Source organism: Ekhidna sp. (assembly GCF_965212185.1).
GTDB lineage: Bacteria > Bacteroidota > Bacteroidia > Cytophagales > Cyclobacteriaceae > Ekhidna.
The window spans coordinates 1,234,216-1,291,886 of the sequence record NZ_OZ243102.1 but is presented as its reverse complement, the minus strand read 5'-3'; the positions used below and the strand labels follow the sequence as shown (position 1 = coordinate 1,291,886).

The window sequence follows — 57,671 nt, the reverse complement described above, 5'->3', positions numbered from 1 at the left end:
TAGTGTTGAACCTCCGGATGTTCCCATTCCTTCAGGTCATTGAGCATGCACTCAATGGCATCATACTTAAAGGCCTTACCTGTTTTTGTGACCAGTTGTGCAGCATGTTGCTTATCCACAATGGTCATTTTGCAGAAAACACATGCGTCCTGTCCATAATTTATGGGTTTTGGACCCGTACTACAGGATAAAATGAAGAGTGACAACAGCATTGCATATATAAATCTCATAGTGCTCATGTTTTAGAAACTAATCTGGCTTTTCGACCCAGGAAAAAAGATACCAAACTCAGGAACATACCAAGCCCTAGTAATATGCCTCCTGTCCGTGGATATGAAAAGGCATCAAAATTTAATAGCTTTTTATGCCCCAGTAGTGGAGGATTATACTGCATCGGTGTACCATCCGGATTGATAAGTTTCAATATTGCATTAGGATCCAGATCGGTACCATAATCCACCAGCCATAAATTAAAATCATAGATACCGAGTGCCCCAAGTATGCTCATCATTACAAACCATACAAGAAATAAGACCGGAGGTATTTTTCCCATTAAACCCAGGATGCCAATAAGGATCCCAAGACCGGCCATTAACCATACTACTTTCGGAAACACGGAGAACTCCCACATATCATCAGGTTTTGGCAGTGTTTTCATACCAATATAATGATTGAGTCCATCAATGTTTTGAATATCGAACTCACTCTCTCCCTTCAATCCATTTACATGAATGTCAATTCCGAGCGGCTCGGGGTATTGAGGAGCTCCAAGCCGGATGTTCCACATCGGGAAAACAAATAATCCAAGCAGCAAGCTGCTACCTATGATCATAATAATTCCAGCACGTTTCATTTGTTAACATGTTTTAAATGAAAAATTTGAATAAAACTGTAAGACTGAATCAATTATCAGTCTTACAGTTTTTCATTTTAGATGTCGTCACCGTCCAGGGTATAACTCAACTCGATGTTTGAGTTTGCAGGTGATACTCTAATGTATCCTTGCATTTCCTGATGAAGTGCTGAGCAGAAGTCTGTGCAGTAGAATGGCCACACTCCAACTCTTTCTGGTTCCCAAAGTGAAGTTTTGGTCTGACCAGGCATTACAAGTATTTCAGATGTCCTCTGTCCGATCATGGAGAATCCATGGGGAACATCGAAATCCTGCTCGTGGTTAGTGATATGGAAATAAACCTTATCCCCCACTTTGATGCCTTCGATATTGTCAGGCGTAAAGTGACTTCTGATGGTGGACATATAGATGTGTACCTCTTTGCCATCTCTTTCTACCCTGGCTTCTGCAGGACTCTTAATAGCATATGGGTGATTGTTCTCATCGATTCGGTAAATTTTCTTAGAGTTATTCACCAAAAGTTCTGCATCACATCCAGCAGCATAGTGCGGCTCTCCGTGCGTAGGGAAATCGTAAAGCAGCTCCATTTTCTCTCCTGAGATATCATAAATCTGTGCAGAGTGCTCCATTTCAGGACCTGTAGGTAGGTAGCGATCTTTCGTGATCTTGTTCATAGCTACCAGGTACTTACCATGCGGTTTTCTTGAGTTACCGCCTGGGATCATTAAGTGACCTACAGAGTAATAAGTTGGCTTTCTATCCACTACTTCCCAGGTTCCAAGTTTCCACTTTACTACCTCTGAGGAGATAAAGAAAGTAGTGTACGCATTCCCTTTTCCATCAAACTCGGTGTGCAGTGGGCCTAAGCCACCACTCTGTACGCTACCTGCCAATACATCGTCATAGTTCAAAATCGGAATACCATATGCATCGCCATCAAATTTTTCCGCATCAATAGCAGCCAACATTTTGTCGAATGAATGGACAGTTATGTTTGCTGATAGCTTACCTGAACCAATAATATACTCTCCATTAGGGTCTACATCACACCCGTGAGGTGATTTAGGAGTTGGTAGAAAGTAGATAGCACCTGGTACATCCACTGGATTAACAGTAAGCACCTCGTTCTTCATGGTAGAAGTAGCTGTATGTGTGGATTCATCGTATACATTGTGGGCAAATTTGGCAGGCATTTTAGTTCCACCTCCGTTGTTCACATATTCTTCGATTTTCTTCCAGTTAATCGCAGCAATGAAGTCCTTGTCATTCTGTGATGCATTGACTTCAAGTAGTGAATTTGCCTCTTCAGTGTTATAAGTGGAGAAGAAGAACCAACCATGTGATTTGCCTCTGCCAGGGTGCGACAGATCATAGTTGAATCCAGGCATCAACAACTGAAACTTGATATCCATATGTCCATGCTCTTGATCAACTGCGATAAATGTCAGGGCTCCTTTGAAATTTGCCTTGTATTCACTGATTGGCATATCCTTTTGAGGTACAGGCACGGAAAAGCGTGTTCCGGCTACTACATATTCAGTGTTTTCAGTAATGAAAGAAGAACTGTGATTACCGGCACTATTAGGTACTTCGATGATCTCCTCTGTTTCGAATGTAGTCAAACTGATTCTTGCAATACGTGGTGTATTATTTCCATTAGCGAAAATCCATCTTCCATCCAGTTCACCATTCGTTTGGGAAATATCCGGGTGGTGAAGATCATCCCATGGAATGAAACCAAACGAAGTATTTAACATAGGTTTAGTTTCTTCCGAATAACCGTAACCTGACGTTGGAAATTGAGAGAATACAGGGATCTCTTTAAAAAGTCTTCCTGAAGGCAGTCCGTAAACGGTTAGGTTGCCACTATAGCCTCCAGACAGGAAAGCGTATTGTTCATCCCTTTCGCCGGGTGCTACGTACACTTTTTCAGCAATATTGCTGCTAAGCGCACCATTACCTCCTCTATCCCCTGCCTGACCACAAGAAAACAAGAAGGCAAGCGCGCTTATGAATAAAGTATTTTTAATAATGTTAGTTTTCATTTTATTGGTTTTTTAAGGTAAAATCACTTTTTCTATTACATGGATGATTCCATTTGAAGCAGCCACTGTTCCGACTATTTTGGCACCACCAACGCTCACATCATCTCCATCCACAATCACTTCCAGGTAATCACCAGTGGCCATATAAATTTTTCTTCCCTTTCTAGCCTCTCTTTTAAGAGCTTCGATATCAAATGAACCAGGAGCTGCATGACGAGTGATTATTGTAGCTAGATCTCCCTTGTTTTCAGGCTTCAAAAGGTTGTCTAATGTGCCTTCAGGCAGTGCATCGAACGCTTCATTGACAGGGGCAAACACGGTAAGAGGGCCGGCATTTACAAGCACATGCTCAATTTGAGCAGCCTGAACTGCAGCAACTAAGGTGCTGTGTGGCTCTGAAGATATCGCCACTTGTAGAATATTGGGGTCTGATACTTCGTCTACAACAGAGGCTTGCCCCATCGGATGGCTATCGGTCCCCACAGAGGCCTCTGAAGAAGAATCACCCTCTTGCTGAGGTGTACACGACCATATCAGTGCAGAAAGCACCAATAAGGTCAAGGAGTTTAAAATTTTAACTTTCATAATATTAAAGGTTTGGTTATTATAAGGTTCTGAAGTACTCTAGAATATCACGAGCCTGTTCTTCAGTCATGTTTTGGTTGGCCATGGCAGCTCCGTTAAATTCGACTAAAAGATCCTTGGCACATCTGTCCTGCTCCACCATTAATTGAGGATCAAGGATCATATTCATGATCCATTCAGGACTTCTTCGTTGCATGATTCCTTTTGGTGAAGGACCAATAAAGCGTTTATCTATCTTATGGCAGGCGCTGCAGTTGGTATTGAAAAGTGCTTTTCCTCTCTCTACCATTTCCTGATCAATGGTCTCAGAGAGTGGCAAATCCTTAATTTTTCCTACGCCTTTGTTATCCAGTGTTACCCGTTCGCTGGCAGGAACATTGCTTTCCGCAGACTCGATTTTAGACTGCTCTTTGATTTGATCTATTTTGCTTTTACCGTCACCTCCACCACATGCTGTGATGAAAAATAAGGCGGCTATTAATGTGGTTGATAATACTCTATTCATGACATTTACTATTTAATGGTTCAAAGTTTTACAGATTGAGGTGTATGAAATATGATCTTCTTCAGCCCTCTTTATGATTTATGTTTTATTTTAAGATTAAAAGATCGTTTTATCCTTTATTAAATTAAAATTAAGCCAATCCCATCCCTTTAGTTATCAATTCCGGGTCTCTTATTTCCATAGAAAGCAGCGTTTCATTCAATTGCTCCCGTATCTCAACAAATTTGAAATGAACCGGACATGGGTTTTCGCCAGAGCAATTTTCAAGACCAAGCACACAACTTTCCATCAATTTATTTCCATCGATGGCTTTCACGATATCTACTAGTTTGATTTTCTTATTTGGCGATAATTCGAAACCTCCGGTGGGTCCTTTATAAGAACTCAATAAACCATTCTTAACAAGTTGCTGCAAGATCTTGGCTGAAAAAGCCTCGGGTGAATTAATTGCATCTGATATCTCCTTCACACCTGTTCTTCTTCCCTCCTGCTCATTACCGGCAATGTAGATCATGATTTTTATGGCGTATTCACAGGCTCTGGAGAACATTCTAATTTCATCTATACTCAGGGCGAATTTACAACATAAATAATAACGGACAATTATATCCTTTATTAAATTTTATGATTTAAATCATCTATCACTATCAGTGACTAAATAGCGTTACTAAAGGAATTGAAATGGGCTTTATGTGAAAGTCTTGCATCTAATGCTGAACAGATGACGCGTATAACTTCTTTACCCTGAGCCATTACTTTCATCCCATCAACACCGTACTCAATGAGTCCATCATCTTGTAGCTGATCAAGCAATTTGTAATTAAGCGCTACACAATGCTCCATGAATTCTGACTCATGCCAGCTCGTTTCAAAGTCACACATCAGATTCAGGATATGTTTCCTGAAAAACAAGTCTTGCCTTGTATGAATATGGCCCTTAACAATTGGTAATTGATTCTGATCCAGGTACTCATAGTATTTTGGGATGCTCTTCTCATTTTGAGCAAAGCCCGACCAACTATCGCTGATGGAGCTCACTCCCAACCCTATTAGCAGTTTGCTGGTAAATGGCGTATAGCCCATGAAATTCCTATGTAATTCACCGTTTTTACGCGCATTCAATAACTCATCGCCTGGTAACACATAGTGATCCATCCCCACTTCCTCATAACCTGCTTTGTTAAAGGCCTCTTTGCCAATCTGCATGAAATTCCATTTGTTGTCCTCATTTGGTAAATATGCCTCATACGATTTCTGTGCCGGACGCATGGATGGAACGTGCGCATAGCTGTAGTAAGCAATGCGTTCCGGTTTCAATTCAATAATTTGATTTAATGTATTTTGGACAGATTCAATGGTTTGGCCTGGTAAACCATAAACCACATCATAATTGACTGAAGTGTAGCCGATTTCTCTTGCTTTCTCCGTAATCGCTTTTACCTGCTCGAAAGACTGCATGCGGTTGATTAGTTTTTGCACATTCAGGTCAAAATCCTGAATTCCAAAACTTACACGATCAAAACCAAGCTGATGTAAAGTTTCTAAATGCTTTGCAGTTGTATTAGCAGGATGTCCTTCAAAACTCATCTGAAATTCTTTCGATAAGCGAGCTCTGCTAATGATTCCGGATAATAATCGGTCGAGGTTTTCCGGAGCAAAAAAAGTGGGTGTACCTCCACCCAAGTGGATCTCTCTGAGAAAAGGTTTTTCTGGAAGCACTTCCAAATACAGTTCCCATTCTTTGAGCAAGTGATCAATATATGGACCTTCAACCTGATGATTTTTGGTAATCCGCGTATTACAAGCACAATAGGTGCATAAGCTTTCGCAAAAAGGTAGATGAATGTACAAGCTCACTTCTTTGCTGCTTTCCCAATATGCCGATTGTAAGGTTTTTTGATAAGCGTCTAACGTAAAGCTCTCTGGCTCCCAGAATGGGACCGTTGGGTAGCTGGTATATCGAGGGACGGGTTGGTTGTATTGCTTCAGGTCTAGCATTGAATCAAAATTTGACTCAAAGCTATTTTGGTATTTAAGGGTAACTACTGATTAATGGAACAAGGAAACCTGATTTTTGTCACTTGTTTTTGAGTATAATTTGAAAAGTAGTCCCCTCTCCTTTTTTTGATTTTACTTTTATCTCGCCATCGTGTTCATCAATAATCATTTGAGTAATGAACATTCCTAAACCTGTTCCTTCTCCCGGATCTTTTGTAGTAAAGAATGGATCAGACATTTGCTCCATTTCTTTTTTGTTCATTCCTATACCTGTGTCAGCAATTTCAACACAGATATTTTGCTTTTCATTTTTAGTTGAAATGATGATTACCCCTTTATCCGGAATAGCCTGCTCTGCATTGGTTATAATATTGGTAAAAACTTGATGGAGCTTTCCTTCATTGCCATTTATTACCGCATTTTCCGCATCGAAGTTTGTATTGATTTCAATATTCTTTTTTCTGAATCGGTTCGTGAGTAGTGTAAGACTATTCTGAAGTATTTCATGGATATCGCATGTTTCATCCATGGTTTTCCCTGAGCGACTAAAATGAGACAACCCATTCACAATCTGAGCGGCTCTTTTTACTCCCTCCTCAATTGCATGGAAATATTGCTCTGTACCATCTAAACCACTGTTCTCAGTAAGGTTTTCTTTCAATGCCAATGCTCCATGTTTGATGAAGTTTAATGGATTATTGATTTCATGACCAATCCCAGCAGACAAGATTCCGAGTGATGCCATTTTTTCTGCACGGATCAGTTGCTGCTGGGTCGATTGAAGCTTTTTATAACCTTCACTCAACTCCTTATTTTTCTTTTTGAGTTCTTTCGTTCTTTCCTGAACCTTGCTTTCAAGGTCCTTATTGAGCTCTTCGAGTTGCCTCTGATAACTTCTGATTTCAGTAATATCCTCCGCAAAAAATGTGATGCCAACTACTCTATCCTCATTGAAGACCGGGGTATATGTGGACTTGAAGATTAGGTCGCCTTTTGGACCTGGATACACAATTTCAACCTGAAATTTTTCTCCCTTTAGTGCTTTGTTGAATAAATTATTGAAATGACTTACCTGATCTTTGTGCTTGATCTCTTTCAATATATTCATTCCCTTTTGCAAGGTCATATCGTCTGTTAACTTGGCGGAGATCTTGAATGCTCGATTAAATTCAACTAACTTTTTATTTGGATCAAATAGTCCTATCAGGTCAGAAGTGCTTTCAATGATTGATTTTAGATTGGCTCTTTCTGCTTTGAGTTTATCAATTGATTTTTCCAAATTACCTTTTAGGTAAGTATATAAGAAAAGAAAAATTGCAACCAGTCCGATGTAAGCACCGCCAACAAATTTTATTCGATCAAACACTTCAGATGAAATAAATGTCTTTGGTACACTCACAACCAATTGGTGATTAACAGGGGTAATGTCAGTTGATATAACTATGCTCGCTTCATTATTGAGTGGGTTCATGCAACTAAATATTAATAAGTCTTCATTTAATCTTTCCTCCTGACCATCCTCTAAATGGTAGCTTAGAGAATCCCGACCTAATATGCTTTCATATTTTTCTTTGGCTAAGGGGTATAAAATTTGAGTAGTGCCAAAATTCTTGTTAATAAGGTGAATCTGGTAGTTTTCATTAAAACCAAAGCGTTTTAAATCTTCAACCATGCCGCTGTAATCTACTCCGGTTGTATTGACTGCCACCAGATTACCCTTTTCATCTCTAATGGGCACTCGTATGGGAATAACCCAATCGCCTGCAAGAGAGGTGTAATAACATTCTCCTATTGATATCCTATCCCCTTTTCTGGCCAGATCAAAGGATCGTCTGGTTTTTTCAGATTGCATCAGGTGTGGAAGAGAGTCAGTAAGCAATCTCCCACTGAAGACAAGAATTTGTCCATCTGGTCTTGCGAATCCAAAGGCTAATAATTCACGTTCATAAATTTTTAGTGCGTCCGTTGCAAATGCAGCTTTTTCCTCTATCGACTCTATTTCGGCTAATCGATTTCCTACACTTAGCAAGCTTAGCTCCCATTGTCTAAAACTAAGTTCATAGTATTCCTTTATGACAGAAGCTGTATAGCCTAAATCATTGATTCTATCATTTCTTGTATCTGCATAGATGTACGCAATGACGCCAGCGAGCGAAATTGTTATGGTGATCACAAGAAGAAAGAATATTCTTCTTAAAGATTTAATTTCAGATACGGACTTCATCCGTTCGTTATTTAATCCAATAAGTTAGTCTAAAAAACCAGATTGGAGTAATTCAATCTGATAAAAATTCAATTTAAAGTCCACAAACGGTAATTAGGCCTGCAGCATTGGTCTGTACCATTTGATTGAATTGAGGAAAGGTGGTAAGTAGCCCTCGCATGATAAGGATGGAACCAGAGAAAATTGCAATGATTGGGATAGATCTCGGGATTAGTGTTTTTAAACGTTGGGAAAAGATATTTCCTGCAAATGATAGGGTCATTAAAGCCGGCAATGTACCTAATCCAAAAAGTATCATAAAAACGACTCCTTCTAAAGGATTGGCCAAAGCAACTGCTCCTGCAGCGGCTACATAGGTGAGTCCACATGGAAAAAAACCATTTGCTACTCCACTCAGAAACCATCGCTTCCTAACAGTTAGATTTTGTGATAAGAAAGATTTTAGAAACTGGTAGAAACCAGATTCGAAATAAAATCGCTCCAGTCTGTGACGGATCGATGGGACACCATAAAGTAGGATCAATCCAGAGCCCAGAAAGAATGCAAGAAATTTTTGAAGATTCATAAATGCTATTGTGGCACCTAATAATCCTAATAATCCACCTATAAGAATGTATGAAAGAATCCTACCAGAATGATACAAGACGAACCCTTTCTTAGATTGATTAGGTCCCATGAATGCCATCATCACCGGGCCGCACATGCCCACACAGTGCAAACTCCCAAATAAACCGATGATGAATGCGCCGATCATTGGATATAAATGCTGGATTGTTGATAATAATCCTGATCTGCTGTTTGCCAGGTGATATTCACCCGATAGCTTCCTGCTATCAGTTGAGAACGGTCAATTTTTTGGGTTTTACCAGCCGTTAAATCAATCTCAAACTCCCGGTCGAACATCTTTCTCGATGGATGGTAAAAGTGAATACTGCCTTCCGCCTGTGCATCAGGGAATGTAAGGAAGATCTCATCGCCTTTCTGTTTAACAATCACTGACTTTTCCTTGTCTGCTGCATTAGCGAGCTTGTTTAGCTTTTGCTGATAATTGATCTCCTGTGCATAATAGTCTTCTGCAACAAGATCAAAATCCTCCTGAAACGCCCTTACCACCATGTACCCAATGAAGGCTGCAAAAAGTATAAATGCGACTACAATTTTATTTCCCCAGTTCATATTTTTAGTAGTTTGGAGTTAGAAACTAGTGGTCAGAATCATTTCCGATTGGCTAAATACTAGCTCATTACTCATATTCTCAATTTTTCATTTTCAATTATCAATTTCTAATTGGTTGGTCCTAAGAATTTAGTCTTTACTGTTTCCACCAATTCATCACCTGAAAAAACTCCTATTGTCGCCATGGTACTCATTTTTTCTATATCTCCAGGATTCATGATTATAAAGAATGCCCCCTGACCTATTCCTTGTTCAGCCAGGTCAATCTCACCTCCTACCATTTCAATCTGTCCATTCGGTTCAATAAGTTCGAAGCGCACTTCCATGGCTTTATTGGTTTTATTTATCATTTTCACCTGATAGAGGTTTGTAATCATTCCATCTTCTCTCTCTTGATATAAAATTCCGGGAGTCCGCAAAATGGTCGTCTCAAAATCTGACCTAACCAATAATAAGGTCACTAATACGCCAATCAAAAGAATAAGAACGCCTGAGTAAGCCCTCATTCTAGAGGTAAACTTGAATGGCCTTTTCTCAACAATGTTCTCCTCAGAAGCATATCTAACCAGCCCCCTCGGTTTTCCAATTCGATCCATAATGGAATCACATGCATCAATACAGGCGGTACAGTTGACACATTCCAGCTGAGTTCCATTGCGGATATCTATACCGGTAGGACAAACAAATACACATTGCTTACAATCAATGCAATCTCCTTTGCCAACTGCATCTCGGTCCTCATCTTTACGGAATTTCGCTCGATTCTCTCCACGTTCATGATCGTAAGCTACCACCACACTTTGTTTGTCGAGCAACACACCTTGCAGCCTTCCATAAGGACAAATGGTGGTGCATACTTGCTCACGCATCTGGCTAAAAACGCCATAGAAAAGACCCGTAAAAACAATCATTGCGATAAATCCACCGGTATTTTCTGCCGGGCCACCTTGAATGATGTCCCAAAGTTCATTTACACCCACCAAGTAAGCCATGAACGTATGCATGATGAGCACACTGACTAAAATGAACAGTACATGCTTGATTGATTTCTTGGTTACCTTTTCTTTATTCCATGGCTTCTTATCCAACTTTTTCTGAGCCATGTAATCTCCTTCAATCCAATATTCGATCTGCCGAAAAACACCCTCCATAAATATGGTTTGTGGACAGATCCATCCACAAAAAATACGGCCAAAGACTACTGTGAAAAGAATGATAAAAACAAGGGAAGCAAGCATCCCAATCACAAATAAGAAGAAATCTTGAGGCCAGAATACCTGACCGAATATGATGAACTTCCGTTCGAAAATATTGAATAATAAAAATGGTTGGCCGTCCACTTTAATGAATGGAGCGCCTAATAAAAACAAGAGCAGGAGATAACTAACCAGTGCCCGATAGTTAGTAAATTTTCCTTTAGGTTTTTTAGGATAAACCCATATTCGTTTCCCTTCTTTATCAACTGTAGACAAATGATCACGAAATGTCTCCTCAGCGGTTTCCTGCTCCTGATATATATCTTTTACGTCAGCCATTTAAAATGATTCACACTTAATTAGACCATCTCAAAAGGTTCGTCATTGTGAGCATTGCGAAGCAATCTTTATGAAATTTTGCCACTTCAGTTCTTGAGATAGCCGCACTTCGTTCGCTATGACGTTTCTTAATTTTTGAGATGGTTGATTTTTTTCTCGCTAGCAACATTCTCCTTCTTCCAAGTCGGCTTCATCGTCTACATAGTCAGGATTGGTCGCTGGATCTTCATCACCTTCCATCTCCCCATCATTACGCTCAAATAAGTCCCCTTGAGGCTCTTTCGGATCTGCAGCTACATTTCCTTCCATCATGTAGATGTAGCTTGCTACCTGTTGCATCTTCTTAGGAGAAAGCTGAGCCTCCCATGCAATCATACCTTTTGATGGTACACCATATTTGATGGTTTTAAAAATGGAAGGCATATCTCCACCGTGAATCCAATACTTATCTGTAAAATTCGGGCCGACTCCTCCTCCTCCATCTGCTGCATGACAAACTGAGCAGTTTGCATCATAAATAGCTTTTCCCGCATTTATATCAGCAGTTTCTGTTGCCAGAGTAACATTGCTTTCATCTATCAAATCCCCTAATGAAGCAAGGTATGTCTTCACATCTTCTTCTGCTTGCATCATCTCCGTCTGAAATTCTTCATCTTGACTCTGACCAGTACCAAGAACTTCATAGTTGATGAGGTAAACGACCCCAAATAATATAGAAATATAGAACCCATACAGCCACCACGGTGGTAATCGATTGTCTAGCTCTCTGATACCGTCGTATTCGTGACTTGTTGCAACTTCATGTTCTTTAGCTACAGGCACTGAATCATTCAGTCTATTCCAGAATTTTCTCCAGAACCCTACACCTTCTTCTCCTTCTATGGCTGGAATCAATTCCTTCTCCTCTTCCACAATTCCCATTTCAGCTTTCTTCAAACGAAGAACTACTTTTAGTGCAACCAATAGCGTATACATAGCTGCAATTGCAACTATTGCAACAACAACCGCTAAACCCAGTACTAATTCAATTTGATACTGCTCGAAAAATGATTGCTGAGATGTTTCTTCCTGAGCCATAGAAAGGCCCGGAATCGCCAGGATAAGTATCGATAAAAAGGATTTAAGCTTGCTCATTGTCGGATTCTTTTTCGTTCAACGGAATATTTGAAATGTCATTAAAAAGCTTTTTGTCTACTTTCAGTACATAAATTGTCAACGCGATGAAAAAGACAAAAAAGATGACAAAGGAGATCACAGGATAAATTTCAATCCCAGCGATGGACTCCATATGATGTTTGATAAATTTTAGCATAATCGTATTTTTTTATTTGCCTTCGGCAACTCCTTCTACATTCTTAATATCTGTACCCAATCGTTGCAAGTAGGCTATCAGAGCTATGATTTCTGCATCACTGGTCATTTTAATTCCATCCAATTCAAGCCCTTTAGAAATCAGCGCTGCTTGATTTTCGGCATCAGCTACAGCTTGTTGATCATATCCTTCAGAATATGGAACACCTAGTGTTTGCATTGCGCGTATTTTCTTAGGCAACCGTGCTTTGTCCCACTCTTGCTCGAAGAGCCAAGGATAAGGTGGCATGATTGATCCTGGAGACATACTGGTTGGATCAAGCATGTGATAGAAGTGCCAACTATCCGGATATTTTTTACCTACTCTATGTAAATCCGGGCCAGTACGTTTAGATCCCCACTGAAATGGATGATCATAAACAAACTCTCCAGCTTTGGAATACTCAAGATCAGCTGGATCGTAACGCATCACTTCTGAGCGGAACGGACGAATCATTTGTGAGTGACAAGTGTAGCAGCCTTCTCTTATGTAGATGTCACGACCATTCAATTCAAGTGGTGTATAAGGTTTCACAGTGGAAATCGTGGGGACATTACTTTGAATTAAAAATGTTGGTACGATCTCTATCACTCCACCTATCGCTACTAAAATCAAACTCCACACGAGCATTCTCATCGGCTTCCATTCAAAGATTCTTCTGTGCCAATGTTCACTTTTATCCGGCTGATAATCTTTCATCAATGGTGCAGCCTGGGCTTCAGTTGTTGGTTGGAATTTACCCGCTCGAGCAGTTTTCACGAGGTTATACACCATCACGAAGACTCCACTCAAGTATAACAGCCCTCCAAACGCTCTTAAAGCATACATCGGCATGATTTGAGTGACGGTCTCCAGGAAGTTGCTATAAACTAGCGTTCCGTCAGGATTGAATTGTTTCCACATTAAACTTTGAGTGAAACCTGCCCAATACAATGGAATCGCATAAAAAAGGATACCCATCGTACCAATCCAGAAGTGCACATTTGCCAACTTCTCAGAATGAAGTTTTGTCCCATACAGCTTAGGAATGAGATAATAAAGCATGGCGAATGTCAGGAAGCCATTCCAGCCTAATCCACCGATGTGCACGTGACCCACGATCCAGTCTGTAAAGTGACCGATGGCGTTTACATTTTTTAATGAAAGCATCGGACCCTCGAAAGTGGCCATGCCATAACAGGTAATGGCTACTACCATGAATTTCAGGATTGCATCTTCACGTACCTTGTCCCATGCACCTCTCAAAGTCAGAAGGCCGTTCAACATTCCTCCCCATGATGGAGCGATCAACATAACTGAGAATACCACACCTAATGATTGAGCCCAATCTGGCAAAGAATTGTATAATAAGTGGTGTGGGCCCGCCCATATGTAAATAAAAATCAAGGCCCAGAAGTGAATGATCGAAAGTCTATACGAGTAGATCGGTCGACCTGATGCTTTCGGTATGAAGTAGTACATCAATCCTAAGTATGGAGTAGTCAAGAAGAATGCAACTGCATTGTGACCATACCACCACTGCACCAAAGCATCCTGCACCCCGGCATACCAGGAATAACTTTTCATAAAGTCAATCGGTAGCTCAAAAGAGTTCACGATATGTAGCATTGCTACTGTCACGAAGGTAGCGATGTAAAACCAAATGGCTACATACAAATGGCGTTCACGCCGCTTGATAATGGTCATAAACATATTGAGACCGAACACTACCCAAATCAGTGCAATAGCGATATCAATAGGCCATTCCAGCTCAGCGTACTCTTTCCCGGAAGTCATTCCTAATGGAAGTGTGATTGCCGCCGACAGTATGATCAATTGCCAGCCCCAGAAATGGACCTTACTAAGAAGGTCACTGTACATCCGTGTTTTACACAATCGCTGAAGGGAATAATACACTCCTGCAAAAATTCCGTTTCCCACAAAAGCAAAAATCACTGCATTGGTATGCAGTGGTCTTACCCTACCGAAGGTGGTGTATTGCAATCCGAAATTTGCTTCCGGCCATACAAACTGGCATGCCACAAGAAGCCCAACGGTCATACCTACTATCCCAAATACCGTGGTGGCAATTAGGAAGTTCCGTACCGTGGTGTTGTCATAATGAAAGGTTTCAAGACCTACTTTTTCGTTGTTTTCTGACATTGGTCACTAGGTTTATTACTGATACTTTTAGAAGAGACCGAAGGCCCTTCGTCTTCAAAAAGAATACGGACTGATGGGGTATAATCATCCTCAAACTGCCCCGAACGAGACGCCCATAAGAAGGCCGCCAGGAAGCTGCCTGCTAATAAAAGGCTACATGCGATTAGAATAAAAATTACACTCATAATCCGATGACAAGATTAGCGGAGCATCACAGGGTGACTAATGAGGGCTGTTAGTGCAGGGTATGATTTTTATCAGCCAGCGAGCCGAAGGTGGTGTATGCTTACTCAACCACCTATGTCAGCCAATCTGTCAAGCACTGTCATTTCAGAAGTCATAAAGGCACTCAGTTTGTTTGCTTATGGTCTGCAGCTTTTTATGTCATGAACTATTTAAAAATATCAATATGATTGTCACATCTCATGCAATAAAAGATCATATAAGTCTATGACGAGTCTCATTTAATAAACAGAGAAGATTGGTCATTTTAGTGTCATTAAAACATCAATGATCATGGAACTATCAATATTTATAGCCAGAACACTAGGTGTAGTTTACCTAACCGTAGGGATCGGACTCTTTCTCTTCAGGGAGGTTTATATACTGGCTCTTAGAAAGATTTTAGACAGTCCCGGATATGCATTACTAGGAGGATTTATGGCGATAGTTGGAGGGATGGCAATGGTCAATTACCATAACTATTGGGTCAATGATTGGCGCGTTATTATCACAATTATTGGGTGGATTGCGCTAATTAAAGGAATCTTGATCCTACTCTTTCCACTCTACTTTGATTGGTTTAAAAAGCTATTATTGGTTCGCATCGGAAAAGGTCTCACCATAGTTATTGTAGCGGTTGGTTTATTCTTCACATACTTGGGCTTCCTTAATTAGTTGATCACACTGCTTGCAAAACTTCAATCACAGGCTCCATTATTACCTCTGATTTAATCGAGTTAGAAATAAGACATGCTTTTTCTGATTTCTCTAAAACTCTTTTCGCCCGATCAATGTCTGTTTCTTGTTTGACTGTGACCTTGGGTTTTAGGATGACTTGCGTCATCAATAGTTTACCGTCTACTTTCTCAAGTTTACCCTTTGAATTACAGTTGAATTCAACAAATTCCAATTTTGAATTCTCTGCGATAGCTAAAAAAGTAGTCATCAAACAACTACTTACAGATGCGGTGAATAGATGCTCCGGAGACCAAATTCCGGGAATCCCTTTTGGAAATTCTGGTGGAGTTGCTACATCTATGCATGTATTAGCATCCTTATTTAATTCTGGCGAACACATGACCCCCTTTCGATCTGTATTCCAGGAAATATCAACATTATAAGTATGTGGTTCCATGATAATTTGTTTATAAATTCAAATGCAAATCACTGGCTTCTGATTGAACTTTCTAATGATTTTAGTCATCCTAATAAAGGAGAATGATCAGCTATAGCAAGTGCGTCTTCTTACCAGAAATTACTAACTTCCGATGGTGGATATACGTGTGAAATTTCTTGGAGGAGCCGGGTCTGTAACTGGATCCAAGTTTCTATTGATGGTTGATGATTTCAAAATCCTGATCGATTGTGGTCTTTTTCAGGGACTTAAAGAACTTCGACTCAGAAACTGGGATGAATTACCTATCGACCCTGCCAGCATCGATACAGTACTTCTAACCCATGCACACATAGATCATTCCGGTTATCTACCACTCCTATTCAAAAATGGTTTTGGTGGAAAAATTCATAGCACAGAGCCTACCAAAGAATTAGCAGAAATTCTCTTAACGGATAGTGCCAAACTGCAGGAAGAGGAAGCTGAGTTTGCCAATAGAAAAGGGTACAGCAAACACAATCCTGCAAAACCTCTTTACAAGGTGCAGGATGCCCTGGATGCCATGCATGCATTCGAAGCACATCCTTTTGAAAAGACATTTCGTATTCATGATCAAATTGAGGTGCGATTCTTCCACGCCGGTCATATATTGGGTGCTGCCAGTATTGAAATAAACATCTACACAAGTCAGGGAACCAAAAAGGTGGTTTTTTCTGGAGATCTGGGACCCATGCACAGTCCACTCCACGTTGCACCATCAAACCCTCCGATTGCTGATATACTTTTTATGGAGTCTACCTATGGCGCACGAAATCACAGAGATCAAAATCTGGAGGCAGAATTGCGTCAAATGATCATGGAAAGTGATCAAATGGGTGGCTGCCTGCTAATTCCGGCATTCTCCTTAGGAAGAACCCAACTGGTACTGTTCTACCTCTGGAAAATTTTCCAAAACATGAGGTCAAGACCAGTATATGTGGATAGCCCGATGGCTATAAGTGTGACCAGGCTGTATAAGCAATTTACAAGCTACCATAGACTGGAGAGTGACAGTGAATTCGGACATCACATTTTTGATGCCCCTTTTGTTCATTACGTAACTGAACAGAGCAAGTCTAAAGTGATAAATACAATTAAGGATCGGGCGATTATCATTTCTGCAAGTGGTATGGCTACTGGTGGTCGAATCCTACACCATTTATACCACCGGCTGCCTAATAAGCAGGACACGATACTCTTCACTGGCTTTTTACCAGAGGGAACCAGGGGAAAAGATATTGCAAATGGTGAGGCCAAAGTCAAAATATTTGGAGAAGACGTAGATGTAAAAGCAAAGGTGCATGTGTTGGACGGCTTGTCTGCACATGCAGACCAGGATGAGCTAATGGAATGGTCCGGGCACATAAAGAAGGCACCTAAAATGACCTTTTTGATTCACGGAGAAAAAGAACAATCCAGTGTATTAAAACAACGCATTGAAGGAAAAGGCTGGAATGTGACTATTCCGAATTATCTGGAAACTTTTACGTTGTATGATCATGTGTAGGTGTGTCAATGTCCAGAGTCATTTCCAGTCATGAATTTACTCATTGTTTTTTAGATCCAGTTGAATGAAAATTGCTCTCTTAAAATGGATGTTTAACACTAAAAAAGGTCAAGTCATGTCGCTTATCAAAAGAGATCTCCCCATGCTCAATAATCTCACCGACTTCTTCGATGATGATTGGTTGCAAGCACGATTCACCAATGACTGGACACCTTCAGTAAACGTAATTGAGAATGAAAAAAATTACGAAATTGAAATGGCAGCTCCAGGTATGAGAAAAGAAGATTTCCATGTAACCTTGGAAAATGGGCTTCTTACAATTAGAGGAACTACCGAAAACGAAAAAGAGGAGGACACTCGCAGGTACACACGCAGAGAATTTACAACTCGTTCGTTTATTAAATCCTTTACGCTTCCTAAAAACGTAGATATGGAAGAAATGACCGCAAAATATGATGATGGCATCTTAAGATTAACCATCCTCAAAAAGGAAACAGAGATACTTCCTAAAAAGGAAGTGGTTATTGATTAATTGACATTACTCAATTTATTCTTTTCAAAACGTGGCTGAGCCTGACGACTCAGCCTTTTTGCTATTTACTAGAACTTATCATTAGGCCGTTGATGTTAATCTCATATGTCAAAATTCAATGAACTCATCAATGGAGATCAACCTGTACTCGTTGATTTTCATGCGACCTGGTGCGGACCATGCAAAACAATGGCTCCAATTCTTGAGGAACTCAAAACAGAGATTGGTAGTAAAGCAAGAATCATTAAAGTGGATATAGATAAAAATCCTGGTGCAGCTCAAAAGTATAATGTAAAAGGTGTTCCTACTTTCATTATTTTCAAAAAGGGTCAACAAGTTTGGAGACAATCCGGAGCAATCCCTAAGCATATGTTGGAGGAGGCCATCAAAAGTGCTTAACTTAACTGGATGGAAGCTAATCCAATGGTAACAACAGATTGGTTGCTCAATCAATTAGAAAGTTCAGATGTTATAATCCTGGACGCTACATTGGCTAAGCCTAAATCTGCTGGCAGTATCCCATTCGAAAATCTGCAAGTTCCAGGAGCACAATACTTTGATATTGATCATGCTTTTTCAAATAAATCAATAGACCTTCCGCATATGATGTGTGATCCTGATCAGTTTGAGAAAGAAGCTCAACGTCTTGGGATCAATGAAAATAGTTATGTGGTAGTTTATGATAATCATGGCGTATACTCCTCACCTCGTGCATGGTGGATGCTCAAATCAATGGGATTGAATAATGTATCTGTTCTCAATGGAGGGCTTCCTAAGTGGGTTGAAAACGGGTATCCTGCTGAAGAAAAAATTAGTAAGCCTCATTTGACTGGAAGTTTCAACCCGAATTTCGACACGTCATGCTTTGTTGATGCGAAATATGTATTGGATCATATGGATGATGATAATGTCGTTGTGATTGATGCCAGATCAAAAGGTCGATTTGATGGTACTGAACCAGAACCCAGATCAGGTTTAAGGGGTGGACACATACCTAAATCAATCAGCTTACCATTCACCGAAGTGATTGATGGTCACTTCATGAAAGAAAAAAGTGAACTCCAACAAATATTTAATACCTACGATCTTGAAGGAAAAAAGCTAGTATTTACCTGTGGATCTGGGCTAACTGCAGGAATCATTCTATTGGCAGCATCCATTGCTGGCCTCAAAGATCTGTCGATTTATGATGGGTCTTGGAGTGAATGGGGTAAGTCCTCCTATCTTCCGGTGGTGACTACTTAAGTCTACGACTCATCCATCCAACCCCAAGCGTTACAAATCCTACTACAGTTACAGAACTTATTGGCATCAGAATAGCAGATATAAGTGGCGTAAGATGACCGGTCATAGCAAATGACAATCCCACAATATTGTATAAAAATGATATCCCAAAAGCAATAAAAACAATGTTTATAATCCCTTTTGAGAAATGTAAAATGTGTGAAATGCTGTTTGCTTTTTCTGAAGATAATATTCCGTCACAAGCAGGGGAAAATTGATGGATATCTTCAGATATTGCAATACCTACTGCTGCCTCTCGAAGTGCTCCTGCATCATTGAGACCATCCCCAATCATCGCATATTTGCCCGAATTAGTCTTTAGATAATTAAGTTTATCAACTGGTTTTTGATTAAAATGAGCGTCATCAAAATAAGGTTTTAGCACGTTCTTTTCACTTGAATTATCTCCTGAAAGCAGGATCGTCCGATATCGTTTTCTAATCTCATCCAGCATATTAAATATGCCGTTCCGATAAACAGACTTTATGATAAATACACCTTGTTTCTTCCCTAATCTGATATAAACTTTTGATTCATTGATTGAAGTATCATCCTCAATTTTCAAATATTCAGCTGACCCCACGCGTACTTCCATGCCACCAACTTTTGCCACAAAACCTTTCCCTGTTTCCTCTTTAAATGAGCTTATCGGAAGCTTTTGGCATTCGGGTAGTTCATTATGAATCAATCGGCTTAGTGGATGGGCCGAGTTCCCTATCGCGGATCTTAAAACTTGAAGATATTCTCCTTCAATCACATCACCTTTATAACCGATTCCTGCCTGATTGGTCGTTAGAGTTCCAGTCTTATCAAACACAATTGAATCTACATTGGCTAGTGATTCTATCACTTCAGCATTTTTAAGATAAAATCCCTGCTTTCCTAACTTTCTCATAGAGTGACCATAAGCAAATGGAAGAACCAGTGCTAAAGCACATGGACAAGCTACAATTAGGACAGCTGTCACTGAATTCCATATTTGCGTTGGATCAGTATCCCACCAGTAAATGGCTGTCAGCAAACTCAACATAATAATTGTTCCAGTGAAGTACTTGCTGATTCGGTCTACCCAGGTATGAAGCCCTGCATTGTCTTCTTTTTGAAAAGAATCGTTATTCCAAAGACTTGTTAATTCACTGCTATTGACTGTTTGTGTGAGTTCTATTTCAAGTTCAGAGCCCTTTTGGCGACCTCCTGCATAAACTTGTTGTCCTACTTCTTTTCTTTCGGGTTTAGATTCGCCGGTGACAAAACTATAATCAATATTCCCTCTTCCAGAAACAATTCTCCCATCTGCTGGAATGAGTTCGTCATTATGAATAACCACCAGATCTCCTTTTTTAAGATCTTTCAAAGATCTTTGGATCTCTTCATCATCAACTTTACAAATGATTGATACCGGAAAGTACGATGTGAAATCCCGATCAAAAGAAAGTGCCTGATACGTTTTACCTTGATACCATTTCCCTATTAAAAGAAAGAAAACAAGTCCAGCCAGCGAATCTACATACCCCATACCCACGCCTGAAATGATCTCATATGCGCTTCTCCCAAAGAGTGTCAGAATTCCTAAAGCAATGGGCACATCAATGTTTAGATTCCTATATCTAATTCCTTTCCATGCTTTTTTAAAATAATCACTTGCAGCATATAGGAGTACAGGAAATGCTAAAGCCAGATTAATCCAATTAAACACCGATTTAAAATCACTGGTTAACAAAAAGTTGCGATCCAAATACTCTGGCATGCTCATCAGCATGGCATTACCAAAACAAAACCCGGCCACTGCTATTTTGGTACCAATGTTTGACTTAACAACCTGATTTTTAGTCCTATCTAAACTATTCAACGATATCCCCGGAGGATATCCTAGTTTCGATAATAAAACAGCCAGCTCTTTTAAACTCTTCTGCTCGTGATTAAAAGTGATAGTGACTTCACGTTTCACGAAATTTACTTCTGCCCTAAGGATCGCAGGTTCTAGTTTAGGCAGATGCTCCAGTAAATAGATACAAGAACTACAATGAATTCCGGGTAAAAACCATTTAACAACCGATAGATCATCACTTTTAAATCGGAGCAACTGTTTTTGAATGTCTTCATTATCAAGAAATCCAAATTTCCTCTCTGCCTTCAGATCTGAAAGTGACTTGTTTTCTCTTGAAGTTTCTAAATAGTACTGATTTAAATTGCTTTGATCCAAAAGCTCATAGACAGCCCGACATCCATAACAGCAGAATTTGTGATTGTCAGCTAGAATAGAATTATCACAAGGATCTCCGCAATGATGACACTTCTGATCTTCAGCCAGTAATTGCTCCATCTCCTGATTTATTTGGCACAATCATGACAGGAATTCCACTCTCCTTAATCATACGAATGGTGTGACTACCAATTTCATTGTTTGCTCCATTACTATTAATTCCGACAATCACTAAATCAAAATGGTTATTCTTTATGAAGTTCATCATTTCATCATCAACATTACCGGAAAGAACCACATTCTCAATTCGGTCTTGTGCATCACTTAGATCATGTGATAGTTGGTTCATCCTATTTTTCATTCGCTCAAGCATCTCTTGACTTGCCACTCCAATGTCTTTGTTTAGATACTTTGACGCAATTGGGTAAACATGTAAAAATGAGAGCTTAGTATTTCCATCTAACTGAGATAATTCTATTCCCACCTGAGTAGCTTTCCAAGAGGCGGGAGAAAAATCTGTAGGTATTAGTATGCTTGAGATCACGCGTGGTTTAGCAGTTATTTAGATTCAAAAGTAGAGTGGTCCATTTTGCGGCTTGTTGACATTCGTCATTATACTGGTTGAATTTTGTCACAATCTGGAAGTAGGTTTGCTTTGAAATTGATGAATAATATGAAGTCAGGTACACAGGATATTTTTTCTGTTAAAGGTCTTGAGCTATTGGAAAGTCTTTTTAAAAGCTCTGGAGAAGGCATAATGCTGTTCAATAAAAAGGGTGAAGTGGTGATGGCTAATCCTAGAGCAAGGGAAATGTTCGGTTATGATGAGGATGAAGTTCTTGGTCAGAAAGTAGAGAAATTTGTTCCAAAAGAGTCTCAATCAAACCACGTAGAGTACCGAAATAGCTATTTTAAAAAGCCAGAGCCACGCCGGATGGGTATTGGAAGAGACTTATCCGGATTGAGAAAAGACGGAACCTCATTTCCACTTGAAATAAGTCTGAGTTATATGCAACATAATAATGAAAAGTTAGTGGTTGCATTCATTACAGATATATCTATTCGAAAGGAAAACGAACAAAAACTTGAAGAGCAGCGAAAAAAATTAGAAGAATACACCTCTGAATTAGAGAAGAAGGTTAAAGCTAGAACCAGTGAATTAGAACATATGAACCTAGGTCTTCAAAGTCAAATTCAGGAAAGAAAACTGGCTGAAGAAGCACTAAAAGAGAGTATGGAGGAATTGGAAAGAACCAAACAAGAGGTTATAAATTCACTCGTAAAAGAAAAAGAACTCAGTGAGCTCAAATCACGCTTTGTTTCTATGGCAAGTCATGAGTTCAGAACGCCATTAACGACGGTGCTTTCATCGGCCAATCTGATTGCTAAATACACTGAATCGGATCAGCAGGAGGCCAGAGAAAAACATATACATCGAATCAATAAGAGCGTACAAAATCTAACGAATATTCTTAACGACTTCCTATCTCTGGAAAAATTAGAAAGTGGCGCTCAGAAAGTGAATTTTAGTACGGTTGACTTGAATGAGCTCTTACAGGAAATAGTAGAGGAAATGAGTCAAAATTTAAAAAAGGATCAAGATATTCTTTTGAATGGAACTGCTCCTACCATCCAAACGGATGAACATATCCTAAAAAATATCTTATTCAATTTAATCTCAAATGCATGTAAATATTCGAATGAGGGTGATAAGATTGAAATTAATATTGAAGTTGAAGATAAGCTGATGATTCATATCACCGATCATGGAATTGGAATTCCTCAAGAAGAGCAAGTCAATTTATTTGAGCGCTTCTTTAGAGCAGCAAATGTTACGAACATTCAAGGAACAGGACTTGGTTTGAATATTGTGAAAAAGTATGCAGACTTGCTGAAAGGAGATATTTCTTTCACAAGCACCGAAGGTCAAGGGAGCACATTTACGCTTACTCTCCCGCTTAGCTAGTCTCCACGATAGATTTTCTCTTTAGTAGATATATAAGTGGACCCACTATTGGGAAAATCACTACAAGAGCGAACCACAACGCTTTCTTGTTGTTGGGCATGCGAGCTAACAGTACATTAACCATGGAAAAAACCGCGATCGCTGCTGCGAATAGTGATATGTATAACCAGTAATTCATAACATTTATTGCTTTTAATCAAATTAAGAAGGTTTACCTCTCAATTATGATGAGTTTCCTTATAGCAAGAGCTGATTATCGTCAGTCTTTTGTAAATTGGCGATATCTGAAAATCATGAATTATCAATGAGTAAGAAGCATCGCATTCTAGTTATAGAAGATCAGGAAGATGTAAGGGAGAATATTGTTGAACTTCTCGAACTTTCCAACTATCAGGTTGAATCCGCTCCTAATGGCAAAGAAGGTATAAAGAAAGCCCTTGAATCCCCGCCAGACCTTATTTTGTGTGATATCATGATGCCAGAGATGGATGGATATGAAGTACTCTATCTTTTAACTAAAAATCCTTCTACGGCTTCTCTTCCATTTATATTCTTAACAGCAAAGGCTGAGAAATCAGATTTCCGGAAAGGAATGAATATGGGAGCTGATGATTACATCACTAAGCCTTTTGAAGAAATGGAGCTACTGGGAGCTATAGAGCGACGACTTGAAAAATATAAAGAACTATCCAATGCTTCCGGAATGGATGAGCTTGTTCAACATGCTGCCAAATATCAAAACATAGAAGAACTCTCAAAGGAGCGAAAAACACAGACTTTCAAAAAGAAAGAAATAATTTACAGGGAAGGAGATTTCGGAAATTTCGTTTATAAAATACTGAATGGTAAAATAAAGACCTATCACATCAACGAAGATGGAAAAGAATTCATCCATGATATACGAAAAGAAGGTGATTTGTTAGGTGAGCAGTCTGTGATTCAGAATAATTCAAGAACTGAATTTGCTGAAGCTATGGAGGACTCGAAAGTCATGCTCATCCCAAAAGATGATTTTCAGGAATTGATCTTCAAAAATCGTGAAGTATCAGGTCAGTTTATAAAGCTTCTATCCAATAACCTGTCCCAGCGTGAGAAAGAGTTGATGGAGATGGCCTATAATACTGTCAGAAAGCGTACAGCAGACTCTCTAATTAAACTTTATGAAACCTATTCAAATGATGGAGAAAAAGTAACTGTGGATGTTTCTCGTGCTGACCTTGCAGGAATGGTAGGTACAGCTACAGAATCTGTCATCCGTATACTTTCTGAGTTCAGAAAAGATCAATGGATAGAGATAAATGGTAGCGCTATTACCATACTGGAACCAGAGAAAATAAGTGGAGTAAAATTTTAAAAAAAACTCTGACCAGCCTATATCAAACCTCTTATTAAAGAAGGATTATGGTGTCAGCTGTCACATTCGATGATCCCCATAGTGGGCGTGATCTAGCGTGACAAACAAACCCATTTATTGTTACATTCTCAGATTTGTATATTGCTTAGCCAGAGCTTAGCAAATGTATAAAGAAGACAGCAAATGAAAGCTTCATTGATGTTTAGAAATTAAATGATTGGTATTGCTATTAGAATCTCAACTTTACCAATGTTCCTACTCCTTCCTTGCTATTAATTTCAATGGTTATATTGGCCTTATCAGCTGCAAGTTTGGCTTTATATAGACCAAGTCCGAAACCACTCGATGTAGTACTTGCCCTTAGGAACAATTTAAAATAATCCTGCTCGATTCTGGAAGAGATTCCCTTCCCATTATCTTTTATCTCTAACTCTAGCTGATCTTCATCCCATAAGGTTTCTATCCTAATTGTCGCTAAAGACTTTTCCGGGTCTCTATGCTTAATGCTATTACTTATGAATTCCATCAGAATAGTAGTCAAAAGAAACTTATCCGTCGATATTTCTAGTGAATGATCGACAACCTTTTCTATACTGATTGATTGAGGTTGAGATAAGCTTTGGAGTATTTCTCTTAATAACGAATCAAGTTGAACACTCTGAGATGAATACTCATGATTTCGAATATTACCTACCTCGATAATGCTCCTATTGAGCTTTTTGATGCTGGTAATTTGCATTCCTAGCAACTTAAAAAGCCTGGCTTTTTCATCCGAGTCAATTTCCGACTCCAATAAGTTGTAGATGCCTTCTAACGTTGTGATTGGGGCTCTCAGATCATGGGAAGCCTTATAGAAGAATGAATCGAGATCCTCAACAGCCTTTTCAAGCTGAACCGTTCGCTCCTTGACTTGCAGATCCAATAATTTATTCAACTCATAGAGTTTCTCCTCATTATTAATTCGCTCCACTTCGGATCCAATAGATTGTGCAAAAAGTTCGATCATTGATTCCATCCAGTGTCTCACAATCACCTTACTATCGTGCATGATACAGATATGACCAATCAGTTCATTGGATGGATTACGAATTGGCATACCATAGTATCCTACGATCTTATTCTTTTTTATAAACTCATCTTTAGGAAATTTGCTTTCAAGATCATCCCAGGTAAAAACATTCTCCTGTTGGGAATAGATAAGCTCACTTGGTGAATCTTTTATTTTGTAATTAAATGAATCTTTAATTTGATCCACATTCCACATCACAAGTGCCTCGACCTCAATTGGATTTTTATCATCCGTAATTACAATAAGTGCATATTTTACCTGAAATAACTTCGCAATATTTCTGGTCATATAAGTGAAAAAATCCCTACCTGTCAGAGTGCTTGAAGCATGAATTAACATTTTCATCCCTAGTTCAAGCTGCTTTTTAGATTGGATGCTCTTTATTGCGCCAACGACTCTGCTGGGTTTACCATCCCTATCCTTTCCAATCAGTTGGCCCGTGCAGCTAATCCATTGATAGCTCCCATCTTTTCTAAGCATGCGATACTCTGCTACATAACGAGAAGTTTTGCCATCGAGGTGATCAAAAAAAAGACTATTGGATTGCTCCAAATCCTCCGGATGGATCAAATTATCCCAGCGTTCATCTGTTAATTCAAATTCACCAGGCTCATATCCAAGGAGTCTGTAAAAGTTATCGCTGACAAAGGTCAGCTTATTCTTGATGTTATAATCGTATACACCATCTGTGAAGGCATTGAATATTTTATCAAGTGATAGCTCACCCGTGAGAATTGATTCCTCAAGAGAAATTTCGGTTGTTGGCATATACTCAATAGATCACATGAATAGGCTTTATCTAAAAACTTATTCACTTCGATGATATTCAAATTACTAAAAGATAAGACCAAATAAACACTCAATGGATTGATGTTGCCGGATATTAGACAGAAAGGGTGAATAGAGCTATGAAACTGAAATTATAAAAAATCAAACAGAAGGTCTGTACTTATCAACTCAAAGACAATAAAAAACAGTCGCAGAGGACTCTGAAGTCACACGAAAATCGACAATCTTAAACCATCCCTTTCTCACCATTTTCATAAATGCCAGCCCTCGATGATCCATTATTTAGTGCACGCTAAATGAAATTAAATCCCTCGATGATCCATTATTTAGTGCACGCTAAATGAAATTAAATCCCTCGAAGTAACTTTATTTTTTCTTGGAAAGCTTATATGTTGTGACATTTGGGCTAATCCTTTTTGGTAAACGATAATATTAACCAGGGACCTTCTTATTCACATTTTTATTTAAATGATAGACGAAACAGGCTGCATAAAAGCAATAGGTCAAAGCAGTGAAGATGCATTGGAGCAGCTTTATAATCATTATTGTGATCGGGTGTTCAATACCATCATTAGTTACACAAAAAATGAGGAAGATGCCGAAGAGCTATTACAGGATGTTTTTGTAACCATATACAACACTGCTTCAAGCTTTCAATTCAACTCTTCTGTTAGCACCTGGATCTATCGTATCGCAGTAAATAAGTCTTTGGATTTTCTCAGAAAGAAAAACAGTCAAAAGCGTTCCGGGATATTCACTTCCCTGTATGTAAAAGATTCATCAGAGATTAAATATGAATCACCTGATTTTGTACATCCGGGAGTGAAACTGGAAAATAAGGAAGATGCTCAGCAGCTGTTTAAGGCCATTGATTTGCTTTCAGAAAATCAGAAAACTGCCTTTATACTCACCCAGATAGAAGGGCTTCCTCAAAAGGAAGTTGCTGAAATCATGAAGCAAAGTCGAAAATCTGTGGAATCTTTGGTGCAGCGAGCAAAGGTGAGTTTAAGAAAGGAATTAGAAAAATTGTATCCTGAACGAGGGAAATAATGTTAAAAAACGTCAAAATGGATATGGAACAAGAAAACCGGATTAACAAAGCAATGGAAAGCCTGGAAGGCATTCAACGGGCGAAAGTCCCTGCTGATGGTTTTGAGAAAATCCAGCAAAAACTTGCAGATCAGAGAAAGCAACAGCAGCAACCTGCTGGTAGCTGGATGAAAGTTGCAGCAGTAGTAGCCTTGGTCGTTTGCTCAAACGTATGGGCCATTTCGAATTATTTAACTTCCGAGAGCACTGCAACCGAGGATACTAACTACCCTCAACTAATGACTGATTTTAACCTTTACGACAATGAATAATAAGTTATATAAGATTGGATTTTTTGGTTTACTAGTCATCAACATAGGATTGGTCGCGTTATTCATCTTCAAACCAAAGCCTCATATGCGACAAAGGGGAGCAAGAGAGCAAATAAGTGAGAAGCTTGCATTTAGTGATGAGCAGGAAAAACAGTTTGGAGAAATGGTAAAAATCCATCGACAAGCTATTCGTGAAATTATGGAAGAAGAAAGAACACTTGTTCGTTCCTATTTCGAGCAGCTTTCCATAACTACTGGTTCTGAAGACAAGGAGCTGCTCCTTCGGCAAATCATGAAGTTAAAAAAAGATAAAATCGTTCTCACATACCATCATTTTGAAGAGCTAAAAAGTATTTGCAATGAGGATCAGCTGGCAAAGTTTGATGAAGTGATTGCAGATGTCATTCCAATGCTTGCCGATTCTCCCGAAAGACAAATAAAAAGGCGGAATTCAAATGATTAATTGATTTTATCCTTTGAAACTCCTAAGCTGATAAGTAAACGTCAGCATGAAATAACGCTGTAGCACCTGGGTTTGACTTTCCTGAACGTATTGAGCGGTTACCGTCTGATCAAAGCTTTGATTTTCCCCAAGCAGATCGAAAACAGACAGCTCCAGCTCTCCACGACTATTATTCAGAAACTTCTTGGCCACCCCCATATTCCACAGGGTATATTGGGAATCAAATGAATCGTTCACGCCATTATACTTCTGAAATAACGTCTCGTTTCGAAAAACAAAGCCTTTTGGAAAAATCAAATTCACTGTAGAACCAATTGTTTGTGTATAGAATTGGCTGTTTGATTCTGACTGGATGGAATTGTAGACCCTGCTACCCGATAGCTGATAATACAAATTGTAGTCAATATTCTCACTGATATTACTCACCAAACCAACCTTTACGTCAGCTGAATAAGTTTTTGCAATGTTTTGTACATCATTTGTGATGCCCGGAAGCCTTGTATAGCTCAACCCTGCAGACACATTCAAGTTGTTCTTTATGGGGGAGATCAATATTCCATAGGTCGTATTGTTGCGAACCGACCAATATCCATTCAGGTTAACCGGTGTGGTCAATTGTGCTCCCTCCACGAGCGAGATGCCTCCAGATGTAACAGAGTCTGCCTCGATAATGGACGTACTGTTCCCTATGTAATCTGTTCTTGTTGTTATGCTGGTTCGATTGGCAAGGGTAGCGTTCGAGTCAAAGTAATTTTTCTGAAGACGCATTTGCAATGAATGTAAATAGGTTTGATTAAGATCTGGATTTCCAACCGAAAGGAAAAGCGGATTGCTATTGTCAATTACATTTTGCAACTGACTGACCGATGGCTCAGTAGTTGAGGTTGAATATCGGGCAAAAAAATTACCGCTCTCTCCCAAATCGATCCTCCCCAAGATAGAGGGTAGAAAATTGCTAAAATTCCGTTTAGAGTCATCGGTGATAGGTAAGACCTGCTCGTTACTCAACGTTGCGTATTGGTAGGTAAGGGATACATCAAAGATGTTCCCAAACTTATTATTTGAATACCGAATGCCCGGAAGGTGTTTTGTATACCTACTTTCAAAGTTGTTAGAAAGCTCTTCGCTAAACGTTTCAGCCCCGGTTGCTTCAGTGATTACGAATGTCTCTTTATCCGACTTTCTCAGTGCATTGCTGACTTCATAACTCATTGATACCTGACCTGTGGTACCTACAGGTTCAGTATATGTAACCCTTGAACCTAAGGTGTATTGTGCCTCATCCGTATTATACTCAATAAGCGAATCAAGTGAAAGATCCTCGTAAAAATTCTCTCGTTTGGTTGGATTAATTCGTGTGTTGAGATCAAAAGAAATCGTCCTGCCTATCTTATTGAATTTGTGTTGGAAAATAAGATTGTTACTAAAATTGAATGATGTATTTGTGCTTGAATAATTGTTAAAGGTTTCGCTAAGTAGCTCTCCACTTTGATTGGTGGTTTCACCAAGCGTTACTTCTGTACTCTCATTGTCCTGGTAGCTAAAAGAAGACCGTACCAACAGGTTGTTATTCTCATCAATTTTGTGATTGGCGCGAAGGTTCAATCGGTGATTGTAATTGTCAGTGACTGACTGAAGATCCTCTGAATAATATTGGGTTCTTCCACTTAAAAACGATTCTCGATTAAGCAGTTGATCGTTGTTATTTCGTGTCTGATTAAAGAAATAGCTTCCTTCAAAAGAGGTATTACTTCCCCAATCATCGGTAAGGTTTAATCCCACAGAATTGGTTCGGGTAATTCCATCTTGTGTGCCTGTAATAAACGACTGATTACCAACTCCGCGAAAACCACCTCGACCTCCACCCCCGCTTACGCCTATCAGATCTTCACTACCGAAATTCTGTTGGTTGATGTTGTTGGCCATTCCCAAAAAGGTGAGCCGTTGATCTTCGTTGAAAGAATTGATCGTAGCTCCTGCTTTGTACAACTCATTTTCACCGTACCCAGCGTAGATTTTTCCAAATTGACCGTTTCGTTTGTCTTCTTTGGTTACCACATTCATGGTCCAGGTGGTATTACCGTCATCAAATCCGGTGAACTGTGACTGGTCACTTTCCTCATCGTAGACCTGCACTTTATCGACGATATCTGCAGGAATAGTATTAAGAGAAAGCAGTGGATCCTGTCCGAAAAATCGCTTCCCATCCAGTAGTACTTGCTCTATACTTTCGCCATTGGCACTAACCCCATCACTATCCACAACTATTCCTGGCATTTTGCTAACCAGGTCTTTGGCTGAGGCATCTGGATTGGTTTTATAGGCAGCCGCATTGTATTGGGTAGTGTCCCCTATTTGCTGCACAGCAATTACCTCCCCTTCCACAACCACTTCATCTAAATTAGTTATCTCCGGCTCTAGGGATATAGTACCCAGTGATTGGTCCGGTATAGTGACTCTTAAGAGTTTAGTATATGATATATAACCTACATTCGATATTCTCAATCGATAAAATGCTCGCTCAAGGTTAGAGACACTAAACCTTCCATCGCCATCAGCAATAGCAAATTTTGAGCGTGTGGAATCTTTGACATTTACCATCAGTACCGTTGCGCCGATCAATGGAGTTTTATCTGAAGCATCCACTAATGCACCGGATACAGATAATTCCTGTTCCTGTGTAAATGCAATATGTGAACTGAATAAAAAAGTGAGGATCGTAAGTGAAATTACTCTCATAACACCTTAATTTTTCCCATCACCATCATCATCTCTCTGTTCCCTTCTGGTTCGGCTTATACTCTCGTAGATTTTAAACTGATCTTCATTCAACACATCAGCAATCAACTCATCTTTCTCCTTTCTCAACGCCTCCATTTTCTCTCTTCGACTTTCCCTGTCATTACTTTGACGCATCTCTTCCATCGACTCCTGAAGGGTCACTAAGAACTCCTCGTAAATGCCATCGAGTAACAATTTTTGATCACCTGTAAGGTCTTCGACTTTGCTATAAAGTGTTTGTTTTTCCCGCTCGATCATTTGCTCCGGACTACCGCCGGGCCTTCCTCCACGTCCACCTCCTGGAGGTTGTGCAAGCGTAGAAATTGAAATGCCAAGAAAGAGGATTAACATACTGTTTTGAAGTGCTTTCATTTAATTTAAATGTTGATTTCCTCTTTAGACTCCAAAACGAATTCAATCCCTCGCCAGGTAGCTATAAATTATTTTTTTTAAAAGAAATACGCTGTTTAACAAGGAATTCTGTCTCGTCGTTGACGGTCCGCCGCTGGGTTCTCATCCTAAAAAAGGCATAAAAAAACCCCGACGATTATGTCAGGGTTTTGAGAGCCTCCAGTCGGATTACTCATACGCACTTCCATGCCCACAGTCCCTCGTGAAGCTTCGCTTTCAAACCAACGTCGTTGGGTTCTCATCCGGAAAAAGACATAAAAAAACCCACTCGATGAGTGGGTTTTGAGAGCCTCCAGTCGGATTCGAACCAACGACCCGCGCATTACAAGTGCGCTGCTCTGGCCAACTGAGCTATGGAGGCCTTTTCAGCAAGGCTGAAAATCGGTTTGCAAAAATAGCAGTGTCTAGCTATTTAGCAAATCTATTTTTCAATTTTGTGCAGAAATTGCTGCAAGTTGTGATTTTAAATCTTCCAGCTCACTTTCCGCCTTATCAATCCTTTCTTGCATCTCCGCTTTTAGCTTATCAGCTGTAGCAGAATCTGCGAAGAATTCCATGTTTGTATTCCATGTAGAGATGTCATTTTCAATGCTTGAAATCTTTCTTCGAATCGAGTGCTCTTTTCTTTGAATCTTACGATCACCGCCTGGTGTATTTTTCAGACGACCCATTTCGATGTGATTCTTTAAATCAATACGATCATCTTCATGAATCACCTCGCTCGATAGAATCAATTCTTTTACTTTATCAAATCGATTTCTGATTTTCTTAATTGCATTCTTTGGAACAAATCCAATAGATGTATAATTATCAATCAAGTCATACAAATTGTCTAAATCAAGGGAATCAGATTTTGCTGCTGCCTCAATTTGATCACAGACCTGCAGTTTTAGCTTAAGATTCTCTTCAAAAGCTTTAAACTGTTCTTTATTCTGATCCCTTCTCCTATTAAAGAAATGATCACATGCCGTTTTAAACTTCTTGTAAGTTTCGTTTCTCACCTTCTCGGGAACTGGACCAATGTCTTTCCATTGAGCCTGAAGGTGTTTCAATTTATCAGCTGTTGAATTCCAATCATCGCTATCCTTTAATGCCTCCGCTTTTTCTACAAGCTCCAACTTCTTTTGAAGATTCTCTTCTCTTTTTGATTCCAGCTCCTTGAAAAATTGATTCTTATTCGCAAAGAATCCCTTGAAATTATTCCAGAAAGCCTTATTAGTTGTCTTAGCTTTATCTCTTGGTACGCCACCAATTGCTTCCCATCGCTTTTGTAATTCCAGTAGCTCCTTGGTCTTTCCGTTCCATTCTGTAATTCTATCAGACTGGAATTTCGTGAACTCCTCTACCTCTTTGATTAATTTCTCTTTCTTAACAAGGTTTTTGTCAAACTCTCCTTTTAGATGCTCAAAATATTCTTTCCGCTTTGCATAAATAGCGTCTGAAGCTCCTTTAAACCTTTGCCACAATGGTTCTTGATTTTCTTTTGGAACAGGTCCAATATGCTTATACTCTTCATGAAGATCATTTAAATGGATGATGGCTGATTTCAAATCATCCATTTCAGCAAGAGCTTCCGCTTTTTCACAAAGCTCTTCCTTGAGCTTCATGTTTTTCTTTCTATCAAGATCTTTTAATTCAAAATAGATACTCCGATTATCATAGTATCTGTCCAGTAACGCATTATAGTTGGCCCAAAGTGTCTTATTCATTGCACCGGGAACCGGTCCAGTCCTTTTCCATTCAGATTGAAGCTCTCTAACTGAGTTGATACTGTCAGCAGATTCTTCTCCATCTACAATCTCGCGTAGCTGTTCAAGAAGTCGTTCCTTTTTCTTTAGGTTATCTTCTTTTTGGCTTTCAAGATCTTTATAGTGCTTATTCCTTTTGGATTTTAGCTGGCCATACAGGGTAATAAATTCCTTGTCTAGTTCATCTCCATGGTATTCAAAAGCATCTGCCTCATTGCCATCAGTGACAAACTTCTGTAGTGCTTCGTTTTTGGAGATTTCATATAGCTCATCAAATCGTGGCTTGATGGCTTTCAATACTCGATCAAGTGACCGAATATTTTCTTCATTTTTTACATCTCGGATTTTAGCTACGAGTTCCTCTTTGTCCGCATGCTCAAAATCTAACTCCTCTTCTTCATCATGACCTTCTTCTTCCTGATCCTCTTCTGAGTCCTCTGTTGATTCTGCATTTTCACCCTCATCAGACTTTGCGGCTTCTGACTTATTCTCTGCTTTTATTTCTTCCGAAGGAGTTTCTGCCTTACTTTCTTTCTGAGGTTGTTTAGCTTCAACCTCTAATGAGGGCTCTTCTTTTACTTCTTCCTGAAGTTGTTTAGCTTCAACCTCTAATGAGGGCTCTTCTTTTACTTCTTCCTGAGGTTGTTTAGCTTCAACCTCTATTGAAGGCTCTTCTTTTACTTCCTCTTGAGGTTCTTTAACTTCAACCTCTTCTGAAGGCTCTTCTTCTTTTAATTCTTCCTGAGGTTGCTCACTAGCTACGTCACTTTCCGATTTTTCCTCTACTACTTCAGGTTGATCTTCGTTTCGTAATTCAGCTTGATTCTGAACTTCCTCAGGCGTTTCTTTCGTTTCCTCAGAAACGTCCTGCAATTTCTCATTATCCATTATGGAACCAGTTACTTTTCTCTATGACACAAAGCTAACCAAATACCCTAATTCATACGGGGATCTTTTGGATAGTTAGACATCAGACGATATTTACCGCCCATGGTTTTTAGACACGCTTTCCATAGGTCTTGGTTGTCCCAATCAAAAATCATTTCTGCCGTGGGTTGTTTTAGCACGATCCAACTCTTGGCTTTCATTTCATCCATTAGCTGACCGGGAGCCCAGCCAGAATAGCCAATAAAAAATCGGATGTCTTGTGTTTGGATTGCCCGAACATTCATCATTTCTGTCAATTTATTGAAGTCTCCTCCCCAATAAACTCCATTTATTACCTCTCTGGATGAAGATATTAACTCCTGTTCACGATGTAAGAAATGTAATGTGTCATGCTCTACAGGTCCACCCACAAATAATTTTGCTGGGTAGTCACCTACTTCATCGATTACCTCCTTTAGATCCACATTAGCCTTGTTATTCAATACAAATCCAAAGGTTCCATTTTCATCATGTTCGCACAGAAAGACTACAGTCCTCTCAAAATTGGGATCAGGGAGGTAGGGTTCAGAAATGAGTAAATCTCCTTTTTCTGGCTTTATTATTTTATCTGATGAGAAATAGTCCATTTTAATGTAAAGCTGGTCTAATTGGAAGTTCATCTAAGATCACTCCCTCTTTTTGTTTCATTTCTTCCAATCTATGATATACGTCTTCTTCTTCAAAATAATTGAGTGCCATTCTTACAAACACTTCACCATGTCTTGCCTCTGACGCCCATAATCGGTGATAAAATTGCTTCAATTCCCCCTCCTCCAATGCTTCATAGACTAGCCTGAATCGCTCTGCTCCCCTGGTTTCTACAAGAGAGGCAAGTAATAAACGATCCATAAAACGCTCTTCCCTCCCATCTCGACATATTTTAAGTAATTTTTGCATGTACATGTCCTTGGGGATCTCATGATTGAGTTGTATTCCTCGGTTTTGCATTATCTCATAGACATCTCTGAAATGTTCCAGCTCCTCCACTGAGGTATCAATCAGTTCCGGGATAATTTCTGTCCTGTTGGGATACTTGGCAACCAGGCTGAGAGCCATTCCCGAAGCTTTACGTTCACAATCTGCGTGATCCTGAAGAAATGAATCAAAGTCATTCATTACAGCATCTACCCATTCCTTTTTTGAATCTACTGTCAAGTCAATTCTAAACTTCATAGCTCTTTTATTTTAACCTTTTTACCTTCGCTACAGTTGAATTTCAAAAGTAAGGTGTAAGCAGAACATGAGAGAAGATATTGCCTCAATTCGTAAAGAATACATTCAAGCAAAATTGGATGAGGAATCCATTTTGAAGAACCCATATGAGCAATTTGAAAAATGGTTTCAAGAAGCCTTGGATAGTGAAATCATCGAGCCAACGGCAATGGTACTTTCAACATCGAATTCTAACGGCCAACCTTATCAGCGAACCGTACTGCTGAAAACTTTCAACGAAGACGGCTTTGTTTTCTACACAAATTATGAAAGCAGAAAAGCCAATCAAATCGATTCAAATCCTCATGTTTCTATTTTATTTCCCTGGTACACGTTAGAACGACAAGTGGCGATCACAGGAAAAGTTGAAAAAGTATCGACCAAGCAATCTTTAAAATATTTTCTCTCTCGGCCCAAGGGGAGTCAATTAGGTGCATGGGTTTCAAATCAGAGTGAGGTTATCTCTTCACGCAGTATCCTGGAAGCCAAGCTGGAACAAATGAAAAAGAAATTTAAAGAAGGAAAAATACCACTACCTGATCATTGGGGCGGTTATCGGATCATTCCTGATTCCTTCGAATTTTGGCAAGGACGAAAAAATCGATTACATGATCGTTTCTATTTCCAGCAGGGAGGTGAAAACTGGGATGTAAGTCGACTTGCTCCCTGATGTCCGTTTATTTAGATCGATATGCCTGGCAAGATGAACTCTTTCCAGAATTTATGCCACCAAATGATCTTGAACTGATCGTTGTAATCCCATCTTTTAAAGAGCCCGATCTTATAGGTGCATTAACATCCCTGGCTGATTGTGGGTATCCCTCAGAAAAGTTTCTTGTACTCATCATTTTAAATGAATCTGAAAGTGCGTCTGAAGACATCAGAAAAGCAAATGAGCAAACAATGCGAGAATTACAGGGATTCAAATGTGATTTCACACTACTTGCCAGTCAAAAGAAATTACCTGTAAAAAAAGCAGGTGTGGGTCTTGCTAGAAAAATCGGAATGGATGAAGCTGTTAGACTGTTTAATAAATCTGGAAAAGATGGTGCGATTATTTGTTATGATGCAGATTGCCGGTGTGACGAAAACTATTTGATAGAAATACAAAAAGCCTATTCCAACCCTGAAGTAAATTCTGGAATCGTTTTCTATGAGCATCAGCTTCATCGGGAAAACCATTCTGCCATTGTCGAGTATGAACTTTACTTGAGGTATTACATAGATGCTCTTCGTTTTGCTGGTTTTCCTAATGCTCATCAAACCCTGGGATCTTGTATCACTGTGAGAAAATCCATGTATGAAAAGGTAGGGGGAATGAACACCAGAAAGGCCGGTGAAGATTTTTATTTCCTAAATAAAACCATCCCTCACGGAGGATTTGTTGAAATTAATTCTACAACTATTCGTCCTTCTGATCGAATATCTGACCGAGTGCCATTTGGTACCGGTAAGGCTGTTAACGATATCATTGGATCGTCAGCGGAATACAGCGTGTATCATCCAAATATCTTCGAAGATCTAAGGTTGTTTTTCAGAAAAGTAGATTCCTTTTGGGAGGAGAATGATTGGAAAATACCAAAGACCATGAAAACCTTCATCGGAGATGACTGGGAAAAAGAACTGTCTGATCTTAAATCTCAGGTAAGCTCAAAAGAGCAATTTATTAAACGTTTCTTTCATTGGTTTGACGCATTCAAGATTCTAAAATATGTTCATTTCTGTAGAGATGAGTTCTACCAAAATGTGGAATTAGAAGAAGCATTGGAGTGGCTGAGAAACAAACATTTCTTTCTTAAGGGCACTAAAGATTCTTTGCTCATCCAATTGAGGTATTTGGACAGACTTTATAGTTAATTGCTGAATGAAAACTGAACAAGCAAAGCAAATGAAAGCGCATTGTCCAACTCAGACCGTGTAGATGGGTTAATAACATACTGTACGTCTGGCTGCAACAAGAACCATGATGAAACAGGAAGAGAATAGGTAAACTCTACAAATGTTTCCGTTTTTTCTTCACCAATCTGCATTTCCTGAAACCTATTTCCATTAAATCCAGAGGAAAAAGCCAAACCAAAATTATCATCAACCTTTGAAATCGGATTGCTTATAACAAATCCACCTGAAAGCGCAGAACCTAATCGATTGAATCTGGAATTAGCAAGTCCATACCGAGCAAACAAAGCGATGTAATCTTCTCGATCATTTAATTGGAAATATCTTTGTCCACCGATGTAAATCCCATAATTACCTCGATCACTTCTAGTTTGATTATTTATCTCATAAAAATCACTGGTGTAATACCATCCTCCAATGTTGATTTTATCTTTTTTATACACATCAAATTGTCGACCCACTTTTCTCCTTCTTGTTTCATAGGATCGCTCGAAAACCCGTTGATCATCATGGAAATCTTTACTTGTATAAATGGATAATTCTCCAGCAATTAAAGCCCCCTGTTCCCTTGATATGCTTATTTCATTGCTTGTCAAATCATTCGGGTCACCTGGTACCGCATCAAGAACAACCAGCCTTAGTCTTGTTCGATCACCTATGAAGGTTGCAATCCGCATTCCTAATGATGAAATAGGGAAAATTGATGGGCCATTTTGACCACTTTGCGCATACTCGGCTCCTATTCCAAAGGAGCTATTAATAAACAGAGTTCCTGGTCTCAGCACGTCAAATTCAGAGTTTAAATCATACAGTCCTGCTAAAAAAGAAACGCGATCATTGAAGATATTATGCTGAATCCAAAATTCAAATATTCTCCAAGCTTGAGGCGCTTCAATATTACTCGCTATTTGAAAATCCCCCACGTATTCGGAAGCCATGTCTCCATTGTTGCCTAGCCCATAAATAAATAACGACAAGTTATCTTTTAGTCCAAATAGCTGATCAAAGTTGACTTTAGCTGTGATATCGGCATTATCGATATAGACGAATCCTGTTTTAATTCCTCCGCTGGCGTTGTACCAGGGCATAGCAGAATAAATTGCTTCAAACTCTAACCACTTTGTTTCCGAGTCAGGTTGTGCAGAAACTGTTGAAACAATTCCAAGGGCAAAATATAGATAGACAAATAAGGTTCTGTTCAACAGCTTAAGAGTTATTGACTGAATTTACACCAAATCAAACAAACTCTTGACTCCTAGAAAGTGTTTCACCTTAAATCCTTCAGCATACTCTACACCTATTCTTTGGCCCCATTCCCGAGCCCGAGATTCCAACATGGTCATGAAACCTTCTGAGCTAATAAATGTCTCAGGTTCATCACTACTGGGATCAAAGAATTGAGACTTGAAAGCATTAATAGCAGCTCTTCTTGCATCCATTACATCAGATATGTCCACGAGTATATCAGGTTCATGGGCAGTACTTTGAATTGAGAAGTAAAGTTTCTCAGGTCGGAAGAAATCTTGTTTCTTTCCATCCCATTCAGTTTCTATAGCTTTCAATCCTGCAATGAAACATGCAGTTTCTACTAGCTGAGCACCCCTTGTATGATCGGGATGCCTATCATAAATTGAATTCGTTATAACAATTCTAGGCTTAAACCTTCTAATCTGTTCAGCTATCTTCAGTTGATTTTCTTTATTATTCTCGAAAAAACCATCAGCCAAACCAAGGTTTTCACGCATTGATAGTTTTAAAATATCAGCAGCATCACTTGCCTCCTGGGCTCTAATCTCAGGTGTACCTCGAGTGCCAAGCTCTCCTTTAGTCAAATCCAGAATTCCGGTTTTATAACCCAATTTATGATGAACTAGAAGTGTTCCTCCAAAAGATAGTTCTACATCATCTGGGTGAGCTACAATGGCGAGTATATCAAGTTTCATTATTTATATCTGCTTTAGCCGTATGCTGCAAAGTAACACCACTCATATAATATTGGTTTTGCTACTCTAATAATTTCCTAAATTCCCTGTCCATTTTAAACCTAAAGTATAGAACCTATGCAAAAACGCGACAGCCAAGTCAGGTCAGTTTGTGTGGTCCTTCTGATGGCGATTATCCCGTTGATTGGTTGGGCTCAGGACGATGAATTGAAACCTGTAACAAGTAAGTATGCAATTCGCAATGCGACCATTATACAGGCACCCGGCAGAACCATTCAAAATGGCTCTGTCTTAATCGAAAACGGAATTATTAAAGCAGTTGGATCAAGTATTGCTATACCGGCTGATGCCTGGATTGTAGATGCTGATTCCATGTTTGTTTATGCTGGATTCATCAGCGGACTTTCTAACATTGGAGTAGCAAAACCCAAAGAAGAGGATCGAAAAGATGATCGGAAACTAACAGGGAATCCTTCGTATGAAAGAGCTGGAATTACTCCAGGCGCTTTGACTAGAGATATGCTTAATCCAGAAGAAAAGTCTGTTGCAGATTTTCGAAAACTAGGATTTACAGCTTCACACAGTGTACCTCATAATGGAATGATAGCCGGAAGAGGTGCCATTGTTTTACTAGGAGGAGCTAATGGAAAAAGTATGGTCGTAAAAGATCAATCAAGTATGTTCTCTCAACTATCCGGTGCAAGTGGTGTTTACCCTAATACGGTAATTGGAGTAATGGCCAAGTATCGCGACCTGTATAGAAAAGCAAGTCAAGCACAAGCCTACCAAAATAGATACAATAGCAATCCAAATGGAATGGAGCGTCCTGAAGTAGATGCTACGCTAGAAGCATTATATCCTGTAGTTTCAAAGCAAATGCCGGTAATGTTCAAAGCAGAGGATGTAAAAGACATCATGCGTGTGATGGCATTAAAGAGAGATCTAGGATTTAATCTAATGCTCGGTGAAGTGAAGCAAGGCTGGGATGCAATTCCAACCATACAAGGATCCGGATCATCTGTCTTTCTTTCTTTAGATCTACCAGAATGGAAAGAAGAAGAATCAAAAGAAGAAGATACAGAGGAAGAAGATGCAGAGTTGGAAGATGAGAAGCTTACGCCTGAAGAAGAGGAGGAAAAAGCATTGAAGGAGCGGCAAATGGAGATGATCAAAAAGTACTATACTCAAGCTGGAGCATTCCAAAGAAATGGTGTGAAATTTGGAATCTCAACAATGGATGTAAAATCAAAAGATTTTAAATCGAATCTTCTAAAGGTGATGGAAAATGGTCTTTCAGCCGATCAGGCATTGGCTGCCTTAACGACAACTCCGGCAAGTATTCTGGGAGTATCCAATACTATGGGGACTGTAGAAGTTGGGAAAATGGCCAATCTGGTAGTTTCAGATACAGCGTATTTCACCAAAGATGCCAACGTTCGATATGTATTTGTCGATGGAATCAAATACGATTATGAGGTAAAAAAGAAGAAAAATAAAAAGAGTAATGGAGGTGAAGCTGCCGATGCATCAGGTGTGTGGAGCTATACAACTGAAACTCCGCAAGGTAATGGAAGCGGAACCATTACAATAACTGGCTCGCCAGGTGATTATAGTGGTACAATCACAATGAGTTTCAATGAAAGCACCAATGATTTGAATGAGATTGTAGTAGATGGCAACAATGTTACTTTTTCATTCCAGACCAATGTCGGACAAGATATTACTATAGATATCAGTATGGACATTGATGGAGACACCTTTGAAGGGACACTTTCTGTTCCTGAATTTGGAAGCTTTCCTATGGAAGGATCAAGAGAACCAGAAAATTAATATGACATGAAAAGATTAAATATATATATCACATTTCTTCTGGTTATTGTCATTGCAATAGCTCAGGAAAAAGGCAGTGTGCTGATAAAAAATGGAACAGTATTGACCGTGACCAATGGTACACTAAATAATACAGATGTCTTGATTCGAGACGGTAAAATCTCTAAGATCGGGCAAGGTTTAAATGCCCCAAGCGGTGCTAAAACCATAGATGCTGCAGGTATGTTTGTCATGCCTGGAATAATTGATGCTCATTCTCACCTTGCATTGGATGCGGTGAATGAAGCCACTAATCCAGTTACAGCAGAAGTCTGGGTTGGCGATGCGTTGGATCCATTGGATGTTGGCATTTATCAAGCCTTGGCTGGTGGGGTTACAGCAGCACACGCTATGCATGGATCAGCAAACGCTATCGGTGGACAATGTGAGACAGTCAAATTTCGATATGGAGAAATTGATCCTGACAAGATGCGAATGGCAGGTGCACCTCGTACGATCAAGTTTGCATTAGGCGAAAATCCGACGCGTGTTCATGGAGCAGGTAATGGAATTCAACCTAGAACTAGAATGGGCGTAGAACATGTCATCAGAAGCTCCTTCCAGCAGGCTAAAGAATACATGGAAGCGTGGGATGAATACAATGCCAACAAGAGCAAAAAAGGGTTTAAAGGAAAAGCTCCTCAATACGACCTTCGCCTGGAAACTCTTGCGGATATCTTAAAAGGCAACATCATCATTCATTGCCACTCCTATCGAGCAGATGAGATATACATGCTTATGCAGGTTTGTGAGGATTTTGGAATTGACAAGCTTGTCTTCCAACATGTAAACGAGGGGTTCAAAGTAGCGCCTGAACTGGCAAAATTTGGTGCTGGCGCTTCGGTATTCGCGGATTGGTGGGCTTACAAATTCGAAGTTTACTATAGTACGGCATACAATGCTGCAATTCTTACTAAGAATGGAGTAACCACTTCAATCAATTCAGATTCGGGTGAACTAATCAGGCACCTTTATCATGAAGCTGCTAAAACGCAGAAGTATGGTGGATTGACAGATGATGAAGCGCTTTCACTGATAACCATTAATCCAGCTAAGCAATTGGGAATTTCAGATCGTGTTGGTTCTCTAGAGGAAGGCAAAGAAGGGGATGTAGCCATCTTCCACAATCATCCGCTTTCTATTTATGCCATTCCAATGATCACCATTGTTGATGGAGTCGTTCGCTTTGATAGAGAAAATGATCCTGCAGACATGCGAATTTATCCTGATCCTGAAGAGAAGATTGATGTAACCTTCTGGGAAAAAGAAGATCATGATCGGTGCATGGCCAATACGGAATTTTTATTCACTGATAAATAAGATATCATGAAGCATTTTAAAAATATACTTACAGGTTGCATTGCCTTAATAGCGACGATCGCATTGGGTCAAATACCAAGTGCAGAGACTGGCACTTTTGCATTAACTAATGCAACCATAGAAACAGTTACTAATGGAACGATTCAAAATGGCACCTTGATCATTGCAAATGGAATGATTACCGATATTGGTGCCAGCGTTACTGTACCTCAAGGAGCTAAAACTATTGATTGCACAGGAATGACCATATATCCAGGCATGATTGATGGCGGTACTCAAATTGGATTGGTGGAAGTAAGCGCTGTTGATCGTACTAGAGATAACAATGAAATTGGCGAAGTTATCCCTCACATCCAGGCGTTAACAGCAGTTAATCCTAGTTCAGTTATCCATCCGGTAACCAGAGTTAGCGGTGTTACCACTGCCCTTACAATGCCCTCAGGAGGATTATTCCCGGGAACAGCGGCTTTGATCAACTTACATGGCTATACACCTGATCAGATGTATGCTGGATTTAAGGGAGTTGTGTTAAACTTTCCAGCAACAGGCCGAAGAGGCAGATGGGATCGACGATCAGATGAGGACATCAAAAAAGCTGCAGATAAAGCATTGAAGCAGTTGAATGAGGTTTGGGAAAAGGCAGTTCAATATCACAAAATTGACTCAGCAACAGGAGGAAAAGATCAACCTTACTATCCTGAAATGGAAGCATTACTTCCTGTAGTCAGAGGAGAGATGAAACTTTTAGTAAATGTAAATTCAGCTAATGACATCAAAGCTGCACTTGAGTGGATTGATAAAAAGGGTGCTGATGTAATTTTATGTGGAGTATCTGAAGGATGGAGAGTGGCTGAAGAAATTGCCAAAGCTAATGTACCTGTAATAACAGGCCCAGTTTTGAGAAATCCAACCCGAAGTTATGATAGATATGATCAACCTTATGCCAATGCTGGAACTATGCAGAAAGCTGGTGTTATGGTAGCCATCAGAACCAATGAGGTTGAAAATGTAAGAAACCTTCCTTATCATGCCGGATTTGCCGCAACATACGGAATGGGTAAAGAAGAGGCATTGAAAGCGATTACCATTGTCCCGGCTGAACTATTTGGTGTAGCTGATAAGTACGGTTCACTTGAAAAAGGGAAAGTTGCAAATCTATTTGTGACAACTGGAGACCCGTTTGAGACAAAAACACAAGTAAAATATGTGTTCATAGATGGTTGGAAAATACCGATGGTTAGCCGCCATACTCAGCTTTATGATGAATATCTGAATAGAGCTCCTGGAGTAGAAAAATAAATTTGATTAAAATATCTAACTAAGGCCTTCTAATTGCTAGGAGGCTTTTTTTTATCTCCTTTGTGTGATTTAAAGTTGATCATACAATAGAGTGAAACAATTGATTTTACATATTTCTTAATTACCTGTTACATATCTCATTTTCAATTTCTATTTTACGAATATGTTCAAATCAGAGAAAGATAAATATGAGATTGGCATTGCCTTAGGTGGGGGTGGTGCACGTGGTTTTGCACATCTTGGAATTCTTCAAGCCCTCGAAGAAAAGGGAATCAAACCAGATGCTATTGCAGGCGTTAGTGCAGGAGCTATTGCAGGGGCATTTATAGCTGCAGGCCATTCCCCAAAGGAAGCATTTGATTTCATCAAAGATTATAAATTCACGGCCATATCAGAATTTAACATCCCAAAAACGGGTCTACTTAGTTCTTCTAAAATGAAGTCTCGGTTATTAAAAAAAATATCCACTGAGAAACTTGAAGATTTAGAAATCCCATTGGTGATATGTGTCAGCAATATGCTTGACGGTAAACCGGAGTACCTAACTGAAGGTCCACTTGCTGATATTGTTCAAGCATCAGCTTCTATTCCTGTTCTATTTAGTCCGGTTAAGCTAAATGGGAAGCTCTATTCAGATGGAGGCATATTTGACAATGTTCCAGTAAAACCACTAAAGAAGGCTTGCAAAAAGGTCATTGGAGTAAGCATAAGTCCAATTCAGAAAGTAGAAGAGCTAACAAGTTTGATTCAAGTATCAACCAGAATGTTTCAATTGGCAGTAAATCCCAGCAATGCTGAATTAGAAAAACAATGTGATCTATTCATAGAGCCACCTGCCTTGTGTGACTATGATATTATGGATACCAAACATGCACAGGAAATCTTTGATATTGGATATGATTACGTAAAGGAGATGGATATTGATCTGAATTAATCAATTCCCTATTTTGTAATTCAGACCAGTCTTTAACAACCACTTTTGATCCAAAAATGTATCATTGAAAGAATCAATAGTTGATTCTGTTTTTCTGAACACCGCGTGGGCTCCTATCCCTATTGATTGAGTTAAAGCTAGTTTTTGACTCAAATTCAGTAAGACTCCTGCATTAGCAGAAAGAAACAAACTATTATCAATTTGCTCTATTTTATTGGGGACCAGAGTGTTTGATTCCGGTTCGAAATATTGGGATTCCTGAGTATCCTTAATACGTTGAATTACAAAGTCAAATGAGTGGAACAAATTCCACTTCTCTTCACTCCCATGTAGATAGTGTTCATAGCTTGCCGCTACCCCAGTAAATTTCAACTTTTCACGTTCTTCCAATTGATCACCAAAAGAGTAGAGTATACTTGGGCCAATGCTCCAGGCATGATTGTTTTTCTCCCATTTAGCATGTGGTGAAACGATAAACTCGTCTTCCTGATCGAGCTTTATGAAATTAAGTCCAGCAGATGACAGCCCTTGACTATATCCAATAAATGAAATGAGTAGAGCAACTGATAATGAAACCCATTTAAGCATATTCAAATCTATTACATGTAATTTGATATATCGAGTCGTTCTCAAGACACATAAATTCTTTCTTAAACAAATATCTTTGATCAATGCAAAAGCTGATGATAATCATAATGCTGGTTTTAGTTGGTTGCACTGAAGAATACACAGTGCCCAATCATTCTCCAGGTATGGTTCAGGTGGTCGATGATTTATTAATGGTCGCCTACGGTGAAGGAGGACTAGTTATTTCCAACGAAAATACAGGCGAAATTCTTGAACAAATTTTTCCACCTCGAGGTATGAACAGCATCGATGATTTTGCTTTTACAGATGACTTAATCTTTGTTTTGGATTCAAGAAATAGGGATTTTGTGGCCGTTTATTTATTCGTAAATGGTGAGGCTGAATTGGTAACCCCTCCTATCCCCGTTGAAGGTGGGCCTTTTAACGGTATTTCAGCCCGAAACGGAAACCTGGTTATAGCTGGAGGAACTACCTTTTTGAACCGTTTCAGGTATTCATCTTCTGGAGCATTATCAAACTCTATTTCATTTGGCAGAGACAGAGGTCATCCTGATGTTCTTTTATCATCTGATGGTCAGGCAGCATTTATCTCTACTGATTTTGGTATTGGTCTGGATATTGAAAGATTTGGTGTCATGTCTCTTCTAATTGGAGATGATCTGGAAATTCCATCTGTAATATCAGAATTAGGTATTGAGGCAGCCGGTTTTACGGAAGGAGTTACCACACCAATAGGCTTCCCCATACAAACTACTATTTATGAAGATCAATTACTAGTGGCTCATGGTGGAGGGCTTACAATCATTCGGTTGGCTAATAACTATGTATTTGAATCATCTTCAACGTTTAGTATTGGAATAAATGCAAATGCAATAGCTGTTAATGGTAATGATGCGTACATCACTGGATATCAAGAATCTAATCCTGTATTACTGCAAGTTGATTTATCAGATCCAGATAATCCTATAATTATCTCTCAGCAACCATTAGAAACTAATGGCAGTATTCCAACCTCCATTGCTATTGGATCAAATGACGTATACGTAGCTACAGGCAATGCTGGATTGTTGAAGATTCCTTTTAATTAGCACTTTAGACTAGTAAATAAAACTTATGCAAATAGCTTAAAGCTATTTAAACTGAAATCCTTTGTTTATATGTTATATTAAGTTAAATAAAAAAGCCGGATAAACCGGCTTTTGCTAATGTTTTTATTGCTTAAGCTTCTTGCATCTCAACTTCTTTCTCTGCAATCCATTTCTCCGCATCAAGCGCTCCCATACATCCACTTCCCGCTGCAGTAACTGCTTGGCGGTAGACTTTATCCTGAGCATCGCCAGTGGCAAATACACCTGGGATATTAGTTTTAGATGTTCCAGGAATGGTTTTAATGTATCCTTGATCATCCATATCCAACCAGTCTTTGAAAATGTCAGTATTTGGTTTATGCCCTATGGCTACAAAGAAACCTTGAGCTTCAATGACTCTTTCTTCACCGGTTTGATTATTTAAGACTTTCACACCGCTAACTTCTTCATCCCCCAAAACTTCCTTCGTTTCAGAATTCCAGAGGATTTCTATATTTGGTGCGTTCTTCACTCGCTGCTGCATAATTTTAGAAGCCCTCATCTCATCCCTGCGAACAAGCATGTAAACTTTGTTTACAATCTTAGAAAGGTAGCTTGCTTCCTCGGCAGCTGTATCACCGGCTCCAACAATTACAACATCCTGACCTCTAAAAAAAAAGCCATCACAAACTGCACATGCAGATACTCCTTTTCCATTCAACCGTTGCTCACTTTCAAGTCCTAACCACTTTGCTGATGCTCCAGTTGAAATAATTACTGCTTCAGCCTCAATTTCAGTTTTTTCATCCACAGTGACTTTATGCGGCCATCCGCTAAAATCTACTGAGGTTATCATTCCGCTGCGAACATCTGTTCCAAAACGTTCTGCTTGCTTTTGAAAATCAACCATCATTTGTGGTCCCATTACTCCATCTGAGTAACCAGGATAGTTTTCTACATCATTGGTAATGGTTAACTGACCACCAGGCTGTCCTCCTTGATATAGAACTGGCTTCATACCTGCTCTTGCTGCATAGATAGCGGCTGTAAATCCAGCAGGACCTGATCCTACGATTAGTACTTTTACTTTTTCTGTTGGCATATTTCTTAAAATGTTCTTTACAAAAAAATGGTGTCCCGATCAGAACACCATCTTAAAAGCTTTCGTGCCATAAAGGCATATAAAAAATCTCAAGTGTCCTGAAGATTACCCTTCAGCTTGTTCTTCTTTTTTCTCCGGTTTTGGAGGTCTTGGTAATAATACCTTTCTAGACAACTTGAATTTACCAGTCTTCTTGTCAATGTCGATCAACTTCACTTTGATCTCTTCTCCCTCTTCCATTACATCAGAAACGTTTTCTACACGTTCCCACTTAATTTCTGAGATATGAAGTAGACCATCTTTTCCTGGTAAGAATTCAACAAAGGCTCCAAATGGCATGATGGATTTTACTTTTCCATCATAAACTTCTCCAACTTCTGGTTGCTGAACAATTGCTTTGATTCTAGCCATTGCGTTGTTCAATGCATCTCCATCAGCAGCGAAAATACTCACCTTACCACCTTGCTCGTCTTCCTCTATATTGACTGTAGCTCCAGATTCTTTTTGGATTTCCTGAATGATTTTTCCACCAGGTCCGATTACAGCTCCAATCAACTCTCTATCGATTCTCAATTGCTCCATTCGTGGCGCATGAGATTTCAGTTCAGTTCTTGGCTCTGTAATGGTCTTAGCCATCTCACCAAGAATGTGAAGTCTTCCTTTCTTAGCTTGCTCTAATGCTTGTGAAAGTACATCGTAAGAAAGGCCATCTACTTTAATATCCATTTGGCAAGCTGTAATACCTTCGGTAGTACCAGTGACTTTAAAGTCCATGTCTCCAAGATGATCTTCATCACCAAGGATATCAGAAAGGATTGCATATTTACCGGTTTCACTATCCGAGATCATCCCCATAGCAATACCAGAGACAGGTCTTTTCAATTTGATACCAGCATCCATTAGCGCAATTGTACCTGCACAAACAGTAGCCATCGAAGAAGATCCATTGGACTCAAGAATATCAGAAACAACACGAACTGTGTATGGATTTCCTTCATCTTCTGTAGGAATCATTGGCTTCAATGCTCTCATCGCAAGGTTACCATGACCAACTTCTCTTCTGCCAGGACCTCTATTAGGTCTTACCTCACCTGTTGAAAATCCAGGGAAGTTGTAATGAAGGATAAACTTATTATATCCGGAGAACATAGCTCCGTCTATCATTTGCTCATCCAGCTTTGTACCTAAAGTAACTGACGTCAATGACTGAGTTTCGCCTCTGGTAAATACAGCTGATCCGTGTGCTGAAGGCAAGTAATCAGCTTCAGACCAGATCGGTCTGATTTCATCAGGCTTTCTTCCATCAATTCGCTCTTGCGAATCAAGTACAAAGTTTCTAATCGCTTCTTTCTCTACATCATGGAAATATTTTCCAAGTAGAAAATCATCCATCTCTTCTAATTGCTCTTCAGAGAACTGGCTGATATATTCTTCGTAAACAGCCTTGAAAGCTTCTTTTCTTTCAGACTTATTAGGGTTTTTCTTGGCCGCAACATCATAAAGCTTTTGATACACTGCTTTATGCATGGATGCTTTTAACTCCTCGTCTTTCGGCTCGTGATCATACTCGCGTTTTTCAGTAGCACCAACTTCCTTAGCAAGTTCTTCCTGAGTAGCACATTGTACTTTAATTTCTTCATGTGCCTTTTTGATACCTTCGAGCATCTCAGACTCATCTACTTCCTTACACTCTCCTTCCACCATCATGATATTGTCGGCAGTACCAGCTACAATCAAATCAAGTGTAGCTCTTTCCATCTCTTCCGGAGTTGGATTTACTTTATACGCTCCGTCTACTTTGGCTACCCTAACTTCAGAGATAGGACCTCCAAATGGAATATCTGAAACAGATATTGCTGCGGATGCTGCCAGAGCAGCGAGTGCATCTGGCATCACATCGCTATCTGCAGAAATTAATTGAATAAACACTTGAGTATCTGCATGATAATCAGATGGAAACAAAGGTCTTAATGCTCGATCGACTAATCGACAAATTAATACTTCATAATCTGAGAGTCTTGACTCTCTCTTTAAAAAGCCTCCAGGAATCTTTCCTGCAGCTGCAAATTTTTCTTGATAGTCTACTGAAAGTGGTAGAAAATCCACTCCTTCTTTGGCTTCCTTGGAAGAAACCACGGTAGCCAAGAGCTTGGCTTTTCCCATACTTACTACGACAGATCCATTTGCTTGTTTTGCAAGCTTTCCAGTTTCAATGGATACTTCCCTGCCGTCTGATAGTTGGAAAGTTTTTGTAATTACATTCATGTGTTTAATTATTTTTCTATTTGTCACATGGAATTCGTCCTTCCTGGACTCATTTCATATTAAAATAGATAAAGGGCACGTTTTGCCCTTATGGTTTACAATCAAAAAAGGGAATCAGAAATATGATTCCCCTTAATATTATTTTCTGATATTTAGCTTCGCAATGATGCTACGATATCTTTCGATATCATTTTTGTGTAAGTAGTCTAGAAGTCTTCTTCTTTTACCTACCAATTTCAAAAGACCTAATCTTGATGCATGGTCTTTTTTCTGTGTCTTTAAGTGGTCAGTCAAGTGATTTATCCTGGTGGTAAACAATGCTATTTGTGCTTCCGTGGATCCAGTATCTTTCTCTGACTTTCCGTGTTCTTTGAAAATCTCTATCTTTTTTTCCGTTGTTAGATACATTCTGTTCTTCTTCCCTTTGTTATTTGAAGCGCAAATTTAAGATTTGTTATTATTACGAGCAAATCTAGCCTTAAGCTTTTCAATCCAAACGAGATAAGCATCTATTTCAAAAATTCTGGCATCTACTCTTGCTTGTCTTAGAAAAAACAATCCAAACGGTAAAAGTATCGCATCAGACATCCATGCGGCCATGTAGGGATCCATTGCACCTTCCTTCGCTTGTTTCTCCCCAATGCTCATAAAGAGGTAATAGATGATGAAGAAAAATATCGCGAGAATGGTAGGAACACCTAATCCTCCCTTTTTAATGATGGCTCCCAAAGGTGCACCTATCAAAAACATTAATATACATGCTAAAGCCAGTGCATACTTCTTTTGCATTTCAATCGTATAAAGATTGACATCCTTTTGTGATTGGTATAATCTTGTTTTCGCTGAATTGATATTTACCTTAATATTTCTCGCCTTATTTAGTGATTCAGAAACCAAAGCCTTATTCGAGCGAAGTTTGCTTATGAGAAAATTATCCAGATAAGCAGTTGTCATTGTATCTACTATTCCAACTTTAAATGTTCTAGCTACCTGTCTTTTAATTCCACTGGATGATGTTTTTTGAATTGAATTCTTGAATTTTTCCTTCTTTGTTAAAATTTCTGCTTTACTCACTTCAGTTTCTACTGAATCATCTTCTACTTTTTTCAAGCGCTGTTGAAGAAGATGTAAAGGGATAAAAGAAGCCTCGACAGATTCAATCGTTTCTACCTTTACAGTATCTTCTACTTTCAAAGCTTTATCCAATATGTTTTCCTTATTACCAAGATGAAATAAGAAATATCTACCCGTCGTTTGGATAAAATTGGCTTTCTGTTTCGTAAGCGCAACTTTAAATGAATCAATATCATGAGCTAGTTCACTGATATTTTTCATCTGACGATTATTTTGAAATAGCTCTTCTTTTCTTCTCTTTAAATCGAATGAAGCTAAACTGAACACCATATCCATCTTGGCATATTCGGTTCTATAAAATCGATCTATTTTGGAATCAGTCTGTGGTTCTTCTGAATAGTAATGACCTTCATATAATTCTAATTTGAGATATCGCTCATCAAGAATTGTGTACATAAGACATGAATCAGCAAGAATGACGGTTTTGTTTCCTCTTCCTTCAGAATGGTCATAAATAACTACGTCTAGTAATGTTTTGCCATCAGGTAATTTTTCCTTGGCTTTAATGCTATAGCCCGGAATGCCATTATAAAAAGACCCTGACTTGATATCCAAAGCAGGTTTCGTGTGTTTAATATCGTATAATAAACTGTATGCTTTAAGATTAGCAGCAGGAATGGTATAATTATTAAAGAAATATGCACCAACAGAGAGAACCACTACAAATAAAAAAATTGGCCTTAAGGTTCGAATTAGAGATATTCCTGAACTTTTGATAGCAGTGAGTTCAAAATTTTCTCCCAGATTTCCAAAACTCATCAATGAAGCTAGAAGTACTCCTAGTGGCAAAGCGATCTGAAGCATATTCAGGGAGAAATAAAACAACAGCTCCGCAAATACTGTAAAGCCCAGATTCTTACCCACAAAATCATCAAAGTATTTTAAGAGGTACTGGATAAGCAGAATAAAATTGGCTACAGCTGTAGTAAGGACAAGGGGTCCTACGAACGACTTCAGCATTAATACGTCCAACTTCTTCATGAAAAATAATGGTTAGCGTGATGTACACATGAGACTCACATGAACAACATTAAATAGAATTTGAGAATAATACTCATGCCCTTTAAAAGTGAGCACAAAACTAAAAAATTGGAACTTATGCAAGAAGGATACCAGAATATCCAAATAGCCTCATCCTCCTACAATCTCTTTTAGATCATGAATAAGGCTTTCCCATAATTCACTTGCTTCTTCATCATCCATATCCGAGTAGTCTGTGATTCTTACGTATACGGATTGAGTGAGTTCATTCATTTCAATCTTGAATTCGAAGAAGTTGTTATCATCGTCTTCATCATCAACCACATCAAATCTTACATGATGATTGGTTCTGTTTGAAGTGAGCTTCGCTTTTGTTTCGTCTCCATCCCAAATGAATGTATAGACTTTATCTTCATTATTTATGTTCACATCATCAGCAAACCATTGTGCCAAGCCAGATGCTGTGCTAAAATATGGGTAGAGCATCTTCTTAGATGCATTGAACTCAAACTCCCCTACATATTTGTTCTTTGCCATACGCTGTGAATTTTTCGATAAGGTAAAAAAAAAATCTATTCCAACAAGCCCATGGCAGAAAAGAAATCTTTTATAGATTTGCGTTCCTTTTTGAGAGGCATAGGATTAATAAGTCTTAAACAACCTTTCAAAACGACATAAATGGCGTGGTAGCTCAGTTGGTTAGAGCGTCGGATTCATAACCCGGAGGTCGGGAGTTCAAATCTCCCCCACGCTACTTTGGAAGCCCTCTCTTTGAGGGCTTTTTTTATTCAAAGTCAATTTTTTTATGACTCCCATCACAATATGGTTTGTTGGATGAACTTCCACATCTGCAAAAAGCTGTTACTCGATGTTTAGAAGTTTCTGATCCATCATGATGCTTGACTTTGATATTTCCATAGACCATTAATGGTCCTCCTTTGGATACTTCTACGATTTGTTCGTCCTCAATACTGCTTCCATCAGATGATTCATTTTTGAGCTTATATGAAAGTGCTCCTGAAGGACATTTATCAATTTGATCTTTAATTGTTTTATCCTCTGCACCATTCACATTTACCCAAGGACGTTCATTTGGATTAAAGACATCAGATAGGCCTTTAAAACATATTTCAGAATGGATGCATTTTTCTGGCTTCCATATCACAGTCAATTCATCGCTTTCGTATTCTTTTACTTTTTCAGCCATACTTACAATTTAGCTCTTTCAGATAATAAATGCTGATAGTCCGCTTTGTTATTTTGAATAAATGATCTCACAAAAGGGCATAAAGGTATGATTCTAAAATTACCATTTTCAATAATTTCTAATGACTCACGAACCAACTTATGCCCAACACCTTTGCCTTCTAAGATTTCTGGAACTTCAGTGTGAATCAAATAAACATCTCCTGATTTTCCTTCCTTATATTCTATATAAGCCAATTGATCATCCAACTTCAACTCAAAACGATTCAGGTCCTTATTATCGATGGTCTTAAGGCTTGCCAGATCCATTTAATAATTCCTTTATATAGTTGGGTAATGATTGGGTGTTGTCAAGCTGACTATCTATTTCAGGTGTACCATATTTATTTATGATAGGAATAACTCCGCACCATGATGATCCTGCGTCCATTTTAACATTTACATCTCCAGCCCTAATTTTAGCTACTGCATTATCCAATGATAGCTTTACTATTTTGGTAATACTTACTTGTTCAGCAGTAGGCTCGCCAATATCACCAATTCTTCCTGGGATGTATCGGTCGGTAAATAGATTAAAGAATTTTAATTTTTCCGACGGATCTGTTATCTCAATTGCATCAGAGAAGCCAATAACTGATCGATAATTAAATGAATGATCAAATGCTGTTGGGGCTAAAACAAGCGCATCCAGGTGCGTGATTGAGTAGCTTACCTGCGCTCCAATAATGCTTTCGATAAACTTACTCTTTGAGGATGCATGCACATAGATGTCATTATCTACTCTGGCAAATCCTGTTGGGATCTGATAAGGTATTCCATCTTTGATAAATGCTATAGTACAAAAAAGACCTTCATCAATAATTTGATGTAAGGTCATTTTATCTTGAGTACCTCGACTTGGATATCTCGAAGGTGTTGTGTTTGGCATTAGGTCAAAATAATGAGCAATAATAAAATGATGATGATAGCGCCTACAGAAATAGATACTTTACTATCCAAACCATTTTGTTTTAATTCTTTTTTAATTTCTTTAACCTCCAGCTTCAATGTAGCTTTCTCTTCTTTATCCATGTCAGACAAATCCATATTCCAAATTTCCTGAATTCGATTTTCAAGCTGTTCTATTCTTTCCTGCGGATCTGTGTTATTTGGATCAGTCTCGTTTGCAGATGCAGTAATTGAGCTTAAAGTAATTAGTCCAATAAATGCCAGGTATTTGATCTTTTTCATAAGGATATTTAGTTAAGTAATGAGCATTAAAAATAATGAAAGCTTTGAATTAAATAGATGGTTCCAGCTGAGAGAAGGTTCTTTGAATTTTTCTGTTAAAATTTTTGAATGCATGCTGTAAAATAAAAATTGAATTTCTACATTTGCGTTCCGTTTTCAGAATGGGTTTCCATTTTGGAATGGGATGTAAGTTCGGGGTATAGCGCAGTCCGGTTAGCGTACCTGCTTTGGGAGCAGGGGGTCGTAGGTTCGAATCCTACTACCCCGACAAGAGTAAGGGAAGCATTTGCTTCCCTTTTTTTATTTTCGCATTGTATTGGGGCATTAGCTCAGTTGGTTTAGAGCGCTTGCTTGACAGGCAAGAGGTCACTGGTTCGAATCCAGTATGTCCCACTTTCAGATTTTGCTGACTTTCTTATTTCCAAATGGATGAGAGCCAGCTATATCGTAATGAGTAATCTATACACTTAATTATGTGTCACTCATCCCCTATCCCAACTGACAGACTTGCATTCTCCGTATGCTTTAACCTGTAATAAAGGATAGCCTCTACCTTTCTATCAAAGATGTTTCCATATTTTTGACTGTAATAATCACGATCAGAATTATCAAATCCATATGGCTTGGGTACATATGGTATATTAAATGCTCGAAAAATTTTACCCACAGACTTGATTCTTCTTTTGCTCAACTCAAAATTGTAATTAGAGCTCCCAGATACATCCGCGTATCCTTGGAGGATAACACCCACGATATCAATCGATTCATTTTCTATCATCTCCTGAATTTTCATTTTAGCATTAATATCTAAATCATGCTTATCATGCTCGAAATAAATTGTATTGGTAGTCGTCAATAATCCTTTGTCATCTTTCATTACCACTCTTAAGATCGGTCTCTTCCATGTTGGTAAACCGTAATAGGTGATGAAATTAATTTCGCTTTTAGTGTTGAGATATCTATTGCTCCATCTAAGCATGTAGGCACTATCTCCATATCGAACTTTGCGTGTCTGAAAATCCCACTGCACTCTATGTAAATATGGCCATCGTCCAACCACCATTAGATCAGGGCGTGTTGCTTCTAATTCTGTAATTAGAGCCGATCCAACAAGATCAGAAGTATCATCAGGGTTTCGATAAAACAGTAATTCATTTGGGATATTCTTACCACTGAATAAATATTCATGAGGAATGATATGCCCATTAGTAGCAATTGGGCATGCATCATTATCATCCATCATGGTATCAAATAAAACACTCAGTCCGATCTTCTTTGTACGACCTGTTTCATTTACGAGAGAATATGTTACTCGATAGTATTGAGCCAGTCCCCTTTCAATAACATTCCCCTTTTTATCAACAGGTGTTAGTGATTGTTTTATTGTTACTCCTTCAAATTTGAATGTGGTAGTTACCGTTGGAGTGCCCGCTGTTCCAGTATATTTCGTAATTCCTTTCAGGTGTTGAACTGATTTAGCTATTGGAGCATTACACCCTAGTTTGTTATCCACATTGACTACAAAATGCGATGTTGATTGTGGAATAGGATAACCATACATTAAGCGCTGATTACCAGCACCTAGTGTGAATCTTCCATCCTCTCCAAGATCGTCAAACAAGCTCACCCCTGATTCCAACTCAAATTCCATTTTGTACTTAAGTTCCTTCTCTCGATCGCTTAGTGCTTGTTGCATTTCAGCATCTGCGAATTGAAAAGCAAGGAGCATGTAACCATAAGCTGCTTTGAATTGCGACAATTTTTCATTCGCCGCGGATAATGCCAAATAGGAATTAAGATTTGGTTTGAGAGCCAGAGATCTGTTGGCCAGTTCTATTGCGAAATCAAGTACTTGTTTATGAAAGTAATTCTGAGTGAGGTCATATGCTATCGAGGCATACCTCTCTCCATCTTCAGGAAGGTATTTTTTCACATACTCCTCAATTAATTTAGGATACTCTTCTACTCTACTTTGTGAAGCAAACTCCAATTCGCCAATTAACAATAGTGAATCCGGATTTTGAAAATAATTTGAATGATCCTCAATGTATGCCCGCCTGGTCCTCATAAAAGAACTATTTTCCGTCTCGATTGCTTTCTCAAGAAGCATATCCATAGATTTAATCAGATACTGTGGGAAATCTTCTGGACGTTCAATTTTTAGTATTTCGGAATCAGTTACTCTAGCAAACAACACTCGATCCCAGGGCCTCACAAAACGTTTTATAAGTTCCCAGTTCTGAGGGTCACTGTATTCATCTTCATCTACATCAATTAAATATTTTCTAGAGATTATTCCTGCCTTATTTTCATTGATATGCCTCAGGGAAGTAGCATATTCATAAACATTGATTTTTTTGCGGTCATTTTTCTTATATGCTGCAAGGCGATCATTTAAATGAATAAGGCTTTCTGACAACTTGTAAAGTTCTTTTGCGAAAATTTCTCCTTGATGTCTATAAATTATTCTACCAAGTGGGTCATAATAAACCAAAGTCGGATACGAAGTAATCCCTATAGATTCTACAAGCGATTGCTGCTCTTTTTCAGCATCTATTCGAATGGCAATGAAATGGTTGTTAAACAGCAAGCCCACAGAATCCACGGAAAAGACCTCCTTCTCCATTCGCTTTGAAGGAAGACTCCAGTCCGCATAAAATTCTACAAAAACGAATTTATTTTCTTCATTAGCAAGGCTCAATGCCTCATTAAGACTCATACTTTTAAAAAGTATTGGGATCGTTTGTCCGAATGAATTGCTTACGGATAATACTGTGAGAAAACTAATTATAAAACGGTGTAATAAAGTCGACATCTCTAACTACAACGAATCACTCACAAAAAAGTGTTCGTTGCAATCTTATCGGTACCAATCACTAAAGAGACTATCCTAAAAAAATAAAGAGTAGCCATACTCCGCCCAGAAAGTGCCAAAACATGAAGACATTGTAGGCATACTGACGAGATTTTGAATGTACCCTGTATTCTCTAATCTTTCTGAATACTGAAACGAGCATTAAAAGTCCTACAGATACATGGATGAAATGAATCAAAGAAAATGGAAATAGAATATTTCTAAATGAAAGGTTAGCATTTAAAAGTTCCTGCCATCCAATCACTTGCAGAGCTGCGAACATTAACCCAAAGAACAATCCGAATGCGGTAAATCTGAATGCTTTTTCTATTTCATCCTCTCTAATCTTAATTTGACTCATTACAATCAAAGCACTACTCACTAAGATAAACCAAGTACCTACTTCATAAACTGTCGGAATAATTAGATCTGGCAGCTTCTGGAGAAACCATACAATCAATAGCGTGACAAAAATTAATGAACTGGTAAGAATGAATAGTTTAGTCATTTGCCTTCCGGCATTAATCATTCGCTGCTTTTCTTGTAATCTTTCCTGAACTATTTCTTTTTCACTCATAGCTGTCGTT

56 protein-coding genes and 4 tRNA genes (1 of these 60 running past the window's edge) are annotated in these 57,671 nt (G+C 39.0%); 20 read left to right on the top strand and 40 right to left on the bottom strand.

Annotated elements, in window-relative coordinates; all coding sequences use genetic code 11:
* The 15 genes from ACOMC3_RS05740 to ccoS form a co-directional block, all read right to left on the bottom strand.
* Positions 1 to 230 carry the 5' portion of a nitrous oxide reductase accessory protein NosL gene (locus ACOMC3_RS05740; RefSeq protein WP_420318573.1) on the bottom strand. Its footprint begins 202 nt before the window's first position, so 230 of the gene's 432 nt are visible here — the first part of the coding sequence; its start codon is at positions 228 to 230; its stop codon lies off the left edge, out of view.
* Between the two features lie 5 nt (positions 231 to 235).
* A complete protein-coding gene (locus tag ACOMC3_RS05735; protein ID WP_420318572.1) occupies positions 236 to 853 on the bottom strand; it encodes a hypothetical protein in 618 nt (205 codons plus the stop codon).
* 77 nt (positions 854 to 930) lie between these two features.
* Entirely contained in the window at positions 931 to 2,898 is a 1,968-nt protein-coding gene (gene nosZ, locus ACOMC3_RS05730; protein ID WP_420318571.1) for a Sec-dependent nitrous-oxide reductase, read from the bottom strand.
* Positions 2,899 to 2,910: 12 nt separating this feature from the next.
* On the bottom strand, positions 2,911 to 3,483 hold the full coding sequence (locus ACOMC3_RS05725) for a fasciclin domain-containing protein (protein WP_420318570.1): 573 nt from the start codon (positions 3,481 to 3,483) through the stop codon (positions 2,911 to 2,913).
* A 19-nt stretch (positions 3,484 to 3,502) separates the two neighbouring features.
* Entirely contained in the window at positions 3,503 to 3,988 is a 486-nt protein-coding gene (locus tag ACOMC3_RS05720; RefSeq protein ID WP_420318569.1) for a c-type cytochrome, read from the bottom strand.
* A gap of 130 nt (positions 3,989 to 4,118) precedes the next feature.
* The gene (locus tag ACOMC3_RS05715; protein ID WP_420318568.1) at positions 4,119 to 4,538 is read right to left on the bottom strand and encodes an RrF2 family transcriptional regulator; all 420 of its coding nucleotides are present in this window, start codon (positions 4,536 to 4,538) and stop codon (positions 4,119 to 4,121) included.
* Between the two features lie 104 nt (positions 4,539 to 4,642).
* The gene (gene hemN / locus ACOMC3_RS05710) at positions 4,643 to 5,986 is read right to left on the bottom strand and encodes an oxygen-independent coproporphyrinogen III oxidase (RefSeq protein ID WP_420318567.1); all 1,344 of its coding nucleotides are present in this window, start codon (positions 5,984 to 5,986) and stop codon (positions 4,643 to 4,645) included.
* A gap of 79 nt (positions 5,987 to 6,065) precedes the next feature.
* Positions 6,066 to 8,210: an ATP-binding protein gene (locus tag ACOMC3_RS05705; RefSeq protein WP_420318566.1), complete on the bottom strand. Its 2,145-nt coding sequence runs from the start codon at positions 8,208 to 8,210 to the stop codon at positions 6,066 to 6,068.
* Between the two features lie 73 nt (positions 8,211 to 8,283).
* On the bottom strand, positions 8,284 to 8,964 hold the full coding sequence (locus tag ACOMC3_RS05700; RefSeq protein ID WP_420318565.1) for a sulfite exporter TauE/SafE family protein: 681 nt from the start codon (positions 8,962 to 8,964) through the stop codon (positions 8,284 to 8,286).
* A complete protein-coding gene (locus tag ACOMC3_RS05695; protein ID WP_420318564.1) occupies positions 8,961 to 9,386 on the bottom strand; it encodes a FixH family protein in 426 nt (141 codons plus the stop codon). Before ACOMC3_RS05695 ends, ACOMC3_RS05700 begins: the two co-directional genes overlap by 4 nt.
* A 107-nt stretch (positions 9,387 to 9,493) precedes the next feature.
* The gene (ccoG, locus tag ACOMC3_RS05690; RefSeq protein ID WP_420318563.1) at positions 9,494 to 10,921 is read right to left on the bottom strand and encodes a cytochrome c oxidase accessory protein CcoG; all 1,428 of its coding nucleotides are present in this window, start codon (positions 10,919 to 10,921) and stop codon (positions 9,494 to 9,496) included.
* A 159-nt stretch (positions 10,922 to 11,080) separates the two neighbouring features.
* Positions 11,081 to 12,055: a cbb3-type cytochrome c oxidase N-terminal domain-containing protein gene (locus ACOMC3_RS05685; protein ID WP_420318562.1), complete on the bottom strand. Its 975-nt coding sequence runs from the start codon at positions 12,053 to 12,055 to the stop codon at positions 11,081 to 11,083.
* A complete protein-coding gene (locus tag ACOMC3_RS05680; protein ID WP_420318561.1) occupies positions 12,042 to 12,233 on the bottom strand; it encodes a CcoQ/FixQ family Cbb3-type cytochrome c oxidase assembly chaperone in 192 nt (63 codons plus the stop codon). Before ACOMC3_RS05680 ends, ACOMC3_RS05685 begins: the two co-directional genes overlap by 14 nt.
* Before the next feature lie 12 nt (positions 12,234 to 12,245).
* Complete coding sequence (gene ccoN, locus ACOMC3_RS05675; protein ID WP_420318560.1) at positions 12,246 to 14,414, bottom strand: cytochrome-c oxidase, cbb3-type subunit I; 2,169 nt, start codon at positions 14,412 to 14,414, stop codon at positions 12,246 to 12,248.
* The gene (gene ccoS / locus ACOMC3_RS05670) at positions 14,390 to 14,599 is read right to left on the bottom strand and encodes a cbb3-type cytochrome oxidase assembly protein CcoS (RefSeq protein WP_420318559.1); all 210 of its coding nucleotides are present in this window, start codon (positions 14,597 to 14,599) and stop codon (positions 14,390 to 14,392) included. The genes ccoN and ccoS overlap by 25 nt, the downstream gene beginning before the upstream one ends.
* A 331-nt stretch (positions 14,600 to 14,930) precedes the next feature.
* On the opposite strand from ccoS, the gene ACOMC3_RS05665 reads away from it, so the two are divergent.
* The gene (locus ACOMC3_RS05665) at positions 14,931 to 15,311 is read left to right on the top strand and encodes a hypothetical protein (RefSeq protein WP_420318558.1); all 381 of its coding nucleotides are present in this window, start codon (positions 14,931 to 14,933) and stop codon (positions 15,309 to 15,311) included.
* 4 nt (positions 15,312 to 15,315) lie between these two features.
* Here ACOMC3_RS05665 and ACOMC3_RS05660 read toward each other — a convergent pair whose 3' ends face one another.
* Positions 15,316 to 15,771 (bottom strand): OsmC family protein, encoded by a 456-nt coding sequence (locus ACOMC3_RS05660; RefSeq protein WP_420318557.1) that lies wholly within the window; start codon positions 15,769 to 15,771, stop codon positions 15,316 to 15,318.
* A 133-nt stretch (positions 15,772 to 15,904) separates the two neighbouring features.
* Between ACOMC3_RS05660 and ACOMC3_RS05655 the strand changes: the two genes are divergently transcribed.
* The 4 genes from ACOMC3_RS05655 to ACOMC3_RS05640 all read left to right on the top strand — a co-directional run bounded on the left by ACOMC3_RS05655 (position 15,905) and on the right by ACOMC3_RS05640 (position 19,073).
* Complete coding sequence (locus tag ACOMC3_RS05655; RefSeq protein WP_420318556.1) at positions 15,905 to 17,296, top strand: MBL fold metallo-hydrolase RNA specificity domain-containing protein; 1,392 nt, start codon at positions 15,905 to 15,907, stop codon at positions 17,294 to 17,296.
* Between the two features lie 64 nt (positions 17,297 to 17,360).
* Positions 17,361 to 17,828 (top strand): Hsp20/alpha crystallin family protein, encoded by a 468-nt coding sequence (locus ACOMC3_RS05650; protein WP_420318555.1) that lies wholly within the window; start codon positions 17,361 to 17,363, stop codon positions 17,826 to 17,828.
* Positions 17,829 to 17,933: 105 nt separating this feature from the next.
* Complete coding sequence (gene trxA, locus ACOMC3_RS05645; RefSeq protein ID WP_420318554.1) at positions 17,934 to 18,227, top strand: thioredoxin; 294 nt, start codon at positions 17,934 to 17,936, stop codon at positions 18,225 to 18,227.
* Between the two features lie 9 nt (positions 18,228 to 18,236).
* On the top strand, positions 18,237 to 19,073 hold the full coding sequence (locus ACOMC3_RS05640) for a sulfurtransferase (RefSeq protein ID WP_420318553.1): 837 nt from the start codon (positions 18,237 to 18,239) through the stop codon (positions 19,071 to 19,073).
* On the opposite strand, the gene ACOMC3_RS05635 is transcribed toward ACOMC3_RS05640, so the two are convergent.
* Positions 19,066 to 21,435 (bottom strand): heavy metal translocating P-type ATPase, encoded by a 2,370-nt coding sequence (locus ACOMC3_RS05635; protein WP_420318552.1) that lies wholly within the window; start codon positions 21,433 to 21,435, stop codon positions 19,066 to 19,068. The two genes, ACOMC3_RS05640 and ACOMC3_RS05635, sit on opposite strands and share 8 nt — an antisense overlap.
* Positions 21,416 to 21,859 (bottom strand): universal stress protein, encoded by a 444-nt coding sequence (locus tag ACOMC3_RS05630; protein ID WP_420318551.1) that lies wholly within the window; start codon positions 21,857 to 21,859, stop codon positions 21,416 to 21,418. The genes ACOMC3_RS05635 and ACOMC3_RS05630 overlap by 20 nt, the downstream gene beginning before the upstream one ends.
* Before the next feature lie 129 nt (positions 21,860 to 21,988).
* On the opposite strand from ACOMC3_RS05630, the gene ACOMC3_RS05625 reads away from it, so the two are divergent.
* Positions 21,989 to 23,281, top strand: a complete 1,293-nt coding sequence (locus ACOMC3_RS05625; protein WP_420318550.1) for an ATP-binding protein — start codon at positions 21,989 to 21,991, stop codon at positions 23,279 to 23,281.
* On the opposite strand, the gene ACOMC3_RS05620 is transcribed toward ACOMC3_RS05625, so the two are convergent.
* The gene (locus ACOMC3_RS05620) at positions 23,274 to 23,459 is read right to left on the bottom strand and encodes a PLDc N-terminal domain-containing protein (protein ID WP_420318549.1); all 186 of its coding nucleotides are present in this window, start codon (positions 23,457 to 23,459) and stop codon (positions 23,274 to 23,276) included. The two genes, ACOMC3_RS05625 and ACOMC3_RS05620, sit on opposite strands and share 8 nt — an antisense overlap.
* Before the next feature lie 126 nt (positions 23,460 to 23,585).
* On the opposite strand from ACOMC3_RS05620, the gene ACOMC3_RS05615 reads away from it, so the two are divergent.
* Positions 23,586 to 24,635 (top strand): response regulator, encoded by a 1,050-nt coding sequence (locus ACOMC3_RS05615; protein WP_420318548.1) that lies wholly within the window; start codon positions 23,586 to 23,588, stop codon positions 24,633 to 24,635.
* Between the two features lie 229 nt (positions 24,636 to 24,864).
* Here the strand turns inward: ACOMC3_RS05615 and ACOMC3_RS05610 are convergent, their stop codons facing one another.
* Positions 24,865 to 26,472 carry a PAS domain-containing protein gene (locus ACOMC3_RS05610; protein WP_420318547.1) on the bottom strand — a complete coding sequence of 536 codons (1,608 nt, stop codon included), beginning with the start codon at positions 26,470 to 26,472 and terminating at the stop codon, positions 24,865 to 24,867.
* A 489-nt stretch (positions 26,473 to 26,961) separates the two neighbouring features.
* On the opposite strand from ACOMC3_RS05610, the gene ACOMC3_RS05605 reads away from it, so the two are divergent.
* From ACOMC3_RS05605 to ACOMC3_RS05595, 3 genes are read left to right on the top strand one after another with little or no spacing between them, the layout of a single operon-like run.
* Positions 26,962 to 27,543, top strand: coding sequence for an RNA polymerase sigma factor (locus ACOMC3_RS05605; protein ID WP_420318546.1), 582 nt, complete (start codon positions 26,962 to 26,964; stop codon positions 27,541 to 27,543).
* Positions 27,544 to 27,566: 23 nt separating this feature from the next.
* Positions 27,567 to 27,854, top strand: a complete 288-nt coding sequence (locus ACOMC3_RS05600) for a hypothetical protein (protein ID WP_420318545.1) — start codon at positions 27,567 to 27,569, stop codon at positions 27,852 to 27,854.
* Positions 27,847 to 28,317: a hypothetical protein gene (locus tag ACOMC3_RS05595; RefSeq protein ID WP_420318544.1), complete on the top strand. Its 471-nt coding sequence runs from the start codon at positions 27,847 to 27,849 to the stop codon at positions 28,315 to 28,317. The genes ACOMC3_RS05600 and ACOMC3_RS05595 overlap by 8 nt, the downstream gene beginning before the upstream one ends.
* A 6-nt stretch (positions 28,318 to 28,323) precedes the next feature.
* Here ACOMC3_RS05595 and ACOMC3_RS05590 read toward each other — a convergent pair whose 3' ends face one another.
* From ACOMC3_RS05590 to ACOMC3_RS05565, 6 genes are all read right to left on the bottom strand, one after another.
* A complete protein-coding gene (locus tag ACOMC3_RS05590; protein WP_420318543.1) occupies positions 28,324 to 31,056 on the bottom strand; it encodes an outer membrane beta-barrel protein in 2,733 nt (910 codons plus the stop codon).
* Positions 31,057 to 31,062: 6 nt separating this feature from the next.
* Positions 31,063 to 31,470 (bottom strand): hypothetical protein, encoded by a 408-nt coding sequence (locus ACOMC3_RS05585; RefSeq protein WP_420318542.1) that lies wholly within the window; start codon positions 31,468 to 31,470, stop codon positions 31,063 to 31,065.
* A 326-nt stretch (positions 31,471 to 31,796) separates the two neighbouring features.
* Positions 31,797 to 31,870: transfer RNA gene (locus ACOMC3_RS05580), tRNA-Thr, on the bottom strand.
* 67 nt (positions 31,871 to 31,937) lie between these two features.
* Positions 31,938 to 34,145 carry a DUF349 domain-containing protein gene (locus tag ACOMC3_RS05575; protein WP_420318541.1) on the bottom strand — a complete coding sequence of 736 codons (2,208 nt, stop codon included), beginning with the start codon at positions 34,143 to 34,145 and terminating at the stop codon, positions 31,938 to 31,940.
* 47 nt (positions 34,146 to 34,192) lie between these two features.
* Positions 34,193 to 34,771: a YqgE/AlgH family protein gene (locus ACOMC3_RS05570; protein WP_420318540.1), complete on the bottom strand. Its 579-nt coding sequence runs from the start codon at positions 34,769 to 34,771 to the stop codon at positions 34,193 to 34,195.
* Between the two features lies 1 nt (position 34,772).
* Positions 34,773 to 35,357 (bottom strand): tRNA-(ms[2]io[6]A)-hydroxylase, encoded by a 585-nt coding sequence (locus ACOMC3_RS05565; RefSeq protein WP_420318539.1) that lies wholly within the window; start codon positions 35,355 to 35,357, stop codon positions 34,773 to 34,775.
* 67 nt (positions 35,358 to 35,424) lie between these two features.
* Between ACOMC3_RS05565 and pdxH the strand changes: the two genes are divergently transcribed.
* A complete protein-coding gene (pdxH, locus tag ACOMC3_RS05560) occupies positions 35,425 to 36,066 on the top strand; it encodes a pyridoxamine 5'-phosphate oxidase (RefSeq protein ID WP_420318538.1) in 642 nt (213 codons plus the stop codon).
* On the top strand, positions 36,066 to 37,253 hold the full coding sequence (locus ACOMC3_RS05555) for a glycosyltransferase (RefSeq protein WP_420318537.1): 1,188 nt from the start codon (positions 36,066 to 36,068) through the stop codon (positions 37,251 to 37,253). The genes pdxH and ACOMC3_RS05555 overlap by 1 nt, the downstream gene beginning before the upstream one ends.
* On the opposite strand, the gene ACOMC3_RS05550 is transcribed toward ACOMC3_RS05555, so the two are convergent.
* Both ACOMC3_RS05550 and bshB1 read right to left on the bottom strand, forming a co-directional pair.
* Positions 37,250 to 38,494, bottom strand: a complete 1,245-nt coding sequence (locus ACOMC3_RS05550; protein ID WP_420318536.1) for a carbohydrate porin — start codon at positions 38,492 to 38,494, stop codon at positions 37,250 to 37,252. The genes ACOMC3_RS05555 and ACOMC3_RS05550 overlap by 4 nt on opposite strands.
* A 24-nt stretch (positions 38,495 to 38,518) precedes the next feature.
* Entirely contained in the window at positions 38,519 to 39,235 is a 717-nt protein-coding gene (gene bshB1 / locus ACOMC3_RS05545) for a bacillithiol biosynthesis deacetylase BshB1 (protein WP_420318535.1), read from the bottom strand.
* 117 nt (positions 39,236 to 39,352) lie between these two features.
* Here bshB1 and ACOMC3_RS05540 point away from each other — a divergent pair, with 117 nt between their 5' ends.
* The 4 genes from ACOMC3_RS05540 to ACOMC3_RS05525 all read left to right on the top strand — a co-directional run bounded on the left by ACOMC3_RS05540 (position 39,353) and on the right by ACOMC3_RS05525 (position 44,657).
* Complete coding sequence (locus ACOMC3_RS05540) at positions 39,353 to 41,065, top strand: amidohydrolase family protein (RefSeq protein WP_420318534.1); 1,713 nt, start codon at positions 39,353 to 39,355, stop codon at positions 41,063 to 41,065.
* A gap of 6 nt (positions 41,066 to 41,071) precedes the next feature.
* On the top strand, positions 41,072 to 42,424 hold the full coding sequence (locus ACOMC3_RS05535; protein ID WP_420318533.1) for an amidohydrolase family protein: 1,353 nt from the start codon (positions 41,072 to 41,074) through the stop codon (positions 42,422 to 42,424).
* Positions 42,425 to 42,430: 6 nt separating this feature from the next.
* Positions 42,431 to 43,723: an amidohydrolase family protein gene (locus ACOMC3_RS05530; RefSeq protein ID WP_420318532.1), complete on the top strand. Its 1,293-nt coding sequence runs from the start codon at positions 42,431 to 42,433 to the stop codon at positions 43,721 to 43,723.
* A gap of 163 nt (positions 43,724 to 43,886) precedes the next feature.
* Positions 43,887 to 44,657 carry a patatin-like phospholipase family protein gene (locus ACOMC3_RS05525; protein ID WP_420318531.1) on the top strand — a complete coding sequence of 257 codons (771 nt, stop codon included), beginning with the start codon at positions 43,887 to 43,889 and terminating at the stop codon, positions 44,655 to 44,657.
* Here the strand turns inward: ACOMC3_RS05525 and ACOMC3_RS05520 are convergent, their stop codons facing one another.
* Positions 44,658 to 45,290: a hypothetical protein gene (locus ACOMC3_RS05520; RefSeq protein WP_420318530.1), complete on the bottom strand. Its 633-nt coding sequence runs from the start codon at positions 45,288 to 45,290 to the stop codon at positions 44,658 to 44,660.
* 38 nt (positions 45,291 to 45,328) lie between these two features.
* Here ACOMC3_RS05520 and ACOMC3_RS05515 point away from each other — a divergent pair, with 38 nt between their 5' ends.
* Positions 45,329 to 46,333 (top strand): hypothetical protein, encoded by a 1,005-nt coding sequence (locus tag ACOMC3_RS05515; RefSeq protein ID WP_420318529.1) that lies wholly within the window; start codon positions 45,329 to 45,331, stop codon positions 46,331 to 46,333.
* A gap of 130 nt (positions 46,334 to 46,463) precedes the next feature.
* Here ACOMC3_RS05515 and trxB read toward each other — a convergent pair whose 3' ends face one another.
* From trxB to ACOMC3_RS05490, 5 genes are all read right to left on the bottom strand, one after another.
* Entirely contained in the window at positions 46,464 to 47,414 is a 951-nt protein-coding gene (gene trxB, locus ACOMC3_RS05510) for a thioredoxin-disulfide reductase (protein WP_420318528.1), read from the bottom strand.
* A gap of 105 nt (positions 47,415 to 47,519) precedes the next feature.
* A complete protein-coding gene (gene pnp / locus ACOMC3_RS05505) occupies positions 47,520 to 49,679 on the bottom strand; it encodes a polyribonucleotide nucleotidyltransferase (RefSeq protein ID WP_420318527.1) in 2,160 nt (719 codons plus the stop codon).
* Positions 49,680 to 49,817: 138 nt separating this feature from the next.
* Entirely contained in the window at positions 49,818 to 50,087 is a 270-nt protein-coding gene (gene rpsO / locus ACOMC3_RS05500) for a 30S ribosomal protein S15 (protein WP_420318526.1), read from the bottom strand.
* Positions 50,088 to 50,123: 36 nt separating this feature from the next.
* Complete coding sequence (locus ACOMC3_RS05495) at positions 50,124 to 51,794, bottom strand: LptF/LptG family permease (RefSeq protein ID WP_420318525.1); 1,671 nt, start codon at positions 51,792 to 51,794, stop codon at positions 50,124 to 50,126.
* A gap of 150 nt (positions 51,795 to 51,944) precedes the next feature.
* Complete coding sequence (locus tag ACOMC3_RS05490; protein WP_420318524.1) at positions 51,945 to 52,331, bottom strand: START-like domain-containing protein; 387 nt, start codon at positions 52,329 to 52,331, stop codon at positions 51,945 to 51,947.
* A gap of 143 nt (positions 52,332 to 52,474) precedes the next feature.
* Here ACOMC3_RS05490 and ACOMC3_RS05485 point away from each other — a divergent pair.
* Positions 52,475 to 52,548, top strand: a tRNA-Met gene (locus ACOMC3_RS05485).
* Between the two features lie 30 nt (positions 52,549 to 52,578).
* On the opposite strand, the gene ACOMC3_RS05480 is transcribed toward ACOMC3_RS05485, so the two are convergent.
* The 4 genes from ACOMC3_RS05480 to ACOMC3_RS05465 are packed head-to-tail and all read right to left on the bottom strand — an operon-like array spanning position 52,579 to position 54,230.
* Positions 52,579 to 53,001 (bottom strand): (4Fe-4S)-binding protein, encoded by a 423-nt coding sequence (locus ACOMC3_RS05480; RefSeq protein WP_420318523.1) that lies wholly within the window; start codon positions 52,999 to 53,001, stop codon positions 52,579 to 52,581.
* A 2-nt stretch (positions 53,002 to 53,003) separates the two neighbouring features.
* Positions 53,004 to 53,309, bottom strand: a complete 306-nt coding sequence (locus ACOMC3_RS05475) for a GNAT family N-acetyltransferase (protein WP_420318522.1) — start codon at positions 53,307 to 53,309, stop codon at positions 53,004 to 53,006.
* Entirely contained in the window at positions 53,290 to 53,928 is a 639-nt protein-coding gene (locus ACOMC3_RS05470) for a pyridoxamine 5'-phosphate oxidase family protein (RefSeq protein ID WP_420318521.1), read from the bottom strand. Before ACOMC3_RS05470 ends, ACOMC3_RS05475 begins: the two co-directional genes overlap by 20 nt.
* Positions 53,928 to 54,230: a hypothetical protein gene (locus tag ACOMC3_RS05465; RefSeq protein WP_420318520.1), complete on the bottom strand. Its 303-nt coding sequence runs from the start codon at positions 54,228 to 54,230 to the stop codon at positions 53,928 to 53,930. Before ACOMC3_RS05465 ends, ACOMC3_RS05470 begins: the two co-directional genes overlap by 1 nt.
* Positions 54,231 to 54,423: 193 nt before the next feature.
* On the opposite strand from ACOMC3_RS05465, the gene ACOMC3_RS05460 reads away from it, so the two are divergent.
* Positions 54,424 to 54,498 (top strand) — tRNA-Pro (locus ACOMC3_RS05460).
* Between the two features lie 50 nt (positions 54,499 to 54,548).
* A tRNA-Val gene (locus tag ACOMC3_RS05455) sits at positions 54,549 to 54,623 on the top strand.
* An 85-nt stretch (positions 54,624 to 54,708) separates the two neighbouring features.
* On the opposite strand, the gene ACOMC3_RS05450 is transcribed toward ACOMC3_RS05455, so the two are convergent.
* Positions 54,709 to 56,949: a thioredoxin family protein gene (locus tag ACOMC3_RS05450; protein WP_420318519.1), complete on the bottom strand. Its 2,241-nt coding sequence runs from the start codon at positions 56,947 to 56,949 to the stop codon at positions 54,709 to 54,711.
* A 166-nt stretch (positions 56,950 to 57,115) separates the two neighbouring features.
* A complete protein-coding gene (locus tag ACOMC3_RS05445; RefSeq protein WP_420318518.1) occupies positions 57,116 to 57,661 on the bottom strand; it encodes a cytochrome c oxidase subunit 3 in 546 nt (181 codons plus the stop codon).
* Positions 57,662 to 57,671 lie beyond the last annotated feature (10 nt).

Bases quoted from the DNA above. Each gene is read 5' to 3' on its own strand.
- ACOMC3_RS05595 (WP_420318544.1), top strand. From the start codon at position 27,847: ATGAATAATAAGTTATATAAGATTGGATTTTTTGGTTTACTAGTCATC.
- ACOMC3_RS05445 (WP_420318518.1), bottom strand. From the start codon at position 57,661: ATGAGTGAAAAAGAAATAGTTCAGGAAAGATTACAAGAAAAGCAGCGA.
- ACOMC3_RS05585 (WP_420318542.1), bottom strand. From the start codon at position 31,470: ATGAAAGCACTTCAAAACAGTATGTTAATCCTCTTTCTTGGCATTTCA.
- trxA (WP_420318554.1), top strand. From the start codon at position 17,934: ATGTCAAAATTCAATGAACTCATCAATGGAGATCAACCTGTACTCGTT.
- rpsO (WP_420318526.1), bottom strand. From the start codon at position 50,087: ATGTATCTAACAACGGAAAAAAAGATAGAGATTTTCAAAGAACACGGA.
- ACOMC3_RS05555 (WP_420318537.1), top strand. From the start codon at position 36,066: ATGTCCGTTTATTTAGATCGATATGCCTGGCAAGATGAACTCTTTCCA.
- ACOMC3_RS05700 (WP_420318565.1), bottom strand. From the start codon at position 8,964: ATGATCGGCGCATTCATCATCGGTTTATTTGGGAGTTTGCACTGTGTG.
- ACOMC3_RS05735 (WP_420318572.1), bottom strand. From the start codon at position 853: ATGAAACGTGCTGGAATTATTATGATCATAGGTAGCAGCTTGCTGCTT.
- ACOMC3_RS05655 (WP_420318556.1), top strand. From the start codon at position 15,905: ATGGTGGATATACGTGTGAAATTTCTTGGAGGAGCCGGGTCTGTAACT.
- pnp (WP_420318527.1), bottom strand. From the start codon at position 49,679: ATGAATGTAATTACAAAAACTTTCCAACTATCAGACGGCAGGGAAGTA.
- ACOMC3_RS05465 (WP_420318520.1), bottom strand. From the start codon at position 54,230: ATGAAAAAGATCAAATACCTGGCATTTATTGGACTAATTACTTTAAGC.
- ACOMC3_RS05470 (WP_420318521.1), bottom strand. From the start codon at position 53,928: ATGCCAAACACAACACCTTCGAGATATCCAAGTCGAGGTACTCAAGAT.
- ACOMC3_RS05490 (WP_420318524.1), bottom strand. From the start codon at position 52,331: ATGGCAAAGAACAAATATGTAGGGGAGTTTGAGTTCAATGCATCTAAG.
- ACOMC3_RS05725 (WP_420318570.1), bottom strand. From the start codon at position 3,483: ATGAAAGTTAAAATTTTAAACTCCTTGACCTTATTGGTGCTTTCTGCA.
- ccoN (WP_420318560.1), bottom strand. From the start codon at position 14,414: ATGTCAGAAAACAACGAAAAAGTAGGTCTTGAAACCTTTCATTATGAC.
- pdxH (WP_420318538.1), top strand. From the start codon at position 35,425: ATGAGAGAAGATATTGCCTCAATTCGTAAAGAATACATTCAAGCAAAA.
- ACOMC3_RS05535 (WP_420318533.1), top strand. From the start codon at position 41,072: ATGAAAAGATTAAATATATATATCACATTTCTTCTGGTTATTGTCATT.
- ACOMC3_RS05610 (WP_420318547.1), bottom strand. From the start codon at position 26,472: ATGCCAACAACCGAAATTTCTCTTGAGGAATCAATTCTCACGGGTGAG.
- ACOMC3_RS05685 (WP_420318562.1), bottom strand. From the start codon at position 12,055: ATGAGCAAGCTTAAATCCTTTTTATCGATACTTATCCTGGCGATTCCG.
- ACOMC3_RS05625 (WP_420318550.1), top strand. From the start codon at position 21,989: ATGAAGTCAGGTACACAGGATATTTTTTCTGTTAAAGGTCTTGAGCTA.
- bshB1 (WP_420318535.1), bottom strand. From the start codon at position 39,235: ATGAAACTTGATATACTCGCCATTGTAGCTCACCCAGATGATGTAGAA.
- ACOMC3_RS05570 (WP_420318540.1), bottom strand. From the start codon at position 34,771: ATGGACTATTTCTCATCAGATAAAATAATAAAGCCAGAAAAAGGAGAT.
- ACOMC3_RS05575 (WP_420318541.1), bottom strand. From the start codon at position 34,145: ATGGATAATGAGAAATTGCAGGACGTTTCTGAGGAAACGAAAGAAACG.
- ACOMC3_RS05665 (WP_420318558.1), top strand. From the start codon at position 14,931: ATGGAACTATCAATATTTATAGCCAGAACACTAGGTGTAGTTTACCTA.
- hemN (WP_420318567.1), bottom strand. From the start codon at position 5,986: ATGCTAGACCTGAAGCAATACAACCAACCCGTCCCTCGATATACCAGC.
- ACOMC3_RS05715 (WP_420318568.1), bottom strand. From the start codon at position 4,538: ATGTTCTCCAGAGCCTGTGAATACGCCATAAAAATCATGATCTACATT.
- nosZ (WP_420318571.1), bottom strand. From the start codon at position 2,898: ATGAAAACTAACATTATTAAAAATACTTTATTCATAAGCGCGCTTGCC.
- ACOMC3_RS05640 (WP_420318553.1), top strand. From the start codon at position 18,237: ATGGAAGCTAATCCAATGGTAACAACAGATTGGTTGCTCAATCAATTA.
- ccoS (WP_420318559.1), bottom strand. From the start codon at position 14,599: ATGAGTGTAATTTTTATTCTAATCGCATGTAGCCTTTTATTAGCAGGC.
- ACOMC3_RS05480 (WP_420318523.1), bottom strand. From the start codon at position 53,001: ATGGCTGAAAAAGTAAAAGAATACGAAAGCGATGAATTGACTGTGATA.
- ACOMC3_RS05450 (WP_420318519.1), bottom strand. From the start codon at position 56,949: ATGAGTCTTAATGAGGCATTGAGCCTTGCTAATGAAGAAAATAAATTC.
- ACOMC3_RS05530 (WP_420318532.1), top strand. From the start codon at position 42,431: ATGAAGCATTTTAAAAATATACTTACAGGTTGCATTGCCTTAATAGCG.
- ACOMC3_RS05540 (WP_420318534.1), top strand. From the start codon at position 39,353: ATGCAAAAACGCGACAGCCAAGTCAGGTCAGTTTGTGTGGTCCTTCTG.
- ACOMC3_RS05605 (WP_420318546.1), top strand. From the start codon at position 26,962: ATGATAGACGAAACAGGCTGCATAAAAGCAATAGGTCAAAGCAGTGAA.
- ACOMC3_RS05705 (WP_420318566.1), bottom strand. From the start codon at position 8,210: ATGAAGTCCGTATCTGAAATTAAATCTTTAAGAAGAATATTCTTTCTT.
- ACOMC3_RS05525 (WP_420318531.1), top strand. From the start codon at position 43,887: ATGTTCAAATCAGAGAAAGATAAATATGAGATTGGCATTGCCTTAGGT.
- ACOMC3_RS05660 (WP_420318557.1), bottom strand. From the start codon at position 15,771: ATGGAACCACATACTTATAATGTTGATATTTCCTGGAATACAGATCGA.
- ACOMC3_RS05635 (WP_420318552.1), bottom strand. From the start codon at position 21,435: ATGGAGCAATTACTGGCTGAAGATCAGAAGTGTCATCATTGCGGAGAT.
- ACOMC3_RS05720 (WP_420318569.1), bottom strand. From the start codon at position 3,988: ATGAATAGAGTATTATCAACCACATTAATAGCCGCCTTATTTTTCATC.
- ACOMC3_RS05495 (WP_420318525.1), bottom strand. From the start codon at position 51,794: ATGAAGAAGTTGGACGTATTAATGCTGAAGTCGTTCGTAGGACCCCTT.
- ACOMC3_RS05650 (WP_420318555.1), top strand. From the start codon at position 17,361: ATGAAAATTGCTCTCTTAAAATGGATGTTTAACACTAAAAAAGGTCAA.
- ACOMC3_RS05615 (WP_420318548.1), top strand. From the start codon at position 23,586: ATGAGTAAGAAGCATCGCATTCTAGTTATAGAAGATCAGGAAGATGTA.
- ACOMC3_RS05565 (WP_420318539.1), bottom strand. From the start codon at position 35,357: ATGAAGTTTAGAATTGACTTGACAGTAGATTCAAAAAAGGAATGGGTA.
- trxB (WP_420318528.1), bottom strand. From the start codon at position 47,414: ATGCCAACAGAAAAAGTAAAAGTACTAATCGTAGGATCAGGTCCTGCT.
- ACOMC3_RS05590 (WP_420318543.1), bottom strand. From the start codon at position 31,056: ATGAGAGTAATTTCACTTACGATCCTCACTTTTTTATTCAGTTCACAT.
- ACOMC3_RS05680 (WP_420318561.1), bottom strand. From the start codon at position 12,233: ATGCTAAAATTTATCAAACATCATATGGAGTCCATCGCTGGGATTGAA.
- ACOMC3_RS05695 (WP_420318564.1), bottom strand. From the start codon at position 9,386: ATGAACTGGGGAAATAAAATTGTAGTCGCATTTATACTTTTTGCAGCC.
- ACOMC3_RS05620 (WP_420318549.1), bottom strand. From the start codon at position 23,459: ATGAATTACTGGTTATACATATCACTATTCGCAGCAGCGATCGCGGTT.
- ACOMC3_RS05475 (WP_420318522.1), bottom strand. From the start codon at position 53,309: ATGGATCTGGCAAGCCTTAAGACCATCGATAATAAGGACCTGAATCGT.
- ACOMC3_RS05515 (WP_420318529.1), top strand. From the start codon at position 45,329: ATGCAAAAGCTGATGATAATCATAATGCTGGTTTTAGTTGGTTGCACT.
- ACOMC3_RS05600 (WP_420318545.1), top strand. From the start codon at position 27,567: ATGGAACAAGAAAACCGGATTAACAAAGCAATGGAAAGCCTGGAAGGC.
- ccoG (WP_420318563.1), bottom strand. From the start codon at position 10,921: ATGGCTGACGTAAAAGATATATATCAGGAGCAGGAAACCGCTGAGGAG.